This is a genomic window from Marinobacterium sp. xm-a-152 (assembly GCF_013282965.1).
GTDB lineage: Bacteria > Pseudomonadota > Gammaproteobacteria > Pseudomonadales > Balneatricaceae > Marinobacterium_E.
In genome coordinates this window covers 57,672-115,342 of sequence record NZ_WBYI01000010.1, presented here as the reverse complement: position 1 = coordinate 115,342, position 57,671 = coordinate 57,672, and the positions used below count along the sequence as shown (strand labels likewise).

Here is a 57,671-nt window from a genome sequence, read left to right as displayed (position 1 = left end):
TGGTTGTCTTTACGACCACCGGGCTCATTCCAAGCCATAGTATTGCTCCATTACTTTAAAAATCTAAAACAAGCTAAACTTGTTACCACTGCTCTTCTTCAGCCGGCAGATAGCGCTCATGCGGAATATCTAAACGGCTTAAAATCTTTCTCAGCTCCTTCTCTTGGAGCCTTACCTCTAACCTAATACGACCCTCATCGGTAAACTGTTCATCGACCACCGCGTTTTGTGCAAACAACATGGCTCTGAACTGCCCCTGATTATGATCAAGCTCCACAATCTCGTGGAACATATCATTGGCCAGACGCTCGCGCAGCGCTTGAACAAGAAGATCAGTACCTACACCGGTTCTAGCCGATAACCAAACCCGAACAGGCACGCCTTGATCATCTCGATCGATACGAGGCTCTACACCCTCGAGTCCATCAATTTTATTGTAGACCTCCAGTGTAGGAACTTCATCCGCTCCTATCTCGTGTAACACATTATTAACTTGTGCAATGTGCTCACGACGCTCTTCATCTACCGCATCAATGACATGAAGAAGCAGTGTAGCTTCAACCGTCTCTTGAAGGGTCGCACGAAAGGACTCTACTAGTTTATGGGGGAGGTCTCGGATAAATCCAACCGTGTCAGCCAAAATAACTGAACCAATATCACTTAGCTCTAGCTTTCTTAAGGTTGGATCGAGTGTCGCAAACAGCTGGTCGGCCGCATAGACGTCCGCTTCGGTAATTCGATTAAACAGTGTCGATTTACCTGCGTTGGTGTAACCAACCAGAGAGAGCGTCGGAATCTCTGCACGGGCACGTGCTCTACGGCCCTGTTCTCGCTGCTTACGAACCTTCTCTAGGCGACCGGTAATCGCTTTAATTCTGGCGCGCAGTAAGCGTCGGTCGGTTTCAAGCTGGGTTTCACCAGGGCCACGCAGACCGATACCACCCTTTTGACGCTCAAGGTGGGTCCAACCTCTGATTAGGCGAGTCGACATATGTTCAAGCTGAGCCAACTCAACCTGCAGCTTACCCTCATGGGTTCGAGCGCGTTGCGCGAAAATATCAAGAATCAGGCCTGTACGATCAAGCACTCGACACTCAATTTCACGTTCGATATTTCGTTCTTGGCCGGGGGTTAGAGAATGATCAAAGATAACCAGCTTGGCATCATGCAGGCGCACGAGCTCTGCAAGCTCTTCAACCTTACCTTTGCCTAAAAAGAATTTTGAACTGGGTTCGGAGCGAGTCCCGAAGAGATACTCAACGGGATCAGCACCGGCAGAGAGAGCCAGCTCTTCTAGTTCTCTAGGATTGTCATTCGCATTAGGTCCAGGAAAATCAATGTGGACGAGAATCGCTGTCTCGCCCGATTCGGGACGATCGAAAAACAATTAGAAACCTCAGTCAGCTGGCTTTTCGTCAACCTGAGGTAGTTTTACAGGACGAGATGGAACCACTGTCGAAACAGCGTGTTTGTAAACCATCTGGCTAACGGTGTTTTTAAGCAGAATGACAAATTGATCGAAAGACTCAATTTGGCCTTGTAGCTTGATGCCGTTTACTAGGAAGATTGATACTGGAACGCGCTCTTTGCGCAAAACGTTCAAGTAAGGGTCTTGTAGGGTTTGCCCTTTTGACATAGTCATCACCTTTAGAGTAATCGTTATTAAGACCCTACGACCGCCGCCCAATATTTCAGGCTCGAGACAATCCTCGATACAGCCATTACGTAGAGAGAAAATGATATTAGATTCGTGGAATCAATGCCAAAGTTTTCTTAAAAAGATTTTCACCAAAGGGATCAATCACCTCTGCACCCTGCCAGCTGCGCAACCATGTCATCTGACGTTTAGCTAGCTGACGTGTCGCTACCACTCCTTTATGGTGCATCTCTTGCCAATCCAACTCACCCTCCAAATACTGCCACATTTGGCGATAACCAACACAACGCATTGAAGGCAGATTCAGATTCAGATCCCCACGCTGACGAAGCCTAACCACTTCCGCCTCAAAGCCTTGCTCCAACATCAGCTTGAAACGCAGCTCAATACGCTGATGCAGTTGAGCGCGATCTTCTGGCATTAACGCGACGGGAATGAGGTTCCACGGCAACTCTAGGGCTTTCTGTTCCTGCCAGTGGCTATCAATACTTCGGCCTGTCATCAGAAAGACTTCCAATGCACGCTGGATTCGCTGTTGATCGTTGGGCCCCAAACGCTCACCCGAAGCCGGATCTAACTGAGCTAAGCGAGCGTGAACGGCCGGCCAACCCTCCTGCTCAGCCTGAGCCTCAATCTCCGCTCTGATCTCTGCATTGGCTTCGGGGAGTTTTGCCAACCCTTCTGCCAACGCCTTAAAGTAGAGAATGCTCCCCCCCACAAGAACAGGCAACTTGCCCTGCGCGTGTGCTTGATCGATTAATTGACGTGCATCCTCAGCAAAGTCTGAGGCTGAATAGACCTCTGTTGCATCTAAAATATCCACCAACGCATGCGGGTACTTTTCCAATGTCTCGCGATCAGGTTTGGCCGTACCAATATCCATCTCTCGGTATATAAGAGCACTATCAACACTGATAATCTCAACGTCCATATGATCAAACAGATTAAGGGCAAGGTCCGTTTTGCCTGAGGCTGTTGGCCCCATCAAAAAGAGTACTGGCAACTTTTCGGCCACTACTGCCCCCTTAGGAAGAGCTTATCCAGCTCATTCATGGTCATCTGCACATAGGTAGGACGGCCGTGGTTGCACTGACCACTTCGTTCAGTCGCTTCCATATCACGCAATAGAGCATTCATCTCTGGTAGCGTAAGCTGGCGGTTGGCCCGAACCGAGCCATGGCATGCCATGGTCGCCAACAGCTCATTAATGCTCTCTTCAATACGGCTGCTACTGCCATAAACCTTCATATCGGATAGAACATCACGAACCAAGAGCGAAACATCCGATCGAGCCAGTGCAACAGGCACTTCACGAATCACAACAGACTCTTGGCCCATTCGCTCAACAGAGAAGCCTAACTTAGCAAACACCTCGGAGCGCTCTTCAGCAATATCCACTTCGGCTTCACTTAAATTCAGAGTAACCGGAACCAATAGCGGCTGACTGCGCAATCCATCAGATTCCCATGCACTCTTCATTCGCTCGTAAACAATACGTTCATGCGCGGCGTGCATATCGACCAAGATGAGTCCTTCTGCAGTTTGGGACAAAATGTAGATGCCATGCAGTTGCGCCAATGCAAAACCCATTGGGGGAATATCTTGAGTCTCTGACGACGGGTTCAATGAACCATCCTGATTCAGTGTAGAGGTAGGATGAAGAGCCCCATAACCGGCTAGCTGCTGCTTCACCTCACCGGCTGATGGCGTTGCAGGTCGAACGTAATTAGAGAAGTTAATCCCTGAAGTGCTACTACCTAGCCCAGTACCTGAACCGGTTGACTGAAGTGAGATGCGCTGCTGATCAAACTGCTGCTGAATCGGTTGAGCCTGCCCCTGCAAAAGGGATGACACAGAGGTATCGCTGTTCTGTTCACCGGGACGCGTTTCCGCGATCACCCGGTGAATGGTACGGAATATGAAATCGTGAACTAAGCGCCCTTCTCGGAATCGAACTTCATGTTTGGTTGGGTGTACGTTGACATCAACCAGCGCCGGATCGAGCTCTAGATAGAGAACATAACAAGGGTGTCGACCGTTATAGAGAACGTCTGCATAGGCTTGGCGAATAGCATGAGTCACCAGTTTGTCACGAATGATACGTCCATTAACAAAGAAATATTGCTGATCAGCTTGCGAGCGTGAATAGGTTGGCAAACCGATCCAACCCCACAATCTGAGACCTGAAGCTTCTGCACTGATGTCTAAGCTGAGTGCATTATCAATAAAGCCAGATCCTAACAGTGAGGCTATACGGCGCTCTCGCATCTGCTCACTGTTGGCCGGCTTCAGTTGATGCACCACACGGTTGTTATTGCTGAGCTGAAACTGAAGATCGAAACGACTCAATGCTAGACGTTTAACCACCTCTTCAAGGTGTCGATACTCAGTATTCTCTGTCTTCAAAAATTTACGGCGCGCAGGGGTATTAAAGAACAGGTCGCGCATCTCAACGGTTGTCCCTTGCGGATGAGCTGCAGGTGATACCTCAGCGACCATGTCCCGCCCCTCCGCCTTGACCTGCCAGGCGCTATTATCATCGACTGAGCGCGACGTGAGAGTTAAACGAGAGACCGAACTGATACTGGCCAGTGCCTCACCGCGAAAGCCGAGGCTTGCCACCGCTTCAAGATCCTCAAGCGCTGTGATCTTTGAAGTCGCATGACGACTCAACGCCAGTGGCAGATCCTCTTTATCGATCCCCTTACCATCATCACGAATACGGATCAGCTTCACACCGCCCTGTTCAACCTCGACCGAGATCTTTTCTGCACCCGCATCGATGGCATTTTCCAAAACCTCCTTGACGACGGATGCGGGGCGTTCTACCACTTCACCGGCAGCGATCTGGTTGGCTAACTGCGGCGATAAAAGATGTATTCGACTGCTCATATTAACCTGCAGGTATCTTTAGAACCTGACCTACTCTAATACGATCAGACTTCAAATTATTATAACGACGCAGTGCGTCCAAACTGACGCCATTACGCTCGGCAATCATTGAGAGACTGTCACCCGGAACCACTTTATGGCTACGATTAATATCCTTAGGCATTTTCCCCTGAGCCTTCAAAGAGGCGACAAGCGTAGCCGCGGGCGGGCGCTTCCAAAAATGACTAATAATGCCGTCCGCAATCGCTTTCGCCATCCGCTTTTGGTACTTAGGATCACGAAGCTTTTTAGCCTCTTGTGAATTCGAAATGAAGCCCGTTTCAACAAGAATGGAGGGGATGTCAGGAGATTTAAGCACCACAAACCCCGCTTTCTCCACGTAGCTTTTGTGCATTTTGGCAAAGCGCGCGATGTTCTGATGAACCGCTAGCGCCACCTCTGAGCTACTGGTACGCGCATAGGTCATCGACATATCCAGCAGCACACTGGCGAGCGTCTCATCTTTATCTTCAAGACTGACACTACCGACACCGCCGATTAAATCAGCTGCGTTCTCTTTTTTCGCCAGCCAACGACCCATCTCACTGGTGGCACCGCGGTTTGAAAGAACCCAGACAGAGGCTCCACGTGCCCGCTTATTTTGTGCGGCGTCTGCATGAATCGATACAAACAGGTCGGCATTTTTTTGGCGCGCTTTCTTGGTACGATCACGAAGGCGGATAAAGTAATCACCGGTTCGTGTTAGCTCAGCACGAAAGCCCGGCTGCTGATCAATCAGCTTTTTAACCTCTTTGGTGATGGCGAGAACAACCTGCTTCTCTTTAAGGCGTCCGGGGCCAAGCGCACCCGGATCTTCGCCACCATGCCCCGCATCTAATACAACAACAATTTCGCGCTGTCCTATAGGCAGTGTCACAGGCTTAGGCGGCGCAGTGGGTTTTAATTGCGCTCCACCTTGATGTGCCAGGTCGATTACCAATCGATCCCCATACTTCTCATTTGGCGCTAACGTAAAACTCGAGGGTTTCACCGGTTGCGATAGATCTAGAACGATACGCAACTTATCACTCTGTTCACCGGTTCGAATGCGACTGATAGGACTTCCCGTCAAATCAACGGTACTAAAATTGGATTTCGCTCGACCCTTGGGTATATCAATAACAATTCGATCCGGATTATCGAGGGTAAACAGGGAGTGTTCGGTGGAGCTATCCAGATCAAAGACCAATCGAGTGCTGTCAGGCGACTGCCACAAGCGCAAACTATCAACCGAAGCAGCCCAAGAGAGCAGAGGAAGCACTAACAGAGCGCAACCAAAGAAGAGTCTCTTAAACTGATTCAACGCTGATTGATTCCTTAATAACATCATTAAGCCTTAACAGACCTCAACTCTTGGAGTCTCTGCACAATGGATTGACCTAACTCGGTGCGAGCGTAGATTGTTATTTTACGTCCCAATGCTTCGGGTTCAAGGAAGAGATCTAGATCAGCTGCCGGCAAGAAACCTTCGCCCTTCTCTGACCACTCCACCAAACAGAGCGAACTGTTCTCAAAATAGTCGCGAATCCCCATATACTCGAGCTCTTCAGGATCACCCAAGCGGTAAAGGTCGAAGTGATAGACCCTACGATCATCAAACTCATAAGGTTCTACCAACGTGTAGGTAGGACTCTTCACTGCGCCTTGATGGCCTAACGACTGAATTACACCACGTGCGAGGGTCGTCTTACCCATGCCAAGGTTGCCATGCAGAAAGAGGACCCCCGAACTCATTGCACGGGAAATCAATGCACCAGCAGCGATTGTTTCAGCCTCATCTGCAAGAGACCATGAGATCGATTGTGTCACGAATTCATTACCCTAATAAACTTCTGATATGAGGAAGAAGGTCTGTCGCAATCAACCCTCTTTCACCCTCGGCACTGGCCAAATCACCCGCTTTAGCATGGAGCCAAACACCTATCTGCGCAGAATCTAACAGAGAGTAGCCCTGCGCCAAAAACGTTGCGATGATACCAGAAAGCAGATCCCCCATCCCAGCCGTTGCCATACCTGGATTGCCTAGGTTGCAGATAAAGGCTTTATGACCATTGCAGACAATGCTGCCGGCACCTTTTAACACGATGACACCACCCAACTGGCTCTGAAGCGCAAATGCACTCCCGACAGGGTCAGACTGGACTTCTGCTATAGAACAGCCCAACAATCTAGCAGCCTCACCGGGGTGTGGCGTAAAGACAGCATGAGGATGAAAACCAACTTTATTCTGTGCAATAAGGTTCAGTGCATCCGCATCCACCACAGTCGGTTTATCTAAAGAGTTGACCCTTTCTAAACAGCTGAGAGCCCAATCGCTCTGCCCCAAACCGGGCCCTATCGCGATGGCATCCATGGATTGAATCATCGACTCAAAGGCCGCAATGTCACTGGCTAAACGCACCATCACCTCTGGCGTACGAGAGAGCATCGCTGTGACCGCCGATTCACTATTGGTCAGTAGCGTGACCCGCCCCGCCCCTGTTCTGAGCGCAGCTTCACTCGATAGCATCGGTGCTCCGCCAAACCCAAAATCACCGCCAATTACTACGAGGGACCCTTGACTGCCTTTGTGCGCAGCGCGATTCAGTGGAGCCATTTGGCTCAATGGTTCAGAGATCAATTGACTCTGTGACTCTGGGAAGAGCTCTGCTGGCACGCCCAAGCTATCCACCATCACACGACCAACATAGTCACGCGCTTGATTGATAAACATCCCCTGCTTGGGAGCGATAAAGGTCAAGGTCGCATCGGCCTTAACGGCAGAACCCAGCACTGATCCTGTATCAGCCGACAGACCTGATGGGATATCCAATGAAAAAACAGGCCTTTGCTGCCGGTTGATCCAATGAATAACAGCAGCTGAGTCTGAGCGAACCTCGCCATTCAGACCAATCCCTAGCAGAGCATCCACGATGAGATCTGACTCGTCATTAACAGCCGGATCAAAGGGACGTTTTGGAAGGTCAGCAGGCAGGTCATTCCAAGCCTCTAAAGCTTCACCGCTTAGCTGAACTTCAAAATCAGTGCTAGCCAGAGTGATTGTCACAGCGTGACCTGACTTAAACAGCAGTTTGGCTAACGCCAGTCCATCTCCACCATTATTGCCGGCACCACATACAAGATTAAACGAGCTGGCCTTCGGATAGAGTCGTGTGATCCAGTGTTGCGCCGATCGTGCAGCACGACACATCAATTGATAACCCGGTATCGGCATAGACTCAATGGCCAAACGATCAATCACTTTGCATTGAGCGGCAGTAAAGAGCGAAGAGCCAATTGGGGACTCATTCATTCGAGGCACTCCTGATGCTGACTTATTTGACGTATAGTAACACCTCATCATGAAAACAAGCTGATAATGACTCGCGTGCACAAGATCGAACTGTCCAATATTGCCGAAGGTTTAAAAGAGAGAGCGAAGCAGCTTGGATTTCAGCAGTGCGCAATCACCCTGCCAGATCTACAACATGAAGCGAGCCACCTGCGTAGCTGGCTGGATAAGCACTACCATGGCGAAATGAGGTTTCTTGCCGAACATTTCGAAAAGCGAATCGATCCAACCCTGCTGGTTGAAGGCACTCAGCGTATTGTTCTACTGCGTATGGACTACCTTCCCGCCGATGTCAGCCTGTTCAAAACGTTGACCAATGCCGACAAGGGTTACATAGCACGTTACGCATTAGGTCGTGATTATCACAAGTTGATTCGAAAACGCATTAAACAGCTAGGACAGTGGTTAGAGGAACAGTGCCAAACCTCTATTAACTTCCGCCCTTTTGTAGACAGTGCCCCAATCTTAGAGCGCCCTCTTGCGCGTGACGCGGGGTTGGGCTGGATCGGCAAAAACACACTGCTACTCAATCAAACTGCAGGGTCTTGGTTTTTTTTAGGCTCACTATTTACCGATGTCGAGCTGCCCATCGACCCACCCGAAACGGCTTCACACTGCGGTTCATGCACCGCTTGTTTGGATGTTTGTCCCACCAATGCATTCCCCAAACCCTATGAATTGGATGCCCGACGATGCATCTCCTATTTGACCATAGAGTACTCTGGAAGCATTCCCCTAGAGTTACGCCCGCTGATGGGCAATCGCATCTTTGGCTGTGACGATTGCCAACTGGTCTGCCCGTGGAACCGTTTTGCTCAGCACACCCAAGAGGGTGATTTCTCGCCACGCCATCAACTCGACGATATCGATCTGATTGAGCTGTTTCAGTGGAGCGAAGAGACGTTTTTGCAAAAAACTGAAGGGTCAGCCATTCGCAGAACGGGCTACCAGGGATTTAAACGAAACATTGCGGTAGCCCTAGGCAACAGCAAGGGTGGTGACAGAGTCATTGAACTGCTTGAAGCTTGTTTAGCCTCTGACGAGAGCGAGCTAATTAAAGAGCACGCTCAATGGGCGGTTGAGCATTTAAGAAATCGAACGGCCGATGCGAACGCACTGAAAATTATCGATTTCCCACTTGCTCAACGTTTAGACCTGTAAAAAGTGCTCACGATAGACTTTTAACTCTTCAATGGAGTCACGAATATCATCCAGGGCTAAATGAGCCCCCTTTTTAACCACCTTTTCAGTCACATCAGGGCGCCAGCGGCGTGCCAGCTCTTTCAGCGTGCTGACATCCAAATTACGGTAGTGGAAGAAGGCTTCTAGTTCGGGCATGTAACGATGCAAAAACTTACGATCTTGATGGATAGAGTTTCCACAAATCGGCGAAGCACCCTGGTCGACATGCTCTCTCAAAAACGCCAACATCTGCTGTTCTGCTTCGGATTCACTGGTACGGCTCTGTTTAACTCGTTCAATCAAACCTGAGCCACCATGCTGCTTGGTATTCCACTCATCCATGGCATCAAGCAGTGCATCGGATTGATGAACAGTAATCACAGGACCTTCGGCAAGGGTGTTCAATTCAGAGTCGGTCACAATCGCAGCCATCTCAATGATGCGCTCACGCTCGACATCCAGCCCCGTCATCTCTAGATCGATCCAGATAAGATTATCTTGTCGTGACATGCCAAAGCTCCCTTTAAAGTGTCTAATCTTTTATGAACAAAGTATGATGCACAGTATACCGACTAACACAGCGATTTAGCAGAGATTGAATGGCGCAACGTAAAGTTAATCGCCGCCAAGCATGGCGTATTAAGAAGATTCAAGAAGAGCGTGCCGCTCGAGCCAATAAACGTGACACTCAAATCGACTCACAACTCGAAGGGGGCGATTTAGGTGCCGAACAGCGTGGCCTGATCATCTCGCACTACGGAAAACAGGTCGATATTGAAGCCTTAGATGGCGATCGTCGCGGTGAAATCATTCGCTGCCATATGCGTACCCACCTAGGGCAATTGGTGACCGGGGATAGGGTGATCTGGCGCCCCTCCCCCGATGCGGGTGTGGTCGTCGCTGTTGAGGATCGCCACTCTGAACTTAAGCGCCCAAACAATCATGGTGAGTTGAAGCCAGTCGCAGCCAACATCGATGCAATATTAATAGTCATCGCCGTCGAACCCCATGCGCACGCCAACCTGATTGATCGTTACTTAGTTGCCTCTGAACTCTCTGGCATAGAGCCTATTATTGTCTTAAACAAGACCGATCTACTCGATGACAAGCATCGTGAACGATTGATACCTCTTCTGGATAGCTATGCTGAAATTGGCTACCGCACTATCTATGCATCCACAGAGAACTCCAACGGCTTAGATGAGCTGCACGAATTCTTAAAAGATCGCACGACCGTCTTTGTTGGACAGTCTGGTGTAGGGAAATCGTCACTGGTCAATGCGCTGCTTCCTGGCGTTGATCTAAAAGTGGGAGCCCTGTCTGAGTCGAATCGAACCGGTAAACACACAACAACCACCGCGCGTCTATTCCACATACCCGAAGGGGGCGATCTCATCGACTCTCCTGGCATCCGTGAATTTGGTCTATGGCACATTGATCCCAACGATCTGATTGACGGATTTAAGGAATTTCGCCAGGTCACAGGCCACTGCAAGTTCAGAGACTGTAAGCACGAACAGGAGCCTGGTTGTGCTTTTTATGATGCGATCGACATGGGCGTCATCAGCGAGCAGCGCTTTTTCAGTTACAAACAGATTTTGGATTCCATGTTGGAATCTGACTTCACGGTGCGATAGTGAAAAAGCCCTAGCTCAGGTATCATCACAACCCAACTTAAAGAATCACTCAGGCGGAGTTTTTAGTGAAAGATAAACTGTTCATTCTGTTTCAATACATCGTGCCACAGCACTTGTTATCACGTGCCGTTGGCCGCCTAGCTGAGTGCACAAATAGCCGTATTAAGAACTGGATTATTCAGCGATTTATAAAACAGTTTAACGTCGATATGAGTGAAGCGGAGCGCCAGCAACCGGAACAATTTATCAACTTCAATGACTTCTTCACTCGCGCCCTTAAAGAGGGAGCTAGACCGATTGCAGAGGGCGAAGATGTCGTGGTGTCGCCTGCTGACGGGGCAATCTCAGAGATGGGTACCCTTCAATATGGGCGTATTTTGCAAGCAAAGGGACATAGTTACAGCGCCGTTTCTCTGCTGGGTGGTTGTACCGAGCGAGCAAAACCCTTCATCAATGGCGAGTTCGCGACCATCTACCTATCACCAAAAGATTACCACCGCGTACACATGCCAGTAGCCGGTGCACTTAAAGAGGCCTACTACGTTCCTGGTGATCTTTTCTCGGTCAACCAAACCACAGCCAACAATGTTGACAGCCTGTTTGCTCGTAATGAACGCCTAGTCTGTCTATTTGAGACAGAGCGTGGCCCAATGGCGATGGTACTCGTCGGCGCAATGATTGTTGCCGGTATAGAGACCGTCTGGAGTGGCCAGGTAGCCCCTCTCAAAAAAGAGGCTATGAAACTGTTTAGCACAGAAGCTGACGCCCCTCTCCTACTGGAGAAAGGTGCAGAAATGGGCCGATTCAAACTCGGTTCAACGGTGATCCTTCTCTACCCTGAAGGCGTAATCAATTGGCGCGACCATCTAGCGGCCGGCGCACCGGTCAAGATGGGTGAAGTCATTGCCCATCAAACAGAGTCTTAAGTGATACCACAACCCTTTTTAGTGAGCTGAGCTATGAACATTGCGATAACGGATGCCAAACTGTTCTCCGTCGAAGGCGTTGATGCAGCCTCTTTTTTACAAGGCCAGCTAACCGCCGATGTGGCTGCACTTAACATCGGTGAGCACCTCATCGCCGCACACTGCTCAATTAAGGGAAGCATGGTTGGGCTTTTCAGAGTCATGCGCATCAGTGACGAATGTTTTTGGCTGCGGGTCCATCAAGAGATCGCCGAGAGCGCCTTTAACAACCTAAAGAAATACAGCATCTTTTCCAAGGTGCAGCTTAATTTCATAGATAGCGCCAATGGGTTTTGCCTATCGAGCGACTATTTAGAGCCTGTTAAAAGTTCTGAAAGTGACCGATCCTTTGCGGCTCAAATCGATGCCGAGCACGTTGAGTTCTGGACCACCGATCTTGAAGTACAAAATAGATTGGCCAAGGATGCTACCGGCTCATTAGAGGATTGGTATGAGATCAATGTCCGCGCTGGCATCTTCGATTTAAGAGAGGCCACCCAAGAGACATTCATTCCTCAGATGTGTAATTTACAAGCCATTGATGGCGTCAGCTTCAGTAAGGGGTGTTACACCGGTCAGGAGATAGTAACCCGTCTACAGCATCGCGGTATTTTGAAAAAAGCGATGTACGGGTTCACGCTACCGCAGGGCCATTCCATCAGCATTGGGGAGCCACTGTTTAATGCTGACCAAGTTGAGGTCGGCAGCGTAGTACTGACTAGCTCAACTGATCAAACCTCTCTACTTGCTGTCATTCAACAGTCAGAAAAAGAGGGTGCGATTTTTACAGAGAGTGGCGCAGCCCTAAACGCTTTGGAACTACCTTACACCTTAGATCCAAAGCTATTTGAATCCAAGCGTTAGCCATCAACCGAACAGATCTGCTTGTCCTATCACCGGCAGCTCCCAGTTGATCTCAGAAAACCCCTTCTCAGCGAGCCAACTGTTGGCTTTAGAAAACGGCTGACTACCAAAAAAGCCTCGGTGTGCTGATAGAGGCGAAGGGTGAGGTGATTGAATCACCAGATGCTTTGCCTGATCGATCATGCTCGTCTTTTTCTGAGCATAGCTTCCCCAGAGGATAAACACCGTGCCCATGGAGCTATCATTAACCTGCTGAATGATACGATCGGTGACACTCTCCCAACCCTTGCCTTGGTGTGCATTGGCGTTGTTATCCTCTACCGTAAGGACCGCATTGAGTAAAAGGACTCCCTGCTCTGCCCAGGCTTCAAGAAAACCATGTTCTGGTGCAGCTATTCCTAAATCACTACTCAACTCTTTGTAGATATTCCTCAGAGATGGTGGCACTTGAATACCGGGTAAGACAGAGAAACTTAAACCATGCGCCTGGCCTGCCTGATGATAAGGATCTTGGCCAAGAATGACGACGCGTGTCGACTCTAGCGGGGTCAGCTCCAAAGCACGAAACCACTGATCTTGAGGTGGGTATATTGTGACACCCTCAGCTGTTCGTTGATCCAGAAACGCCATAAGAGATTGATAGCTTGGTGTCTCGGATATCTCTTTCAGCAGCTGCTGCCAACCCTTAGAAAGCATCGGCACCTACCTTGAATGCGACTGATTAAAGCTAAGTTCGGCTGAGCTTTTTATGACTCGCCCGAAAAAGGGTGAGTAGTATCGAACCTTGCCAGGCGCATGTGAGAAGTAGCCTGAGATAATGACGATCAGACAGAACAGCACCGTTGTCAGGTGAGGAGCGTTCATCGCTAACAACAGTAGAAAAATTTTAGTAATGACTGCCAAACCCCGCAGTTGAATCAACCAAATTGCATCAACGTAGAGTTCGACCAGTAGCATTAAGGAGCCAGTCGTCAGCGCCAGTATGGCATAGGGCCGCCAAAGCGATTCGGGTAAGTCGTACAAGAAAAAGCCCGCAAAACCTGCAATCCCAAAAAGGTGCAGAGTTCGCAGGCTTATACTGAGATAGCGCTTCGCTGTGAAGTCACGCTTCTGTTTGGGAAACAGCCTCGACAACACAGCAAAACCCTTCTGTACGCTTAATTGCGCTTAAGCGCGTGGACGCATTGCAGGGAATAGAATGACGTCACGAATCGATGGTGAGTCAGTCAGTAGCATCACCAAACGGTCAATACCGATCCCTTCACCTGCTGTTGGTGGCAGTCCATACTCAAGTGCCGCAACGAAATCAGCGTCAAAGTGCATCGCCTCATCATCGCCTGCATCTTTCTCAGCGACCTGTTTGCGGAAACGTTCAGCTTGATCTTCAGCGTCATTCAACTCCGAGAAGCCATTTGCTAGCTCACGACCCGCGACGAAGAACTCGAATCGATCGGTCACAAATGGGTTGTCGTCACTTCGACGAGCGAGAGGAGAGACCTCGGTAGGGTATTCTGTAATGAAGGTTGGTTGCTGCAGAAGGTGTTCAACGGTCTCTTCAAAAATCTCAATCTGGATTTTACCCAGACCCCAGCTATCTTTTACGTCGATGTCCAGACGCTCGGCAATCTGACGAGCGGCATGTTCATTCGCCAATGCTTCCGCTGTGATATCAGGGTTGTACTGCAGAATGGCATCAAATACTGACAATCGGGTAAACGGCTTAGCAAGGTCGTACTCAAACGTCTCTAGCACCTCACCCTCTTCATTACGAACCGTATTGATGATGGTTGTTGTGCCTAGCACCTGCTGTGCAACGGTACGAAGCATCTCTTCCGTTAGGTCCATTAGATCTTTGTAATCAGCATACGCCTGATAGAACTCGATCATGGTGAACTCTGGGTTGTGACGTGTTGAGAGACCCTCATTACGGAAGTTACGGTTGATCTCAAATACGCGCTCGAAACCACCGACAACCAGGCGTTTCAGGTAGAGCTCTGGCGCGATGCGAAGATACATATCGATATCAAGTGCGTTGTGGTGTGTCACAAAAGGACGAGCCGATGCACCACCAGGAATCGCTTGAAGCATTGGCGTTTCCGCTTCAAGGAAACGGCGCTCGCTTAAGAACTGACGAATCGCGGCAATCACCTTAAAACGCGTCTCAAACACATCACGGGATTCAGGGTTAGTAATCAGATCAACATAACGCTGACGGTAGCGCATTTCAGTATCTTGAAGCCCTTTGTGTTTATCTGGCAGTGGGCGCAAGCTCTTTGTCAGCAACTGGTACTCTGCCATATCAACGTAGAGATCACCCTTGCCTGACTTGTGCAATTCACCGCTAATGCCGACGATATCACCAAGGTCTAGTTGCTTAGCAAAGCTACGAGCCTCTTTGTTAACGTACGCCTGGATGCGGCCAGACATATCTTGGATCACCATGAACGCGCCACGATTGAGCATCACTCGACCGGCAATAGAGACCTTAATGCCTGCAGCTTCTAGCTCCTCTTTGCTCTTCTCACCGTGTTCAGACTGCAGATCCTCTGCGTAGCTGTCGCGACGAAAAGTGTTCGGGAAGGCTTGGCCCTGCTCACGCAGTGCAGAGAGTTTTTCACGGCGCTCTGCAATCAAGCGGTTTTCATCAAGCTGTGTGTTATCAGACATGGTGTCTATTTCCTGTGTTAACTTTTAGAGACCAGCTTTTAAGCTAGCTTCAATAAACATATCCAGATCGCCGTCGAGCACGCGATCACAATTCGACGATTGAACGCCAGTGCGAAGATCTTTGATACGCTGATCATCCAGTACGTAACTGCGAATCTGACTGCCCCAACCTATATCGGCTTTAGTATCTTCAACCTCTTGGGCAGCCTCACGACGTTTCAGCATCTCCATTTCGTAAAGCTTGGAGCGTAACTGCTTCATACAGTTATCTTTATTCTGGTGCTGCGAACGCTGCGACTGACTCTGTACAACGATTCCAGATGGACCGTGGGTAATACGGACCGCCGACTCAGTTCGGTTGACGTGCTGACCACCCGCACCGGATGCACGATAAACATCGACACGAAGATCAGCCGGGTTAATGTCGATCTCAACATTGTCGTCGATCTCAGGAGAGACGAAGACAGATGAGAAAGAGGTATGGCGGCGACCACCAGAATCGAATGGGCTCTTACGAACGAGACGGTGAACACCCGTTTCTGTTCTTAACCAACCGAAGGCGTACTCACCCTCAAAACGAATCGTTGCAGATTTAATACCGGCCACGTCACCGTCAGACACTTCCATCAACTCGGTTTTAAAGCCTTTGCTCTCACCCCAACGAAGGAACATTCGAAGCATCATATTGGCCCAATCCTGAGCCTCGGTACCACCCGAACCCGCCTGGATATCCAAGAAGGCGTTACTTGAATCCGCTTCACCCGAGAACATACGGCGAAACTCAAGTTGCGATAACATGCCGCCTAGACGCTCAACTTCACTGCGAACCTCTTCAACGGTATCTTCGTCATCCTCTTCAACTGCCATCTCCAGCAGCTCCAGGCAATCAGCAGTCCCCTCAGTCAGCTCATCGATGGTCTTAATCACAGACTCAAGGCTTGATCGTTCGCGACCTAGCTTTTGTGCATGCTCTTGATCATTCCAAATATTGGGATCTTCAAGCTCACGCTCAACCTCTTCAAAGCGCTCAAGCTTCTCGTCATATTCGAGATAGCCACGCAACTCTTTAGTGCGTTCGGCATACTCTTTAAGGCTGTTAACAATCGGATTAATTTCCATAGTCGAGCAAATGTCCAAAAGGTCTTAAAAAAGGGGGCACATTTTACAGGATTTATCCTCACCTTTAAATCACCGTCTCGGCCTTTATTTCAACGTTTTTCATGCACCTCTATTGAGATAACGGACAAGCTAGTCCATCGTATGGGAATGACAAATTTTATCGATTTAACAGGCACCCTATATGGCTACCTAGCGGTACTCACCTTCCTTGTCGGGTACTATTTTGTGATCAGCGAAGACCGCACTCACCTAGCCAAATCCAAGCCGATGATGGTGGCCGCTGGTTTAATCTGGTTATTAGTCGGCCTTAGCTATTCCATCAATGGCCAACCAGAGCAAGCTGGCGCACTACTGGAACAGACCCTGCTTGAGTACGCAGAGCTTTTTCTGTTCCTGCTCAGCGCCATGACATTTATCCACGCCCTTGAGGAGCGCCACCTATTTTTGGCATTGCGTAGCTGGCTGATTGCTAGAGACTTTTCCCTAAGAACCGTGTTCTGGGTCACGGGTGGGTTGACCTTTGTCCTATCCCCCATTGCTGACAACCTCTCGACAGCGCTACTGATGGGCTCAGTCGTGATGGCTGTTGGTACCAGAACAGCCTCGTTCGTGGTGCTCGGTTTGATCAACGTGGTCATTGCCGCCAATGCAGGGGGCGTTTTCTCCCCCTTCGGCGATATTACGTCACTGATGGTTTGGCAGCAGGAGAAACTAAAATTCCTTGAATTTACCCATCTGATTGTTCCCGCACTGATCAGCTGGTTCGTACCCGCCCTAGTGCTTAACCATTATCTTCCGACAGGCCCAGCGCAACTCCCGCATGAACAACAATCCATGAAGCCGGGTGCGATCGGCATGCTGATGCTCTTTTTAGCCACGATAACGGCGTCAGTGTTAATCCATTCACTTCTGAAATTACCCCCGGTAATTGGAATGATGACGGGGCTAGGCGCGTTAAAGATTTATGGATACCTATTGTCAAAACAGGATCCTCTGTTGCAAGAGAGTGAATTGCGTGGACACCACATGGGTGCGATGACAAAACACCTCAAAGGGGATCACGGTGAAGTCGTCATGCGTTTTGATAATTTCCGAGTGGTTGAACGCGCCAGCTGGGATACATTAATGTTCTTCTATGGCGTTGTACTGAGCGTTGGTGGTTTAGCTGCCCTGGGCTATTTAGCCCTGATCTCAACGTCGCTTTACGGCAACTTTGGAGAGACCACCACCCATCTAATCATCGGCCTAAGCTCCTCATTGATCGATAACATACCCGTGATGTACGCCATTCTGAGCATGGATATGCCGATGTCGACTAACCAATGGCTATTGGCGACCCTCTGTATTGGCATTGGTGGCTCTCTGCTATCGATTGGCTCAGCGGCAGGTGTGGCTCTGATGGGCCAGGCGAATGGCATCTACACTTTCAGAGCCCACCTCAAATGGAGTTGGGCGATACTCCTTGGGTATGCACTATCAACCGGATACCATATAGTTTTTACATTGTGATTTTGTATTCATTAGCGAGCTTATCAACATGCAGAAAAAAATTGTCACCGTCTGGGATCTAAGCACTCGACTCTTTCACTGGCTTCTAGTCATGCTATTTGGCTTAAGCTGGCTGAGTGCAGAATTAGGTGGCAACTGGATGATCTGGCACACTCGCTTTGGATTTGTAGCTGCAGGCTTAATCACATTCCGCATTATTTGGGGAGTGATTGGCAGCGACTCCTCTCGATTCTCCCAATTCGTGAAACGTCCAAGCAGCGTCATAGCCTACCTCAAGGGAGAGGGGCAAAGAGACTACAACACACATAATCCTGCTGGCGCACTCAGTGTCATAGCCCTGCTAGGCTTAATGTTTCTACAGATGACGACGGGGCTGTTTAGTAACGATGACATTTTTATTGAAGGGCCATTAGCCTATCTAATCTCTTACGACGCTCAACTAGCGATGACGGAACTGCATGAGGCGATTTTTAATCTATTGATTTTGTTTGTCGCCCTGCATCTTGCTGCCATTATTTGGTATCAACGTTTCAAAGGTGAAAAACTGGTGCAAGCCATGCTGCATGGTAGAAAGGAGAGTGAAGAGGAAGCACCTAAGATTCGAGGCGGCCTTCCTCTTTTTGTAGCAATCCTAGTAGGAGCGACTGTCAGCGCACTCCTATTTTGGATCTGATTAAAGGGTTAACGTTTCTCGCGGTAGTTGTCGTGACACCCTTTGCAGGATTTCGCGACAGCACCAAAGGCTGCTTTGGCATCCGCCAATTCACCACCAGATACGGCGACTAGCTTTTCAGCGGCTTCAGTCATAGTAACAAAGCGCTGATTGACATCATCTAAATTCTCCCAAAGCTCATCTTTAGCAGACGTCTCACCAAAATCAGAACCTTCGATAAACCCCTCAGCAGCAAGCGGCGCAACCGCTAAGAACGACTTAGCATGATGAGCAAATTGCTCTGCATCATAATCAACCTTACCGCGAACCATGGCACCCATAGCACCAAAGTGCCAACCGTAGGCTTTAAAGATCCCTTGGCGATATTCAATAGCATCTTCCGCTCGATCAGCCTGTGCCAAAGGCGCAGCCAATAAAGCACAAGACAAAGTCGTTAAAACAACTTTCTTCAAAGACATAATCTCTCTCCGAGTTAACACTTCAATTTACAATTGTGGATAGATCAGATTGAACCAACGCTCCACACGATCTCTTGTTTCAAAGGACTGTGTATCCTCATCCAAGGCCAAACCCACGAAGGCCGTTTCACAAGGGGTTAGCGCTTTTGAGGACTCAAAATCGTAACCTTCGACAGGCCATTCACCTATCAGCTTAGCACCCTTTTGTGAAATCTGTGCGGCAACTGTACCCATCGCATCAAGAAACCAATCGCCATATCCCAATTGATCACCCAATCCAAACAGTGCTACGCGTTTGCCACTGAAGTCGATTTCACAAAAACTCGACCAAACTTCTTCGAAATCTTCTTGTAACTCACCAAAGTTCCAAGTGGGCACACCAATAATCAGTGACGAAGCCTGTTCAACATCGGCATTAATCATGCTATCGATTGAAATTAGCTTTAGAGGCACCTCCCCTGGCCAGCACTCAACCATGAGTTGCGCTACGCGTTCAGTATTGCCTGTAGTACTTCCGTAAATGAGAGGGATCAAAAACTATTTGCCACCCATCGATTGAGAGGCAATTTTTTGAATCTCCTCTTGGGCGTTTTGAACCGTTTTCATATTCTGCTCAGCAGCCGCTTTAAGTGCAGCCTCTAAGCGCTGTGTATACTCTTTTTGCGCTTCGATGAACTCTTCAGGTGATTTTAGACCCTGAAGTGAATTAGCCTGATTCATGGTCGCTTGGATACACTGCTGGGTGTACTCAATCTGCTGATTGGTAATGCGCTGTAGCATCTCTTGTTGAACCTTCGCCAACTCTTGAAATGATTCAACACTCTGTTCGAACAGCTTTGTCATATCTTGAAACATTTGATAATCCTCAATGTCCATTTAAATTGACAGGTTTAACCTGCGCTACATCAATCATTACGTTACTCATAATAGAAATTCAGAGCAAGCGCTGTGGATTATGCAGTGAAAAGGTTATGATAGCGCCACTTTGATAACACTAACGGTTATTGACCATTAATTTGTTGGAATAGAATAGGAGGTCAGGTTTGACCAAAGCTCGTCTATTATCACTAGCCTTTGCATTGGCTCTTCCAGTCATGTCTGTTGAAGCCGCATCCATCATCGCAGCTGAGCGTGCCATTCAGTCAGCCGATTACACCAAAGCCCTTGAAGAGCTTAAGCCTCTAGCCAAAGAAGGTGATTTAGATGCTCTCTATCTAATGGGTACGCTTTACCGTGATGGTCAAGGTGTTGAAAAGAGCAAAGAGGATGCCAAGCAGTACTTCAGCAGTGCCGCTCGCCAGGGCCACCTAAAAAGTATCAATGCGCTTCGCGTCATGCGAAATGAGGTATACCTTGCCGAGTTCACACAACTCCTTCCCAAAGCGGAAGCGGGTGATGCCGATGCACAAAACCGAATTGGTGAAATGTACGAGTTTGGCCAAGGCGTCGAACGCGATCTAAACCTTGCCCTGCAATGGTTCGATAAAGCCTCTCACAATGGTTCACTGGTCGGGCTTCACAACTTGGCTAGAAGCTACAACTTCGGAAGCGGTACCGAGCAAAACTTTGCACAGGCAGAGAAGCTATACCTGCAAGCTGCTGAATCGGGATACTCTGAATCGATGTTCTTCTTAGGCACGCTTTACGCTACGGGTAATGGTAATGACCTCTCTGTAAATCCAGACATTACTGCTTACGCATGGATGAAAGCGGCAGCCAATGCTGGCTCAACGACGGCTCAGACCATTGAAGCACGCCTGCTGATGAAACTGTCTGATACCGAACAGAGCGAAGCCAAAGCACTTGCTGACAAGCTCTCACAGCAGTACATAAAATAACCAATATCAGATGGGTCATGAAGAGCGCTACGGCGCTCTTTTTTATAAGTGAAATATTTTTAATAACTTATTTGTATATAAAATCACCAAACATTCTTGGAAGAGTTATTAAAAGATCATTAGTATTGCCACTCCTAAAAGGAGTCGAGCATGAATACTTTAAACACGACATCTACAGACTTTAAAACCCAGCTTCTTGAGCCAAACAAGCTATTTTGGCTTATGCTCTCTTCTGCTTTGTTGGTTGCTTCCGCTGTTTATGTGTTTAATGAGCACGGCACCTTTGAACTACTTGCTCTCATTTTAGGTGCAGCCCTGGGTGTCTGCTTGCTTCAAGCGTCTTTTGGTTTCACGACCGCATGGAGAGAGCTTATCTCTAAACGTCGTGGTGCGGGCATCCGCGCTCAGATGATCATGCTCTCCCTGAGTGTACTGCTATTTTTCCCGACCCTGGCCTCAGGCGAGCTGTTTGGACAATCGGTCGCAGGATTTGTTAGACCTCTCGGCCTCTCCGTTGTTGCCGGCGCGTTCATGTTCGGTGTAGGTATGCAGATCGCAAGTGGCTGTGCTTCGGGTAATCTTTACCATCTTGGCGGTGGACAACTGAGAGCCATTCCCGTCATGGCAGGCTTTAGTGCCGGTGCGCTATGGGCAACAGCTGACTATGAGTGGTGGACAACCTTGCCACAACTAGCGCCCATTGGATTGATCGAACTGCTGGGTCCAATCACCGCCATCGGTCTAAACCTGCTGTTATTCACTGCTATCTATCAGTTCACTAAACGTCTTGAAATTAAAGCTCACGGCTCGCTTGAAGAGTGTCAAAGTACTGGCACGACCAGCTTTGCAAGCAAACTGATTGCTGGACCCTGGCCACTGATTTGGGGAGCGGTTGGACTCACCATTCTAAACTTCGCGACGCTCGCTTTAATGGGCCGTCCATGGGCTGTCGCCCTGGCTTACCCTGTATGGGGAGCGAAAGTGGCTCAATGGTTAGAGCTCGATCTAGAGATCGACTTCTGGACCTACTGGATGGCACCTGGCCGTGAAGAGGCGCTCTACAACAGTCTCAGCCAGGATCCCGCGTCATTGATGAATGGTGGTGTCATCCTAGGCGCTTTCTTAGCGGCGGCGATCGCCGGCAAATTCACACTCAAGATGAAAATGCCGATTCAAAACTTCTTAGCCTCTCTGCTGGGTGGCGTGCTATTGGGCTACGGTGCAACCATCGCTTATGGGTGTAACATTGGCGCATTTGTAGGCGGTGTGGTCTCTGGCAGTTTACACGGCTGGCTATGGATCTTGTTTGCGTTTGCCGGTTCAGTGATCGGACTTAAGCTTCGTCCACTGCTTCGTTTAAAGTAAACTTTTCAGTACACTACGGCTCCGACAAACGAGTTCAGTATGCCCAGACCGTTTCACGATGATGCTAACCAACATCAACTACCCTCTCTAATCATTAGAGTGATGGCAATGGTCTATGACACTCTGATCATTCTTGCCATTTGGTTCTTAATTGGTGCTATTGGAGTCATCCTAAATCAAGGTGAAGCGGTCGACAGCTTTCTCGGCCAAGCGGCCTTAAAGTCCGCACTGCTCTGCTCAACATTCCTATTCTTTGGATACTCTTGGACCCGTTCCGGTCAGACGATCGGCATGATGGCATGGCGACTGCGAGCGCAGAGTGAAAAGGGGTTTTCGTTAACCTGGACTCAGGCACTGATTCGCTTTTTTGGTGCCGCTATCTCTATTGTCACTCTAGGAGCCGGTTACTGGGCGACACTGTTAAGTGATGAGCGCCTAACCTGGCATGAGCGCTGGTCAAACAGTGTCACCGTTCGACTACCAAAACCTGCCAAAAAGAGTTAGCGAACTCTAGAGAGTAACCATAAAGCGATGGCAAAGCTGATCGCAATGGGTAACAGCGCGGCCAGTAACGGAGAAAATCCTAGCACCTGACTGGCCGGCGCCAAAAGATCCTGACTGAATTTAAATACCAGTCCAATCACGACACCGGTGATAATTCTTTGGCCTACCGTAACACCGCGCATCGGTCCAAAAATAAACGCAACGCCAATCATCACCAAAGCGATAATTGACAAGGGTTGTAGCAATTTATTCCAAAGGGCTAACTCATAAGAGGTTGAATCCACCCCTTGATCATTCAGATAGCTAGAGTAAGAAGATAGACCTGAGATAGGGAGTTCAACAGGGGGCACCAAAATGACTCGCAGCATCTCTTCCGTCAATTCGGTTGACCAAAAAGTCTCATCTAAATGACCTTTTTCAATACGCTGATCATTGATCAGTGCCGTCAATTCAACGTCAGTTAGCAACCAACCTTGACGCTCTTCAGAGTAATACCCCGACTTGGCAAAACTGGTTTGTTTGAGCCTAAGCTCTGAATCAAATTGGTGACGAGTGACACCTAAAATTTGCCCGTCAGGAGTGATTGCAGAGACATGAATGTATTCACCCGGTTGACGATACCAGCCGCCATCACCGTTATTTATTCGTCCAGACTCAGATTGAGCGGAAGCTTTAATGGCCCTAGCCGACTGCTGAGACTCAGGAACGCCCAACTGACTTGCTATTAGAGCAATGAATGCGATCAAACTAATCGGCTTTGCTACCGATAGAATCAAACGCATCATTGAAACGCCTGCAGCTCGCATCACCGTTAACTCGGAGTTAGAGGCCAACACCCCCATACCGATCAACGTCCCTACAAGAGCACTCAGGGGTAATAGCTGATAGGCCAATCCCGGTAAGCTTAATAAGGTGTAGCTGAACGCCGCACCGGATGTGTAGTGTTTATCAACCTCTCCCAGCTCATCCAAATAGAGCGAAATTCCCATCAAACCGACGATAATTAACAGAACAACGGCGATAGCAGAGAGAATATGAACGGCAATGTATCGATCGATTCGACTGATCACGATGCCTCCTTATTTCGAAACGGGAGAGCTGGAATCTTAGGTAGCTTATTCATGACTCGCTCCCAAGCCCCCTCATACAACACCATGTTGACGCCCACACCTAGAGCAATCAGATGCACAAACCAAATCATCCAACTACCTGCATCGCCCTGCTCTACTGCTGATCGAGCAGCCGTCAAACTTCCGATGTATATTTGATACATCAATATTGCAGGAATTAATTTGGCGTACCGCCCTTGGCGCGGACTGGTTTTAGCCAATTGAACGGCCAACAACACCACAATGATCGGGATAAAAGGCAGAGAGAGGCGCCAGTGCAGTCGGCTCACATACGCCGGTCGATCACTGCCTATCAAATCGAGCGTAGGGATAGCATCTAGATGATCAACCCTGACCGACAGTTCTGGATCATCAATCTTCAGCCCGTACTGCTCAAAGCCTATCTCTTCTAAAGCGAAATTTTCAGGGAAGTTGTAACGGTATCCTTCGTTAAATACCAAAAAGCGGCCCTGATCCTCAATGAACTGCTGCTGACCTTCACCGGCAACCAGAAGGTAGGATCGGCCCTGTTGATCACGACCAGAGACAAACAGATCAACCAGGTTACCAGCCTCATCAATTTTGCGAGCATAAGAGACCTGAGTGTTAGAGTTCGACACTTGGAATACGCCGGGTACCAACATATCGAGTTCGCTTCTCGAGCGCTGTTCGGCAACGATACGCTTCGCCTCATGCATGCCTGTAGGGGTCAGGTAGAGACTGATTGAAGCAACGATTGCAGCGACCAATAGAGCCGGCCCCATCGCATACCCGATCAGTTTCCAGGGCCCAGCGCCACAGGCCTTAAGAACCACCATTTCACTTTCAAGATAGAGACGACCATAGGCCAGCAAAATGCCCAAAAAGAAGCCAAGCGGAAGCAGAAGTTCTAGGATGAGCGGGATTCGGTTAACAACCAAATCCAGAATAACAGCAGTATCCAACTCCCCCGTAGCGGCGTCGGTTAAGTAGCCAATTAAACGGGTGCTGACAATGATAAGAAGCAAAATCGCCGTTACTGCAAAGGTTGTCGTCAACACTTCACGGGAAAGATAACGAAAAACAATCAAACGGCCGTTCCTACTAGGTGCATGGATTTCAAACTGATGCGATACTGTAGGGCACATTATCACCTAAACCTAAGTGCTTGTCTTGTTAGAGGAAAAAGAAATGGATTTTGAGATCGTTAACGGATCGATTGAGAGTGTAGAAGCAGATTGTATCGTTATTGCGATTGCGGCAGACGGTGAACTTTCGGACTCGGCTAAAGCGATTGATAAAGCCAGTTCAGGGGCCATAAGCGATGTTGTTGCATCGGGTGATTTTTCCGGCAAACAGGGCTCTCTGCTTCTACTGCGCAGCCTTCCTGGTATCAACACTAAGCGCATCCTGTTAGCTGGTGTAGGGGCACAGAGTGAACGAACCATCATCAAACAGCAGCAACTGATTAAAAGCGCGGTGGATACCATCAAAACTCTGGGTGTTAAAACACTCTGCTTTGCCCTGGATCGGATCAGCGGCAATAGCGACGACATCTACCGTGACACACGAATTCTAGTAGAAGCTTCGTCGGCCGCGCTCTACCAATACGACACCACCAAATCCAAGTCTGCACCTGCATTAACACTTGAGCACATTCATATCCACCTACCTGAGGAAGATACTGAATTTGGAGAGGGTGCCCTTCTGGATGGCGTTGCTATCGCCAATGGGGTATCAACTGCTCGTGAGCTGGGTAATTTGCCAGGCAATATCTGTACACCTCTCTACTTGGCAGAGCATGCTCAAAATCTTGCGGAAGAGTTCGACAGTGTCAGCTGTGACATTCTAGATGAGAAACAGATAGAAGAGCTGGGTATGGGTGCGCTTCTAAGCGTCGGCAAAGGCAGTGTCATTCCGCCTCGCCTCATTGTATTGAAATACCAAGGTGCAGAGGATGCTAATGAGGCTCCGTATGCTCTGGTTGGTAAAGGCATCACCTTCGATACCGGCGGCATCTCATTGAAACCAGGCCCTGAGATGGACGAGATGAAATTCGACATGTGTGGTGCAGCCAGCGTGTTAGGTGCCTTCGAATCAGTGGCAGAGATGAACTTGCCATTGAACCTTATTACGATCGTTGCTGCGGCTGAGAACATGCCTTCAGGTGAAGCCTCTAAACCAGGTGACGTGGTAACGACCATGTCAGGTCAAACAGTAGAGATCCTTAACACCGACGCTGAAGGCCGACTGGTACTTTGTGATGCTTTGACCTATGTGCAACAGTTCAATCCTCAAGCCGTCATCGATGTCGCGACCCTGACAGGCGCCTGTATTATTGCACTTGGACATCAAGCAACGGGAGTTCTTGCGAACGATAATGAGCTTGCAGCTAAGTTGCTTGATGCAGGTGAATTTGCTGGCGATCGTGGCTGGCAGCTACCTTTATGGGACGAGTACCAATCACAACTGGATAGCAATTTTGCCGATATGGCTAACATCGGAGGTCGACCTGCAGGGACCATTACCGCGGCCTGCTTCCTATCACGCTTTACCAAAGAGGTTAGCTGGGCTCACCTAGATATAGCCGGTGTTGCTTGGAATAGCGGCAAAGCCAAAGGGGCAACGGGACGTTGTGTTCCTATGCTGACGCAATATCTTCTCGATATTGCTGAGCAGATTGAGGCCTAAACGTGCCTCGCGCAGACTACTACATACTCCCCAGCAGTGATCACGACAGTCGTGAACTGCTGGCGTGTAAACTCTGTGAAAAAGCCTTATCCCTTGGCCAACGCATCCATATACACACTGAAAATGAAGCTGATCTACATCAGCTAGATCAGACTTTGTGGAATTTTCGATCGGACAGCTTTGTACCGCATGCCATACTGGGTACTGAACTTAAATCGCCTGTCTCTATAGCCTGTGGTGAATTGCCCTCAGAACCTATTGATCTGTTTATCAATCTAGGTTTAACCGCACCAGAGGGTTGTCAATCAGCTTCTCGCTGCATCGAGATTGTCACTCAATCCGAAACGGTACTAGCGGCCACACGACACTCATGGGCCATGCGAAAAGCAGCCGGCTGGGAGTTACAGAGGCAAGATCTTAGAGATCGATCTTAAATTTGTCCTTTGGAGGATATTCAATGAAAAAACTGCTTATTCTCCTCATTCTTGCTGCTGCGGTGATCAGCTACTCGCTCTTTTGGCCAGAGCCTCCAATCAGCGTTGAGTTAGTCCAAGTTGAACAGGGCGCAGTCGAGCAGATCGCCGCTAACAGTCGTTCGGGATCCATCACCCCCTGCCGTCAGTCGAGCTTATCCCTAACCATTGGGGGCATCATAGAGTCAATCAATGTTGCTGAGGGCGAGGTGGTCGAAAAAGATCAGACCCTACTCACATTAAACAGTGATGTTCAAAGGGCTCAAATAAAACTATCCAAAGGGGAGTATCAAGCCGCTAAGATCGAAGAGGAACGAGCCTGCGAACTGGCGGATCTTGCAAAACGCGAGCTCGTCCGAGGTCAGTCCCTTAAAGAGAAAGGGCTCATTTCAAACGAACGATTTGATCAACTAAATAGCGAATCAGCCAGCAGTGCTCATATCTGCGAGTATCAAAGTTCACTATCAAAACTCGCGGCAGACAAAATTAATCTTCTTAGCATTGATCAGAACCAGCGTACTCTAAAATCTCCGTTTGCCGGTACCGTTAGCAAGATCAACGGTGAAGTCGGTGAATACCTGACCCCCTCACCTCCAGGCATCATGACGCCAGCGGCTGTTGAGTTGCTTGATACCAGCTGCCTCTATGTGACCGCCCCAATTGATGAGGTCGAGGCCTCCCGACTTAAGATAGGTCAATACGCCCGTATAACCCTAGATGCTTTTAGAGGTGAAATCTTTGATGGTGTCATCAGCAAATTAGGCTCTCGAATTTCTGACAATGAGAAGCAGGCAAGAACGCTTGAAGTCGAGGCTGCCTTTATCAATCCTGATGAAGATATGACGCTTTTAGTGGGATACAGTGCTGATATCGAAGTGGTGACCTCATCAACAGGCAGTGTGTTAAGGGTTCCTACCGAATCTGTCATTGGCGGATCTGAAATCGTGATATTCAACGAAAAAACCAATGAGCTTGAAATTCGACCTATTAAAGTCGGCGCCTATAACTGGACGTGGAGCGAGGTGACGGAAGGACTCGATTTAAATGACCGTTTCCTGAAGAACACCAATGATGTTGAAAACCTTCTAAATCGACGAGTTATTCCACAATGATCGAGCTTAAGCATCTCTGTAGAAGCTATCCAATGGGCAGTGAAACGGTGAATGCGCTTCAGGATTTCACACTCGATATCGAGGCAGGTGACTACCTCAGTATCATGGGCCCTTCTGGATCAGGTAAATCCACACTACTCAATCAATTAGGACTGCTCGATTCACCAAACTCCGGTGAATACTGTCTGGATGGCACTGCAACGACTGAATTAAACGAAGCAGAAAAGGCTCGATTTCGAAACGACAATATCGGCTTCGTTTTCCAAGCCTATCATCTCATCAATCGACTAACGGCGTTGGAAAACGTTGAGTTGCCGTTAATTCTTAAAGGGATTCCTGCCAGCCAACGCCGAGAAAAAGCCTCCGAGTTACTGAAAACCCTGGGATTAAAAGATTTTCTTAACCGCAAGCCACAGCAACTCTCTGGTGGCCAGAGGCAGCGTGTTGCCATAGCGCGCGCTGTGGTCACTCAACCTAAAATACTTCTCGCCGATGAGCCGACCGGTAATCTTGATCGCGCATCAGGTCAGGAGGTCATTAACCTGCTTGAAACGCTAAACAGCCAAGGAATTACTCTAGTAGTGGTGACTCATGACAGTGATCTTGGCGCCCGAGCAAAACGCCAGATAACTATGGTTGATGGTCAACTCCTAGAGATCAAAAAGAGGGGATAGCCGTGCTCTTGATTGATCATCTTCGGTATAGCCTAGCGACCTACTCTCGGCAGGCATTTAAAGCGTTGATGATACTTCTATCGGTAAGCATCGGAGTCATGTCCGTTGTTCTATTAACCGGTCTTTCGGAGGGAGCAAGACAGTTTGTCTATCAGGAGTTCTCTCTGCTAGGGAAAGAGGTATTAATCGTTCTTCCAGGGCGCAAAGAGACGGAAGGCGGCATCCCTCCAGTGACTGGGGAGGGAACTCGCGACTTAACCCTTGATGATGCAAAGGCTATCCATAAACTGCCACAAGTGAATGAAATCGTTCCGATTATTGCAGGTATTACCGAGGCTCATAGCAACGGTTTAAATCGGGAGATCATCGTACTTGGGACCAACCAAAGCCTACTTACTATCTTTGGAATACCCGTAAAAACCGGAACCAATTTGACGCAAAGGGATGTTGATACGGCAGCGTCAGTCACCCTACTGGGTAGCACGCTTGCTCAGGAGATTTTCCCTAATGGAAACGCTTTAGGTGGGTGGGTCAAATTTTCTGATCGACGCTACCGGGTCATTGGTATTATCGAGCCCAGCGGCATCAACTTTGGTACCAACATGAATGAGACTGCCCTCATTCCTGTCACCTCTTCTCAAACCCTTTTTAACGCTCCCGGACTCTTCAGGATGCTAATCAAACTACAATCAGATCAACAGATTGAAGAGAGTCAGCAGCTTATAGAGCAGCTGATAATGGAGCGACATCAAGGTGAAAGAGACATCACTATCGTGACTCAAAACGCTCTACTTAACACCTTCAGTGACCTATTGAACAAGCTCACCCTGGTCGTCATCGCGATTGCTAGCATCAGTTTATTAGTGGCTGGCATATTGATCATGAACATCACTCTGATCAGTGTCTCACAACGGGTTCCAGAAATTGGGTTACTCAAAGCACTTGGCGCCTCACATAACACCGTCACTTCCATTTTCCTCTTGGACTCCATTTTAGTAGCCACAACCGGAGCCATAATCGGTGTTAGTCTAGGCATAGCTTCGCTGTATGCCATTCATCTGACTTGGCCAAGCTTTCCTTTTGCTATCCCTTATATGGCAACACTGGCCGCTCTTTTAGTATCACTCACGGTCTCTCTGATTTTTACATGGCTACCCGCCAAAAAGGCTGCAACGGTCGATCCCGTTGCCGCATTGCGAGGTGAGATCAATGCCTATCGCTGATCTCATCAAACTGGCTGCAGGGACACTGACCGTCGATATTAGAAAGAGCTTTTTGACCGCCTTAGGCATTACAGTCGGTATCTTTATGGTGACATTGATCACCAGCTTAGGCAGTGGCCTGCAAAACTATATGCTCAATAGCTTCTCTCAATTTGGCACCCGAATCATCGCTATTACACCGGGACGTACACAGACGGGGGGCGTCGGTGGCCTCATCGCCAATACTCGCCCGCTCACGCTAGACGACGCCCAATCACTTAAAACCTTATCGGGTATCCGACAGGTAGTGCCCGTTATTCAGGGTAGCGGAGCGATTGAGTATCAATATCGCGTCCGTCATGTGGATATTCTTGGCGTCAGTTACAGCATGCCTGACGCCTGGAATTTCACCATTCAGAAGGGGCATTTCTTACCTGACAGCCGGGGGCGAACCCCTCTACCCTACGCAGTTCTTGGTGCAAAAGTAGCCAGTGAACTGTTCGGTAACCAGCCAATACTTGGGCAATTTATCAGGGTTGGTGGCGAGCGCTACCGGGTGTTAGGTGTACTCGAATCTAAGGGACAAATGTTGGGTTTTGACCTCGATGATATTGTCTATATCGACACCCAGAGAGCACTCACCCTATTCAACAGAGATGGGGTTATGGAGATTGACGTCACTTTTTCAGCCAACAGCAAAACGGATCAACTGATGCAATCAATTAAGGAGCAACTGAGCCTGCGCCACAACGCTGAGGATTTCACACTAACCTCCCAAGATCAGATGCTCTCTACGCTCAATAAGATTTTAGACGTATTAAAAATTGCACTGATAGGGTTAGCGGCCATTTCCCTACTGGTCGGGTCAATCGGCATTCTAACCATTATGTCGACACTGGTTGATGAGAGACGCAGCGAGATCGGACTACTACGAGCTTTAGGGGCGAGTAAAAAAACAGTTGCATCGCTCTTTCTGACCGAAGCGATTATGTTCTCAATCATCGGCGGAATCGGAGGTATTTTGACTGCTTATGCTGCAATTTTCGGCTTTAGGCAGCTCCTCCCAGGCTTACCTCTTGAACCGAATATTCTATTCTTAGTTATTTCACTACTGATTGCTGCAGCAACAGGACTACTCAGTGGCTTAATACCCGCCCTGAAAGCCGCCAAAATCGAACCTATAGAAGCGTTGCAGAGCGAATAAAGAACCGCTCGACCACTGTCTATAAGGGCTCTCAAAGGGTATACTCCCACCCTTTAAATTTTTTCCAAAAGTAGAGAGGAGCTATCCTCTGCTACCGAACTTGAAAACAGAGACTACAGCACCTCATGGATAAGACGTATCAACCGCAAGCAATCGAGCAAAAGTGGTACCAAGACTGGGAAGAGAAAGGCTTTTTCGCACCTTCAGGTGAAGGCGATGCCTACTCAATCATGATCCCACCGCCCAACGTCACGGGTAGCTTGCATATGGGTCACGCATTCCAGCACACCCTAATGGATACTTTAATTCGATACCGCCGTATGCAGGGCCGCAACACCCTCTGGCAGGTTGGTACAGACCATGCAGGCATCGCCACTCAGATGGTCGTTGAGCGCAAACTAGCCGCTGAGACCGGCGAGAGTCGTTACGATCTTGGTCGCGATGCGTTCATTGAAAAAGTCTGGGAGTGGAAAGGCGAATCGGGTGGCACCATTACCCGCCAAATGCGTCGTCTAGGTAACTCTGTCGATTGGCCAACCGAACGTTTCACTATGGACTCTGGTTTTTACCATGCCGTTCAAGAGGTCTTTGTACGCCTTTACGACGATGGCTTAATCTATCGTGGTAAGCGCCTCGTTAACTGGGATCCTAAACTTCACACTGCAATCTCCGACCTTGAGGTGGAGAACCGCGAAGTGACTGGCAAAATGTGGTACATCCGTTACCCGCTTGCTGATGGTGTGACAACCAAAGAGGGTAAAGATTACATTGTCGTGGGTACCACGCGTCCAGAGACACTGCTGGGTGACACTGGTGTCGCAGTCAACCCTGAAGATGAACGCTACGATGACCTAATCGGTAAAGAGATCCTACTGCCATTAGTCGGTCGTCGCATCCCGATTGTTGCCGATGAACATGCCAGCATGGAAAAAGGGACTGGCTGTGTAAAAATCACACCGGCGCACGATTTCAATGACTACGAAGTGGGTAAGCGTAACAAGCTGCCAATGATCAACGTTCTGACCCTTAACGCAGATATTCGTGATGAGGCTCAAACCTTTAACTTCGATGGCAGTGTTAACAAAGAGATCGATCCAACGCTTCCTGAGAAATATCGTGGCATGGAACGTTTTGCTGCACGCCGTGCCATCGTCGCTGAATTGGAAGAGCTCGACCTTCTCGTGAAGATCGAAGAGAACGCGATGACCATTCCCTACGGTGACCGTGGCGGTGTGGTGATTGAGCCGATGCTAACCGATCAGTGGTTCTGTGATGCTAAGACACTGGCTAAGCCAGCGATCAAAGCAGTTGAAGATGGCGACATTAAATTTGTCCCTAAACAGTACGAAAACATGTACTTTGCTTGGATGCGTGACATTCAAGACTGGTGTATCTCACGTCAGCTGTGGTGGGGTCACCGAATTCCTGCATTCTATGATGCTCAGGGTAACGTCTACGTTGCGAACTCAGCTGAAGCTGCGCGTGAAAAATACAACTTGGCGGCCGATTTAGAGCTCCACCAAGATGATGACGTACTAGACACCTGGTTCAGCTCGGCACTGTGGACCTTTGGTACTCTTGGCTGGCCTGAAAACACGGAACGTTTGAAAACCTTCCACCCCACCGACACCCTTGTAACCGGTTTTGACATTATCTTCTTCTGGGTTGCTCGCATGATCATGATGACCATGCACTTCATGAAAGATGAAAATGGCAAACCTCAAGTGCCATTTAAAAACGTCTATGTGACAGGTCTTATCCGCGATGAGAGCGGCGATAAAATGTCGAAATCGAAAGGTAACGTGCTTGACCCTCTCGATATGATCGATGGCATCTCACTTGAAGATCTGTTGGAAAAACGTACCGGCAACATGATGCAACCTCAGCTAGCCGAGAAAATCGGCAAACGTACTGAGAAACAGTTTCCTGAGGGCATTACGGCGCACGGTACTGATGCATTGCGCTTTACACTAGCAGCACTCGCTTCAACGGGTCGTGATATCAACTGGGATATGAAGCGACTAGAGGGTTACCGTAACTTCTGTAACAAACTCTGGAATGCTGCCCGCTATGTCATGATGAACACCGAAGGTGAAGATTGCGGCAACAATCAAGAGCCAGTGGAACTCTCACTGGCTGACCGCTGGATTATCAGCCAGTTACAACGCACCGAAGCGACCGTCACCAAACAGCTAGACGAGTACCGCTTTGACCTTGCTGCACAGACACTCTACGACTTTATTTGGAACCAGTACTGTGACTGGTACCTAGAGCTGTCAAAACCTGTTCTATGGGATGAGCAAGCGTCTGAAGCGGCTAAACGTGGCACACGTCGTACACTGGTTCGCGTTCTTGAGACGGTCCTCCGATTAAGCCACCCTATCATGCCATTCATTACTGAAGAGATCTGGCAGACGATCAAAGGTCTGGCCGGCGTTGAGGGTGAGACATTGATGCTTAAGGAGTTCCCTGTTGCATCAGAAGAGAAGCTTGACGAGCAAGCAGAAGCTGACATCGAGTGGCTTAAGGGCGTGATCACAGCGGTTCGAAACATTCGTGGTGAGATGAAAATTGCACCATCACAGGATCTTGAACTTCTGCTATCTAACTGCAGCAGTGAAGACACTCGTCGTTTAGCTGAGAACCAAACGTTCTTGATGAAACTAGCCAAATTGAGCAGCATCACGACATTAAACGAAGGTGATGATAAACCTCTTGCAGCGACTCAACTGGTTGGCGCAATGGAACTATTGGTTCCTATGGCGGATCTGATCGATAAAGAGGCTGAAATGGCTCGCCTTCAGAAAGAGATAGATCGCCTACAAGGTGAAATTGACCGCGTTGATAAGAAACTGTCTAACGAGAAGTTTGTTGCCAACGCACCTGAAGCCGTTGTGACTAAAGAGCGCGCTAAGGCTGATGATGCAGCACGCTCTAAAGTTCAATTAGAGAAACAGTTAGAGTCGATTAAAAGCCTTTAAGCGACGTCGATAGTTAAAAAGGGGCTCAATCTAAGATTGCGCCCCTTTTTTATGCATCTAGCGTTAGCGCCACACCTCTATACTCCAGAGCCAAAATCGCCACTTTGAAGGTCTCTAATTGAGCCAATTCAACTAACAGTGTTTTATCTACTATCTCTGTATAGCTAGCCGATAGCTCTTCAGCCGCTACGGCAGCGATGACCTGTTGAATGTCAGCCTCTAGCTCGTAGGGATATCGGATCTGGCACTCAATCTTAGGAGCACATTCAATGGTCGGCAGATGTTCTGAGAGCTCACTAACCGAGGCACCATAGGCTCTAATTAACCCACCGGCTCCCAGTTTAGTGCCACCAAAGTAACGTGTCACGACGACACCGATGTCTCCCAAATTTTTATGCATGAGGATATTAAGCATCGGCTTACCCGCTGTACCACTGGGTTCGCCGTCATCACTGGAGCCAGCGGCCTTAGGTGCCTGAGGTGCGCCTAAAATATAGGCCAAACAGTGGTGGCTGGCTTTAGGGTGCAGACGCTGCATCTCTGATTGCAGCTGATAGAGTGCATCAGTGGAACTAAGAGGGATTGCGGTCGCTATGAAACGACTTTTTTTGACTTCGATCTCATACTCAAATCGATCGACTGGGGAGAAGTAAGCAGCCATAAGCCTCCTTAAAGAAGAGGCTTAGACTACTGACATGAAGAGGAATGTAAAGTGATTACTTTTTCTGATCTTCGTTCATCAGGTTCTTCACTTTGAAGAAACCCCAAGTCATTACACCTGCCATTGCAGCCACACCTAGAAGGCTTGGCCAAACTGTTTCAAAAGTGTATGCATCAATACCGAACATTTCGTTACTCCTAGTTATCAAGTTTTAATAACTGTAACTCGAAGGCGGCAACAATATATTGATATAACTCAAGCTTGCAGGGCAGACTCAAGAACATTCGGATTTAACAGGGTCTGTTTTATAGCCAATAGCAATATTACTCGGCTAACTCGGCTAGCTCCTCTTCAGTGGCCATGCGGACATCAATCACCTCAACATCAAAGTTTAAATCCTGCCCTGCAAATGGGTGGTTAAGATCAACCTTCACCTCGCGGATATCGATCTCTGCAACTCGACCCAAGCGCGGCTCGCCATCTTCATCCTCTAGCTGAACCAACATCCCTTTTTGCAAACCTGGCATATCAGCAAAGGCCTCACGAGGAAGTACATCGAACAGCTCCTCATCACGTTCGCCATAGCCGCGACCCGCTTCTACAAGAACCTGAAAATGATCACCAGCCGATCGCCCGTCTAGCGCCTGCTCAAGACCCGGCACCAGCATCTTGTAACCATGGACGTAGGTGAGCGGTTCATCATTTCTCGAACCATCTTTTACCTCACTCTCATCACTTACAATGGCGTAGTGAAAGGTGACGTAAGCATCTTTACAAATATTCATTATCCAAAATCCTTAAGGTTGCAGGCGGGTAACGACCCAACCTGTGTCTGATGGTTCAAAACGAAAACGGTCGTGCAGGCGACTTTCACGCCCTTGCCAAAACTCAAAACGGGTCGGTACAAGTCGATAACCGCCCCAGTTATCGGGACACGGAACCTCAGTCATATCTGACAGCTGATTGACCGCTTGTTCAAGCACAGCTCGAGATTCGACTGGCTGACTTTGATGAGACACAGCAGCACTTCTCTGGCTACCCACTGGGCGAGAGTGGAAGTAGGTTTCACTCTCAATGCGATCGATCTTTTCAACCTGTCCGCGAACGCGAACTTGACGCTCTAACATCGGCCAGTAGAAAAGAAGTTCTGCTTGCGGATTGGCCGCTAACTGCTCCCCTTTCTCACTCGAATAGTTAGTAAACCAGGTAAACCCTTCTGAACTAAACTCTTTTAACAGAACAATACGCGCACTGGGCATCCCCGACTGATCAGAGGTCGCCAGAGTCATAGAGGTAGCATCTTTAGGATCCACAGCCAATGCATCCTGCATCCATGCATCAAACTGCTGAATCGGATCTCTGACTAAATTATCTTCATGAAGACCTGCCACGAGGTATTCACGACGCACATCACTTAATTGGGTTGTCGACATCGAAACTCCTATCATTCAGATTTTCGAGCGTTATACTCTAAACATTATCTGATCAGGATCCCAGCTCAAATGGCTAGAACTGCACAAATAGTGACGCTCATCATGGCACTCGCTCTTAGCGGCTGTGTCGGTGTTCAAAACAAAGAGCTTCGCCTGCAGAATCTCGCCAAGTCTGACGTCGATATGATCGTTGATCAACACATTAAGACGATCAACGCGATGAGTCGTGAACTCACCATCAAACTCTACAAACGCAACCCGCGCGAACTCAAAAAAGCGGCCGCTGGTACAACCGTTGAGACGCGCCTGAAACAGCTTTTAAGTTACCCAAGGCCCATCAGTCATCGAGAACTAAATAACCTCTACGGAGTTGATGCGCTCAAACTGGCTTTTGATGAGGAGTATCAAGGGGACCGAGTCTTCGCTCTAATGGTGGCTATCACAGGTATGGTTCACGCCTCATACAACTACCGTGAAGAGTTCTTTATGCTCAACGAAATCGATTCGCAAAAGCTATATAACTCAGCACGTAATTTAGAGAAGATCGCTTGGCAACTGCACAACTTCAAAACATCGAGTGGCGAACTGTTCATTCTGACTGACAGCATGAATGAGGGAGTCATCAACCTCAGCTACGAGCGACTCTTCGGGAAGATGATTGCCACTCAGGATATGCTCGCTGAGATTGTTGCGCAGACGACGGACCGAACCATCAATCGAATTGTGCTAAGCGTCGCTACAGCTCCCTTTCTGCCCATTTAAGGCAGTATAATCTTCTCAATCTTGTGGTTGGCATTCAGCGCTAACGTAATGTCCGCTCGTGTTGGAATCTCATCGAGCATCCAACGCGTCAATCGCTCATAGTGCGCTATGAAACGTGTAATCTCAGTGCCATCCATAATCCGCAATGGGTCTGCAGGAGCTATTTCGTCATACAGCAATGAGGCTCGATCTTTGAGTTTCTGCTCTTGGACCGTACGCCAATCGTACACCGCCTGCATGTTGGGCACTTTGAGCATGACGAGCATATCTAAAAAGCTGAACAGCTCTTGATAAGAGGTTGCCAGCTGTTGATTGACATAATGTCGCCAGATACCCTCAGGGTCTTCGAGGGTCTCAAGCTCATTAACAGGTGCAGCGAGCGACTCTTCAGGCTCGGCGATACCACCGACACACCATCCATCAAAAATAATGACATCCGCTGAACCATGCCATTCATGCCACATCTGTTCTGGCACACGCTCATCGGTCGATTTATCAAAAATTGGGATCCGAGTAAGGTCGTCTGGCCCCGCGTGCTTGAGTCGATTTAATAGCTCTATACCCAAATCGACATCATGGGTACCAGGCACTCCACGTGTCTTTAAAAGAGGGTGAACGGACTGTGCCAACGCGTCCCTCTCAGCACGCGTCAGATAGAGATCATCAATCGAAAAACCCGTCACCTTTAACCCAAAACCCTCGGTGAGAATCACCTCTAGGAGGTTATAAAGTGTCGCTTTTCCCGCCCCTTGTGCACCATTAATTCCGACAACCAAAGGGGAACCCGGCATTAGTCGATCCAATATAGAGCAAGCAACGGGCACGTAGATCTGCTCAAACAGCTCATTCAAACCAAGATCGACATCTAAAGACTCGACGGTCGGCGCAAATGCTCGAGTGACCGCATCAAGCGCCTTCGCTCTCATCTCTGGGGAACCAGGCAGCCTATGTTTAGGCCAGGTCACTATGCTGCCCATCAGGCATCACTCCTTTTAAGAAACTCTGTAATTGCTTGGACCTCAAAGGGCGTCATTAGAGGCGGCGCGTGTCCAAGACCCTGTAACTGCAACAACTCCAAATCGGGCTTGTGTTCAAGCATTGCATCCACAATCTCTTGCGTCAGCAAGTCAGATGCGGTGCCGTGAATCAGCATCTGCGGGCACTCTATCACTTGCCATAATGGCATAAGATCAACGTCTTCGTTAGAACCCAAGCGAACGTTAGTGGCAATGGCTGGGTCATAGTGAAGATGCAGGCCATCATCAGCCTGTCGTGAACCATATTGAGCCACTCGCTGCCATTGCACTTCGGATAAATCGCGAAAACTGGGGTAAGTGCGTTTGATGTGATCAATAAGCGCCTGTTGATCGGTAAACAGAGGATCTTTAACGTAGGCTGCAATGCGCTGCAGAGACGCTTTGGGTATGTGACAACCCACGTCGTTCAGAACAAGTTTTTCAATATTGGCTAGCTTCAGGCTTGCGGCAGCCATAGCCAGAATCCCACCAAGGGAGGTACCCACCCAATGGACAGGCCGGTTATCTACAGCGTTCAACACCGCACTGATAGCCGGCAGATAGCTCTCTGGACTGTACTGCTCAGGTTGTTTCAACCAATCACTCTGACCACGTCCAGGCAGATCAATAGCAATACAAAGAAAATCATCCCTTAGCGCTTCGATCAACTCATCAAAATCACGACTACGGCCTAACAGTCCGTGAACACAAAACAACACTTTTTTTGCCAAAGGAGAACCACTCTGCCAATAAGCGACACGATAGCCGTCACCGTCCAAATGATAGGTAGTCGATTTTAATTCCATGAAATCTCAAACGCTGGGTAAAGTTTTGTAAAATCTTGCCTGATCTCATTGAAACGGTCCAGTTTCGCTGTGCGAACGTAGATCTCAAGCGGTATACTTACTGACAATTTAATTTAACTTCGTAGGGAGAAAAGCCTCCGTGAAACGGTTACTGAAATGGCTTCTACCAATCATCATTCTTGGCATCGCTATTGCTGGATTCATCTCGTTAAAATCAAGCAAACCCAAAATGCCACCCAAACCGATCACGGAACGATCTTGGAGCGTTAATGCAATTGCCGCGTCACCTCAATCGATCGCGCCAGAGATTGAGCTCTATGCTGAAGTTGAAAACCCCCGCCAAGTGGTTCTGCGCGCCTCGATTGCTGCCGATGTTCAATCGGTTGAAGTGCGTGAAGGGGCAACGATTAAACAGGGTGATCTACTGATTCAACTCGATACCCGCGACATCGATCTTCAAATCGCTCAGCAGCGTGCCCAAATCGATGCTCTAAAAGCACAACTGTCTGCAGAACTGCTTCGTTTTGAAACCGATAAAAAGGCCTTGGCCATTGAAGAAGAGATGCTAGTGATTGCTCAACGCTCTCAACAGCGCCAGCTTAACCTATCAGGTAAAAAACTCGCCAGCCAAGAGCAACTCGATACCGCTGAGATGAACACCCAGCAGCGTCAATTGAGCCTTGTATCTCGCAAGCAGTCTTTGGCGGACCACCCCAACCGCGTTGCGCAGCTCAAAGCATCGATTGCCCAGTCACAGGCTCAATTAGATAAATCACTACTTGATCGTGAACGTGCTTTCGTAAAAGCACCTTTCGATGGTCGTGCAACCAAAATTTCAATTGCCGTCGGTGACCGCCTAAGAGCCAATGATGCGCTTGCCTCTGTTTACCCGAACTCAGATCTTGAAGTTCGTGCTCAACTACCTAGCCGTGCACTAGCACTTATCAAGAGCCAATCGTCACTCGCTGACCTTGAGGCGGTCGCAAAGATTGATGGTCAGCAGTTCGAACTTGAACTTGATCGTCTCAGTGCCGAAGTCGCGACTGGCTCGACCGGTGTGGATGGCCTGTTCCGTTTTGTCGATTCTGACTACCTACCCGAGCCTGGTCGCACCATCAGCGTTGCACTGACGCTACCAGAGCTGAATGATGTCATCGCACTGCCGCCAGTGGCGCTTTACGGCACGGATCGCATCTATCGTGTCACCGACTCTCGACTCGAAGCGGTTAAAGTCAACCATCTAGGTTATCGAACTAACTCAGATGAGAAGCGTGAGATTTTGATCAAGAGCGATCAGCTCAACGCCGGTGATAAGATCATTACAACCCAGCTACCCAACGCGGTCAGCGGCATGTTGGTTGAGGTGAAACAGTGAGTCAGGCAACCGGTCTAAAAGGGTTTGTCAGCCTATTTACGACCCACCGGGTTGCGGCAAACCTGTTAATGATATTGATGTTAGCGGCCGGTCTATTGGGCCTTAACCGTCTTAACATCCAGTTCTTTCCAACCTTTGAGCTCGATATCATCAACATAACCGTTCCCTGGAGCGGTGCCAGTGCTGAGGATGTGCAGACCTCTATCGTGGTTCCTGTAGAGGAGGAGCTTCGTGCACTTGAGGGGATCAAAAAACTCTCGGCCATTTCACGTGATGGCAGCGCCGTTTTTCGTCTAGAGATTGAAGATGGTACCGATGTAGATTACACCCTGTCAGAGGCAAAGCAGAAGATGGATGCTGCACGTTCAGCACTGCCCTCTGATGCAGAAGACGCTGTTGTACAGCTACTGACGCGATACGACAACATTGCTGATCTTATCGTCACCAGTGATCGCGCCTCTCTTGAAGAGCTAAGAACTCTCGCGCGCACCTACGAGCAGCAACTTCTTCAGCGTGGCATTCGTAAAATCGATTTTACCGGCATGCCTGAGCAAGAGATTGCTATCCAGTTCAGTCCAGACAACCTTAATCAACTAGGCCTTACGCTGAGCGATATTTCGGGATTAATTCGCCAACGCTCAGTTGACCTACCTGCTGGCGTTGCAGCACAGGATGATGGCGCTCGAAGAATTCGCAGTTTAGGCCAACAACGCGATGTTACCGGCTTTGAAGAGCTACCTCTGATCACTGCAGGCCAAGGCAAACTGGTTCGCCTTGGCGATATCGCGCTGATCGAGCAGCGCGACAAAGAGGATCAAGTACGCCTCTACCATGAAGGCAACCCAGCGATAGTTCTGAGCCTGAAACGAACGGAATCAGAGAACAGCTTAAAGACGGCCAATCTGTTTAACTCTTGGCTGGAAGAGACCCTCCCTACTCTGCCAGAAGGCGTTGAACTACTGACCTACAATGAGCAGTGGACACTGATCAAAGACCGTATCGACCTTCTTATCGAAAACGGTGCTAGCGGCTTAGTTCTAGTTGTCTTGATTCTATTCCTCTTCCTAAACGGCCGTGTCGCGTTCTGGGTGACTATTGGTATTCCAACCTCATTCATGGCGACCTTAGCGGTGCTCTACCTAGTAGGCGGCTCGATCAATATGATTTCGCTGTTTGCACTGATCATGGCTCTGGGCATCATTGTCGATGATGCGATTGTCGTTGGTGAGGATACCCTCGCACATGCTCAGATGGGAGAGAGCTCTCGACGTGCTGCTGTTGGTGGCGCGCTTCGAATGCTCGCCCCTGTGACCGCCTCATCGATGACCACCATCGCGGCCTTTCTGCCACTGATGATGATCGGCGGTATCATTGGCAACATTCTGTTTGATATCCCGCTGGTGATTATCTGCGTCATTATCGCCTCGCTGGTTGAGAGCTTTTTGGTGTTGCCAGGTCACCTCCACCACTCATTAGCACGAGGGGATGCCGCCCACCCATCGAAAATCCGAATCAAGCTCGATAACGGGTTTAACTACTTCCGAGACCGCATCTTCAGACGTTTCGTTGAAACGGCAATCAACTATCGTTGGGCATCCATTGCAACCGGTGTCGGTGTACTGATCTTTGCTGTGGGCCTGCTTGTCGGTGGTCGAATTCAATTCACCTTTTTCCCAAGTACCGATCAAGACACCTTCTCGATCAACACGCAGTTTGTCTCTGGCACCAGTGGTGATCAGGTCAGTGAGTTTCTCTTCTACATCGAAGATCAACTTCACAAAACAGATGAAGAGCTGGGTGGTGGCATTCTTAAGTTTGCACTTATTCGCCAAAACATCTCCCAACCATCACGTAATGCGTCGCCTAAACGCGGTGATATTTATGGGTCGATACAGGTTGAGCTGACGCCGGGAGACAACCGAGAGGTCTCGACTAAAGCCTTTACAAGAGCTCTGCGCAAAAACATTGAGCAACCTGCCGGCCTAGAGCGCTTATCGATCGATGTCGATCGAGGTGGCCCTCCAGGTAAACCGGTTGAAGTTCAACTCACCGGCAGCAATATCAACCTGTTGAAACAAGCCTCACTTGAGCTCCAAGAGAAGCTGAAGGTTTATAACGGGCTCAGTAATATCGATGATGACCTCCCGTTTGGTACTTCTCAGCTAATCTACACCCTGACTCCGGCTGGTGAAGCGGCAGGTTTAAGACTTGAGCAGGTTGGACGTCAGTTAAGAGCTGCCTTTGATGGCCAAGAGGTACAGAGCTACTTTGAGGGCCGTGATGAGATCAGTGTGCGCGTTCAGATGCTCGATGAGCAGAAGAATCAACTAAGCTCGCTCAGTCAGCTACCGATCGTGTTACCGGATGGCCGAGTGACACCGGTATCCAACGTCGTCAACTTCACCGCACGTCAGGGTTTCGATTCACTTCAACGTATCGATGGTCTTCTGTCGATCAACGTATCGGCTGACCTTGATGAGAGCGCCAACAATGCCAATGAGATCATCGCTGACCTGCAACAGAAGGTGATGCCTGAGATCCTTGGTAAGTATGGAGTTGATTCGAGCTTTGAGGGTAAAAACCGTGATCAACGCGAAACCCTGGGTGATATGAAAACCGGCCTAGTCATTGCATTGGTGCTGATCTACGTGATTCTGGCTTGGGTATTTGGTTCCTACAGCTGGCCAATCACGATCATGCTGACCATTCCGCTTGGATTAACCGGCGCCCTATTGGGACACTGGGTGTTAGGACTGGATCTGACCATCCTGTCACTGTTTGGCTTCTTCGGTCTTTCCGGGATCGTGATCAATGACTCAATCGTCTTGGTGACGTTCTACAAGAAGTTACGTGAACAGGGTATGGCGATTAAAGAGGCGGCTATTGAAGCCTCCTGCCAGCGCCTGCGTGCCGTGCTGCTAACATCACTAACAACCATTGGCGGCCTGACACCCATCCTATTTGAAACCTCCATTCAAGCTCAGTTCTTGATCCCAATGGCGGCTGCCATCGTATTTGGATTAGGTTATGGCACCTTGTTAATACTGGTTGTGGTTCCATCCCTGCTGACACTGATCGAAGGGGGTCGGGAGAAGCTAGGAATGAAACCGATCAGCTCTTACTCGGTCGATACACCTTAAAGCAAATTACGACCTGTGTTCTAAGGCGGCGATCCATTTATTGGATCGCCGCCTTACGTTATACTGTCGCACCCATTTTTAATGACTAGAGCGCTTGGTCGCTTGAGACACTGTTTATGAATCGAGATCTTTCGTTACTACAGCCTTATCCTTTTGAAAAACTGGCAAAGCTATTGGGCGGTCTAAAACCACCTCAAGAGATTGAGCACATCTCATTGGGCATCGGTGAACCGAAACACCCTGCCCCTGAGTGTGTGACTAAGGTGTTAAACGAAACCGTCGATCTTGTTGCAAACTACCCAACGACCAAAGGCAGTGCCGAGCTTCGCGATACGATTGCCGCTTGGGCCACACGACGCTTCAAACTTAAAAGCGATAGCCTAACTGGAGAGCAGAACGTGCTACCGGTAATGGGTACTCGTGAAGCGATCTTTGCTTTCACACAGTGTGCAGTCGATCGCAAACCAGGGGCTTTGGTACTATCACCGGATCCTTTCTACCAGATCTATGAAGGTGCCGCTTACCTAGCGGGAGCAGAGCCTTACTTCCTACCCACTTTGGCTGAAAATGGGTTTATTCCAGATTACGACTCGATCACTGATGATATTTGGGAACGTTGTGAGCTGCTATTTATCTGTTCACCCAACAACCCAAGCGGTTCAGTCCACTCTGCAGAGACCATCAAAAAGCTGATTGCGCTAGCGGATAAATTCAACTTTATCCTAGCCTCTGATGAGTGCTATTCCGAGATCTATTTTGACGAAGCGAACCCACCCGTAGGTCTCCTAGAGGTCTGTGCGCAACTTGGCCGTCACGATTACAAAAATTGTGTCGTATTCCACAGTCTCTCAAAACGTTCCAACCTGCCTGGACTTCGCTCAGGTTTTATCGCCGGTGATGCCGCTCTAATCAAGCCGTTCCTGTTGTTCCGCACCTACCATGGATGTGCGATGCCACTTCAGGTTCAGAAAGGCTCCATTGCTGCTTGGAATGATGAGACTCACGTCCAAGATAACCGTGAACAGTACCGTCAGAAATTTGCGGCCGTTCTTGAGATTCTTGCACCGGTTATGGATGTCAAAATGCCGGATGCTAGCTTCTACCTTTGGGCGAAAACACCGATCGATGACGACGCTTTTACCGCAGGACTGTTTGAACAACAAAACCTAACAGTACTACCCGGTCGTTACCTATCGCGTGAAACCGATGCAGGTCTCTACCCTGGTGCCGGTTATGTTCGTATGGCACTGGTAGCAACGGTTGAAGAGTGTGTCGAAGCGGCTTGGCGAATTCGCCGTTACATCGAGTCGCTGTAAGGATGGCTATGAACCTTTACGGCATTCCAAACTGCGACACGGTTAAAAAAGCGCGCAAGTGGCTCACTGAGCAGGGTGTGGAGTTTACCTTCATCGACTTTAAAAAGAGCCCGCCCTCAGCTAAACAGATTAAGCAGTGGGTTGACGCGGCCGGTATTGAGGTTGTCCTAAACAAACGCGGTACAACCTGGCGCAAGTTGGACGATGTCACTAAAGCGATGACAGATGAGCCTGTATTGATCAGTTTGATGAGCGAACAGCCCAGCATGATCAAACGCCCAATTTTTGAATTCAATGGTCAGATTGAGGTCGGTTTTACCCCTGATACTCAATCGGCATTAACGATTTAACACGAGGATATAGAGATGACTAATTTTGCATTTGGCCTAGGTGTAGGTACTAAATCAGCGGCTGGCGACTTGCTAGAGGTCTACTACAACCAACCACTGCTTAATGCAGACTCAGCACTGGTTAATGCTGCAGGTAAAGCCGTGGGTTACACCGGTGGCAACGCTGCGATCGAGGTAGATGCCGCTCAGCTAAAAGCTCTAGAGGCTGCATTTTTGAGCGTTGGCGCTGAAGATCAAGCCGAGATTGTCGAGGTTCTTGAAGGAACCGCACAGCCCGTCATCTTGACGATCCTTGAATCTGACGATGCACCAACGACCACGGCTGAAGTCTACCTTAAGCTGTCATTGATCTCGCACCGTCTCGTTAAGCCTCACGGCCAGAACCTAACCGGTATCTTTGGTCTGCTACCGAACATCGCCTGGACGAACGAAGGTCCAATCGCGGTCGATGAGCTCTCTAAGCGCCAGCTAGCCGCTCGTGCACAGGGTCGCATGCTTCACGTTCACTCAGTCGACAAGTTCCCACAGATGGCGAACTACGTTGTGCCAACGGGTGTTCGTATCGGTGCCGCATCTCGAATCCGCCTAGGTGCTCACGTAGGTGAAGGCACCACTGTTATGCACGAAGGCTTCATCAACTTCAACGCAGGCACTATGGGTGTCAGCATGGTTGAAGGTCGTATCTCTGCCGGCGTCGTCGTAGGAAACGGCTCAGACCTAGGCGGTGGTTGTTCGACTATGGGCACTCTCTCTGGCGGCAACAATGTCATCATCTCTGTTGGTGAGAACGCACTGCTAGGTGCCAATGCAGGTCTAGGCATTCCACTAGGGGATCGCTGCACACTGGAAGCGGGCCTCTATGTAACAGGCGGCTCGAAAGTGACCATTCTTGATGACCAAAACAACGAAGTAACCACGGTTAAAGCGTCTGAACTGGCTGGCAAGTCGGATCTACTGTTCCGTCGTAACTCACAAAACGGCCGTATCGAAGTTAAAACAAACAAGTCAGCAATTGAGTTGAATGAAGAGCTACACGCTCACAACTAATCCTGAAAGACAAAGGTAGATAGAAGATGACTCAGCGCTCCGCCACTCTCGAACTTGCTTGCGATCTAATCAGCCGCCCTTCTGTTACCCCAGAGGACGCAGGTTGCCAAGCAATGATGTGTGAGCGCCTTGAAGCGCTGGGCTTCACTATCGATCATATGCCGTTTGAAGAGGTGACCAACTTCTGGGCACGTCGAAACCAAGAGGGTCCTGTACTCTGTTTCGCAGGACACACTGATGTTGTGCCAACCGGCCCTATTGAGCGCTGGAAAACTCCACCCTTTGAACCGACCATCATTGATGGTCAGCTGCACGGGCGCGGCGCGGCTGATATGAAAGGCAGTATCGCTGCCTTTATGACGGCACTGGATCGATTCGTTGCTAAACATCCGGATCATAAAGGCTCTATCGCTCTTCTGATCACCAGTGATGAAGAGGGTCCCTACGTCAATGGCACAACGCGAGTCATTGATACCTTGGAAGCTCGCAACGAGAAGATCACCTGGGCAATTGTGGGCGAGCCATCGAGCACAACCTTGGTTGGCGATGTCATCAAGAACGGTCGTCGCGGATCGCTTGGCGCCACCCTGAAAGTGAAAGGGGTTCAAGGCCATGTCGCCTACCCTCATCTGGTGCGCAACCCCATTCACGAATTCGCGCCAGCATTAGCCGAACTGTCACAAACTGAGTGGGATCAGGGCAACGACTTCTTCCCACCCACCAGTTTTCAAGTCTCTAATATCAACGCAGGCACCGGTGCGACCAACGTTGTACCTGGCGAAGTCGAAGTGAAGTTTAATTTTCGTTTCTCAACCGAGGTGACTGACACTGAACTGCGAACGCGTGTTGAATCGATTCTAGAGAAGCACAATGTTGAGTATGAGATTGAGTGGAACCTATCGGGTCAGCCTTTCCTAACGGCAGCCGGTGATCTAGTCGATGCGGCTCGTGATGCCATTCGATCGGTCACAGGCCGAGAGACCGAACTGTCAACAAGCGGTGGTACATCAGACGGTCGCTTTATCGCTCCGACAGGTGCACAGGTGGTTGAGCTAGGTCCTGTTAATGCCACCATTCATAAGATTGATGAAAACGTTTCTGTCGCCGATCTAGACACCCTCTCCGAGATTTATGAACAGGTCATGATCAACCTGTTGACTGACGCCTAACATGGAGCTGATCTGCCCTGTCTGTCAGGAGCGACTATCACTCAACGAGCAAAAGAAAACGCTCCGATGTGATAACAATCACAGCTTTGATCGAGCCAAACAAGGCTACTGGAACCTGCTTTTAGTGCAAAACAAACGCAGTAAGGATCCTGGTGACAACCCCGAGATGATTGCTGCGCGAAGTGACTTCTTGAATGCCGGCTATTACACCCCAGTCTCAGACACTTTGAACGAACTAGCTCGGCAATATACTGACACCCACCCAAGCGTTATCGATTTAGGCTGCGGCGAAGGCTACTACACCCTCGCACTGCAAAACACCTTAGATCAGGCCGAGATTCTAGGCTTAGATATTTCCAAACACGCCATCAAAGCGGCCTGCAAACGCTCGAAGTCAATCACCTGGGTGGTTGGATCATCAGCTAACATCCCAACAGAGAATCACAGCTTAGATCTCGCTGTCATCGTATTCAGCCGCATACTCGGCGAGCCTATCGCAAACGCCCTGAAAGAGGATGGACACTTAATCATTGCCTATCCAGGCGAGCGCCACCTCTACTCACTGCGCGAAGCGATCTACGACGAGGTGCGAGAAACCGACTCTTCACCCGAAAGCGCTTTAGGTACACAGTTCGAACGCATTGATGAGCGACGTGTTCATTTTGAGATTGAACTCACCTCACGCGACGCACTGCATAACCTATTTATGATGACACCCCACGGCCAACGCGCAGCAAAACAGCTGGCTGATTATCAACAATTCACGACCGAAGTGGATATTCATCTCGCAGTTTTCAAGAAAAGCGCCTAAATTACCCCTATACCCTGTCATTCGCGTTAAGGAACAGTGATGAGCGAGCAACGCCACCCCGACATCGAGGTCTACGTCAAAGAGCGCACAGCCCAACAGATCCTAGAGTGGGTCCAAACACTCGGCACCCTGACAACCGATAAGAGCACTAAAGAGTCGATAAAATCTAAGCTCCTCATCGGCGATGTTGAAATCCCCGTTTTGATTCAACAGCGCGTCATCGGTAAAGCGTGGAGCTCTGTTTGGTTTGATAGCAGCGAGACACCCTGGGCAACCGATCTCGAATGTGCGCATCAAATCGCGAAAGAGATGGAGACTCAAACTCGCTGTATCGCCTCCGGCTGGCAAGAGGGAGATGAGCCCGATGAGTGGTATAAAGTCCACCAGGGGGTCGAGGAGAAAATTGTATGGAATACGAACTAAAACAACCTGCACTACTCCACGCTCTTTTGCTAGATGGTCAGGGCGGTGCTATTGCACTGAATTCTGAACAGATCTCTCAGCGGAGTGAGCTTGACGGTGAAGTTTGGATACATTTGGACTACACCGAAAAAGAGAGCCACACCTGGCTAGAGGAGCACTCAGGTCTATCGCAATCAGCGATCGATACCCTTCTAGCTGATAAGGTTCGTCCAAGAACAACCAGACTCGATGATGAACTGCTCATCGCATTGCGAGGGGTCAACTTAAACGTCAATTCTGACCCTGAAGACATGGTCTCTATACGCCTTCTTCTTAAACAGAATTATCTCATCACGACACGCAAGCGTCGCCTACAATCTGTGACACAACTGGTTGAACAGCTCCAACAGGGCAAAGGTCCACACACCCTCTCGGATCTGATCACAGAGTTGGCAGACGGTCTGACAGAACGTATTGGTCGTTTAGTAGAAGAGTTAGATGTGCGGCTTGAATCCCTTGAAGAGCAACTGGAGCAGCAGGGCTCAAAGAGCCTGCGTGAACCGCTGGCAGAGATGCGTACGACTAACGCTCGACTCAAACGTTATTTAGGCCCTCAAAAAGAGGCTCTGACACAATTGATAGCCTCTAAGAGCACTCTTCTCAATGACGATCATCGCGCCTCGCTGTTTGAGACGAATGACCACCTCACTCGTCATATAGAAGATCTAGACATGTTGCGAGAACGCGCAGGTGCGGCACAAGATAGCATCATGGCCCAGCTGTCAGAGCAACTGAATGAGCGTCTATACCTTCTCGCCATCATCTCAGGACTCTTTCTACCCTTAGGATTTTTAACCGGTCTACTCGGAGTAAATCTTGGTGGTATACCCGGTGCTGACAACAGTTCAGCGTTTTTCATTTTCCTAGCGGCTCTATCGGGTACGACCGGCTTACTGGTCTACCTACTTAAGCGCAAAGGCTGGCTCTAATGGGCCGTTGGCGTCCCCCTGCAGAGAAGAGCTCCCCCTACATTACCAAAGAGGGGTATGAGCGCTTGAATGCAGAGCTAAAACATCTGTGGAAGGTAAGGCGCCCCGAAGTCACACAAGCTCTCAAAGAGGCCGCTGCTGAAGGAGACCGCTCAGAGAATGCTGAGTACATCTATCGTAAAAAAGAGCTCAGAGAGATCGATAGGCGCGTTCGATACCTCGCTAAACGTATGGATCACTTTAAAGTGGTCGAGCATCTGCCAGAGCAACGCGATACCGTCTTCTTTGGTGCCTGGGTAACCCTGGTTGATGAAGAGGATAAGGAGATTGAGTACCGAATTGTCGGAGCCGATGAGATTAACCCTAAGCTCGGTTATATAAGCGTTGATGCCCCACTTTCAAGAAAACTGCTAAAGCGTCAACTGGGCGAAGAGATAGAACACAATACACCAGACGGAAGAACTCTCTGGTATGAGATATTGGCGATACGATATGAGTAGCAAGAAATGGTGGGTCGTATAGGATTCGAACCTATGACCAATTGATTAAAAGTCAACTGCTCTACCAACTGAGCTAACGACCCTGAACAGGTAATGTGAGATTTGTGAGAATGGTGGGTCGTATAGGATTCGAACCTATGACCAATTGATTAAAAGTCAACTGCTCTACCAACTGAGCTAACGACCCACTCCAAATCTCGGTTTGGCTCCTCGAGCTGGACTCGAACCAGCGACCAATAGATTAACAGTCTACTGCTCTACCAACTGAGCTATCGAGGAATAAACCTTGGACATCCTAATGGCGGAGGGACAGGGATTCGAACCCTGGGAGCCTCTCGACTCGTCGGTTTTCAAGACCGGTGCTTTCGACCACTCAGCCATCCCTCCGTTAGGATGGGCGCAGATGTTACCGTCCTCAGTTTTTCTGTCAACCATTAGCCACAAAAAATTCACAAAAAAGTGAAAAAAAGTTCTTTTTTGATCACCCAATGATCAGTTTGTTCAAGGATTGATCAGACAAGCGACATAAATCGGAAATCTTCCAACAAACGCCTTAGCGAATTGTGATGAATGTCAGTACTTGCAGCGACCGCCCTGTGATAGGATTCGACTAACAATTTCTACATTGAGTAACGCTATGTACAACATTCCTAAGGTCAATCTTCGGGGCAAAGTATCTGATATCGAGTGGCAAACACGCATCGATTTAGCTGCAGCCTACCGACTGGTCGTACTGCATGGTTGGGATGATCTTATCTATACCCACATCTCGGCACGTATCCCCGGTACCGAAGAGCTACTGATCAACCCGTTCGGCCTACGATTCGATGAGGTAACCGCTTCCAATCTGGTCAAGATCGACATTGATGGCAATAAAATCGATCCGGACTTTCCGTATGACATTAACCCTGCGGGTTTTACCATTCACAGCGCGGTGCACCTCGCACGCCACGAAGACCAGTGCGCATTTCACCTGCATCACCCTGATCTGATTGCGGTTGCGACTCGCAAAGAGGGACTACTGCCATTAAGTCAGTACTCAGCCTTTGCATTAGCCAGCATTGCCTACCACGAGTACGAAGGTCTGGCGGTAAACCCAGAAGAGATCAAGCGTCTTCAGGATGATCTTGGCACTGCCAACTTCTTCATGTTGAGAAATCATGGTGCGCTGACCATGGGCAAAACCATTGGCGACGCTTTCATGCACATGTACGACCTGATTATGGCCTGTGAAGTGCAGGTCAAAATGCAGCATAACGCGACTGATATTGTTCCTGTTCCACAAAGTGTGATTGATGGCATCAAAGCCCAGGCCAATGTCGTACACACCGGAACAACGGGTGGCCAAAAAGCTTGGCCAGCGATGCTACGAAAAGTTAAACAAGCTTACCCAGAATTTGATCAATAATTATTAGAGTTTAAGCAATGAAAATCACCGAAGTAGAGATTTTTGATATCCACTGTCCAGAGCGTCCACCCTGGAACCCTGTCTTTGTCCGCATTCATACCGATGAAGGCATTCACGGCCTCGGTGAAGCGGGCCTCGCCTACGACTGGGGACACAGTGCAGCGGCCGCAATGATTAAAGAGATCGCCGAAGCGGTGCTGATCGGCTTTGATCCGTTTAAGACAGAGCTTTTATGGTCACGCATGCTACGTGAGAGCTTCTGGGGACTTGGCGGAGGCCCTGTTCTCTATTCGGCGATGAGTGCCATCGACACAGCACTATGGGATATCAAAGGTAAAGCACTGGGTCTGCCTGTTTACCAACTTCTCGGCGGTAAGACCAATGACAACCTGCGCACCTATGCCAGCCAACTGCAGTTCGACTGGGATAAAGATTGCACCAAGATGCTAACCCCTGCTGATTACGCCCGTGCGGCCTCCAAGGCGATGGCAGAAGGCTATGATGCCGTTAAAGTCGATCCGATCGTTTACGATGCTAACGGTGATTCAAGCTTTGACCGCACCAAGCTCTTTACACCTGCGCAGATGAAGCTGTTTGGAGATCGCCTGCGTGCTATTCGCAACGAAGTCGGTGACGAGGTCGACATTATCTTCGAATCTCACTCTTTAATGGGTGCCGCATCGGCCATCCAGATGGGTAAAGTGATTGAAGAGGTGGGCTGCATGATGTACGAAGAGCCGGTGAACTACCTCAACTCTAAAGTGCACAAAAAAGTATCCGAGGGCGTTAACGTGCCCATCGCAGGGGGTGAGCGCCTATATCACCGCTGGGATGTGCGTCAGTACTTTGAAGACCAATCGATAGACGTGCTTCAACCTGATGTCGGCCTCTGTGGCGGCTTCACTGAAGCTAAGAAGGTGTGTGACTACGCCGATGTCTACGACATTCACATTCAAGCCCACGTGTGTGGTGGACCCGTAGCAACCGCCGCGTCACTGCAACTGGAAGCAGCGATTCCTAACTTCCTTATTCACGAGCACCACACCTATGCGATCAAGTCTTGGAACCGCGAACTCTGTATTCAGGATTATCAGCCAGTGAACGGCAAGTTCAGCGTACCGGATCTTCCAGGCATCGGAATTGAGCTAAATGATGAGATCGTCTACCGCTCACCCAACGTGAAGGTTAAATAATCCCGGCAGAAGCTAGAAACGGTAGATCTCACGCGCATTGAGATCTACCAACCGCTCCAAATCCAACCCCGATATACGCACAGATTCAACAACCAACAACCAATAAGCCTCATAGCTCATAGAGAGGGTTATCAGTGGATAATTAGATGCCATCATCACCCTACCCTGCCCAAATAGCCTCACAAGCTGCTCCACCGTCTGTTGAAGCGCCTCAGCCGTAAATGCTCGATCCAACATCTCGAACCCTGAACACTTAACGTACAGTTTTGGCAGCTCAGCAAGCTTTGTTAAACCAGAAAGCCAATGCTGCTTTTGATCGCTAGAGAACGCGGCTGAACCAAAGCCTTGGTGATTCAAAACCACCGTCAGATTAGGTAGCTGTTTGAAAAGAACTACGACCTTATCGACAGCCACTTCATCCGTAGCATCAAATTGCAGTTCAAAGAGCAGTCCGGCCGACTCTAGGATTTTAAGATTAGACAGGGTGTTAGGGTGGCTAATGATCAAATCTAACTGATCATCAAAGATATGACGCACCCCCACCATGGATGAGCGCTCGGTTAGCTCTGAAATAGCGTTTCTGAACTCAGACTGTGAACGACAAAGATCTACACACCCTATCGTTCGAACAGGGAGGTTGGTTTGAGACTCAATCCAGTCAATTTCAAGCCAAGATTGATCATTACTAAAACCTGCTTCAATGTGTGTATAACCAGCCAAGCGCAAAGGTTCAGATAGACGTAAATCTGACTCAGTAAAATTGCGAAGCAAGGCTGATTTATCGGGCCAATTAGGCCCTTGATTAGGCTGAAGCCAGCCATACTCACCCTGAGCAAGATTAAACAGATGCAGGTGAGGATCGGTAATGTTGATCATTAGCGCGCGGTGTATCCACCATCAATCGGCAGCATGGCACCGGTGACAAAACCCGCCTCATCACTGGCCAAGTAAGCTACCATCTCGGCCACCTCATTAGGTTGTCCAATGCGCCCGATAGGCTGCTCATTGGCCTCTGCCTGATGCACTTCATTGAGATCTGAACCCGAGCGAGCACAATACGCCTCGACCGCTTTGGTGTAGAGCGGCGTCTCGATCGTACCTGGGCAGACAATATTGGAGCGAATATTAAACTGGGCGTAATCGATTGCAGTGGTTTTGGCGAGTGAAGCCAGAGCGTGCTTAGTCATGTTGTAAGCACAAGAGTTCGACTTAGCCACTGACGATTGATCTGAACCGATAAAAATGATCGAACCGCCCTGCTCTTTCATGTGCGGCACAGCAGCCTGAACGAGGGAGAAAGCGCCCTTCACGTTCAGATCAAACATCGAAACGAAATCAGCTTCCGTCGTATGTTCAATATTAGCTGATAGATGACGCCCCGCATTGGATACGACCACATCAATGCCGTATTTAGCAGCAATATGATTCACAGCATTACTAACTGATTGATGATCGGTCACATCGCAGATCAACGTCTCGCCAACGGAGCCTTCGCTAATGTCGAGGTTAAAGACCCTATAGCCCAACTCAGCAAAACGCTCAGCAATCGCCAAACCTATCCCCGAAGCACCACCTGTAATAACGACTGTTCGCTGCATAATAAATCTATTTAAGTCTATCGACATCTCAACAAAAAGGGCTCAAACGAGCCCCAGTATACTATTTTTCCGTTAGTGCTCGGCTGCTTACTCTATTGATAGGTTTAGTAATGTAATCGAGTACCGTAACAGGCTCACCTAAAATATCAATTTGCCCTATAAGACCGGGCATCAGTTCAACTGGGTCGCCACTTTTTGAGAAAGCAGCATTAGCTATCGACAAGACCGCACTGTAATAAGGTTCTTCTTGCTGAGGCTCTGTTAGGTTTTGAGCGACATCTTTAACCTTAACTTCAATATGACCGTAATCGGCAAAATCGTAAGCTACAAGTGATAAACGAGCAATTTGTCCTACGTTTACATTGCTAACATCCATCGGTTTAATTTTTGCTTCTACTTTGTATTCTGTATCACTAGGCACTAGTTCAGCGAGCACGGTACCAGAGTCCGCTATCTGGCCAACAACAGCGAATGGGAGTGCAGTAACAACCCCATTGATTGGACTTGTAACGGCACTTTTGGAACGGCGATCATCAGCTCTTGATAATTCACCACGAAGTCGACTTACCTCAGCTTGCGCTTCAGCTAGTTGCTCATTAGCTTCCAATAGAAAACGCTCAGTCTCTTGGGCCAGAGTTCTTCTTTGAGATTCAAGGTCAGCTTTAAGACGCTGAACTCGAATCTCACTAACATCAATTCTCTCTAACAGGTCATTTAAGGCTCGAGTGGCTTGGATTAGTCGAAGCTTTGGTTCTGCTCCAGTCTGGACAAGAGGCTTAAGAAGGTCTACCTCTTCACGAGCAAGGCCCGCCTGCCTGCGAGCTGCAGCAGCTGTAGTTTGGGTCTCTGTAATAGCAAGATTAAGAGCGTCAATTTCAGCTTCAATTAATCTTGCGCGGGAAGCTAGCTCAGAACGTTTCGATGCAAGGACCGAGTTCTGGGAAGCAAGGATATCCTCAGGCGCTCCTATAGGGTAAGTTGGTACTGTTTGCTGAATTTGTGCAATCAGACGCGCAGCTAAAGATTCTTGTGTAACAAGTGCCAACTGCGTTTGAGTAAGATCGATTTCAGACTCTTCGGGGTCGATATTAAAGAGAACCTGCCCCTTTACAACACTATCGCCCAACTCAACTAAGACCTCTTCTACCGCTCCGGGGAAACGGTTTTGAACCTTTACAACGTCCTTCACCGGAACGACTTTAGCGTCTGCTCGAACAACCTGATCGACCTGGTAACTACTCGCCCATACAAAAAGTCCAGAAAACAATCCAGCCACTACTAGAAATGTTAATTGTGCTCCGCCTAATCTCATGCTGATTTAATTACCTTAGACTTGGGTTGAATAGATGTGATCTTGCCTGCCTCTATTACTGCAATATCACTGACCAATGCCAGCATAGGGGCGCGGTGAGTGATAACCACCAAGGTACGCTCTTTTACCCAGGGCGCTAGTCGCTCAACTAAACGCTGCTCAGAGGCGTTATCGAGTGAACTAGTAGGTTCATCCATAATAAGAATCTTTGGATCCCCTACTACGGCACGCGCAATACAGATGGCCTGACGCTGCCCACCAGACAATTGAGCCCCACGCTCAAAAAGGTGAGTGTCTAATCCGTTTTCAAGCTGGTTAACAAAATCACCCACACCGGCCATCTCGGCAGCCGCTATAACCTCTTCATCGGAGGCACCAGGATTACCAAGGCGAATATTTTCAGCAACAGTTCCTGTAAACAACGTTGGTGTCTGAGTGATTATCCCGACCTGCTGACGTAAATCATCTGGATGCCAATGAGTCACATCAATACCACCCACCAATACTTGACCTGAAGTAGGCTCAATAAGACCTGAAGCTATACGAAGCAAACTTGTTTTGCCGGAGCCAATTGGCCCAACAACGCCCATTTTCTGACCAGGCGCTATAGCTAGATCAACACTATCTAGCGCAGGGCGCCCTGCTTTAGGGTAGGCAAGCGAAGTTGAGCGAAACTCAAGAGCCCCATTGCAATCCGCACGACGAATGAACTCCTGGGCCTGTTCTTCTCTATCTTCAACCTGAAACATCTGATCAAGTGCTTGATAGGCACTTTTCGCCTGTGAGTATCGGTTAATCAAACCTGTAATCTGCGCAAGGGGTGCAAGGGTTCTGCCACCCAGAATCACACAGGCGATCAACGATCCCATTGTAAGAGAACCTTCAGCGATCAAGAGTACACCATATGCCACTACCCCTACCTGACAAAGCTGCTGGCCGGTTTGTGCGGCGTTAGTGGCTAGTAGAGAGAAACCTTTTGAACGAGTTGTTTGAGTTGATTGGCGCTCTACACTGCCTAGCCAACGATCGCGAAGAACTCCAAGACCGGGCAAAGTTTTAGCCGTTTCCATTCCTGTTAAAAGCTCAACCAAAACCCCTTGCTTCGACTGATTTTCAACCATACCTTGCTGAGCAACCTTTCTAATAAGAGGCTGAACTCCCAGCGAAACTGCTATTACGGCCAAAACAATTACCCCTGGTACCACAGCAATGGGGCCACCTAAGTTCCATAGAACAAAAACAAACAACAGAATAAAAGGAAAATCTACGAATGCAGTAAATGAAGCAGAGGAGATGAACTCTTTTAACTGTTCAAACTCACGAACGGTGGATGAGACAGCACCAACTTGACGTTGACTCACGAGATTATAGTTGCGAGCAAGGTGATCAAACAACCGCTCTCCAACTGTCTTATCTATAGCAGAACCTGCTTTGTCAGTGAAAGAGCCGCGTAGCGACTTCATCACAAAGTCAAAGAAAATAATTATCAGCACGCCTAATGTAAGTGCCAATAGCGATTCACGTGCATCGTTTGGAATGACACGGTCATAAACTGTCATTACATAAAAAGCACTGACTAAAGCAAAAATATTGATAAATATTGACGCGATAATTACTTGAATATATTGGCTTTTCTGCGATTTAACTGCTCCCCAAAACCAATGCGACTCGTTTATATTCATTTATTCTCCAAAGAGGAAACGACAAGACTAAATTTTTCAGGCCATTGCTCGTTCAAAGTAATTAATTCAAGCTGAAGTTGTTCAACACGAAGATCTGCATCGAGTTTTTCGCCATCGAGTTGGTAAAGTGACATTAAACTGCTATTGATTTGAGAAATTTCAACAGCGGTTTTACCCTGGCGTTCTAGAGCCATTTTAAGAGCATCTGCAGCAATTTTTCGCTGTTCGCCAAGAGATCTTCTTACATCAGCCAAGCTGTTAAGCTCTTCTCTAATTTGCGATGTTCGCTCCTTTAGAACCCGCTGCTCAAAGGCTTGTTCTTGTTGAATAACAGAGCGTTCAAACTCAGCAACCCTTGCTTTAGCTTTTAGGGCGCCACCATCAAAGAAAGGCATGGTTATCTGCAGGTTACCCGTCAGTTCATTTGAAGCAGCAAAGTTTTTATCCGCATCAAAACTTCGAAGTTCTAACTCTAATGCCAGCCTAGGCATTCTCTCTGCCTCAGCGGCCTGGACCCGAGAGTTAGCGGCTCGCTCTCTATAACGGCGGGATTGATCACTTAATCTGACAGCAGTG

General features: G+C 48.9%; 58 protein-coding genes and 4 tRNA genes (2 of these 62 cut by a window edge). 29 read left to right on the top strand and 33 right to left on the bottom strand.

The genetic code is table 11. The features are described 5' to 3' along the window. The 8 genes from hflK to XMA152_RS10520 all read right to left on the bottom strand — a co-directional run. Positions 1 to 38: the 5' end (the start) of an FtsH protease activity modulator HflK gene (gene hflK / locus XMA152_RS10555; protein WP_173480702.1), read on the bottom strand. It extends 1,165 nt beyond the left edge of the window; the window shows 38 of its 1,203 coding nt (coding positions 1-38); it begins with the start codon at positions 36 to 38; its stop codon lies off the left edge, out of view. A gap of 44 nt (positions 39 to 82) precedes the next feature. Continuing rightward, positions 83 to 1,387 carry a ribosome rescue GTPase HflX gene (gene hflX / locus XMA152_RS10550; protein ID WP_173483576.1) on the bottom strand — a complete coding sequence of 435 codons (1,305 nt, stop codon included), beginning with the start codon at positions 1,385 to 1,387 and terminating at the stop codon, positions 83 to 85. Positions 1,388 to 1,396: 9 nt separating this feature from the next. Then, the gene (gene hfq, locus XMA152_RS10545; RefSeq protein WP_173480700.1) at positions 1,397 to 1,636 is read right to left on the bottom strand and encodes an RNA chaperone Hfq; all 240 of its coding nucleotides are present in this window, start codon (positions 1,634 to 1,636) and stop codon (positions 1,397 to 1,399) included. Between the two features lie 106 nt (positions 1,637 to 1,742). Beyond that, positions 1,743 to 2,672: a tRNA (adenosine(37)-N6)-dimethylallyltransferase MiaA gene (miaA, locus tag XMA152_RS10540; protein ID WP_371739797.1), complete on the bottom strand. Its 930-nt coding sequence runs from the start codon at positions 2,670 to 2,672 to the stop codon at positions 1,743 to 1,745. Then, positions 2,672 to 4,549 carry a DNA mismatch repair endonuclease MutL gene (mutL, locus tag XMA152_RS10535; RefSeq protein ID WP_173483575.1) on the bottom strand — a complete coding sequence of 626 codons (1,878 nt, stop codon included), beginning with the start codon at positions 4,547 to 4,549 and terminating at the stop codon, positions 2,672 to 2,674. Before mutL ends, miaA begins: the two co-directional genes overlap by 1 nt. A gap of 1 nt (position 4,550) precedes the next feature. After that, entirely contained in the window at positions 4,551 to 5,891 is a 1,341-nt protein-coding gene (locus XMA152_RS10530) for an N-acetylmuramoyl-L-alanine amidase (protein WP_254442794.1), read from the bottom strand. Between the two features lie 26 nt (positions 5,892 to 5,917). Next, a complete protein-coding gene (tsaE, locus tag XMA152_RS10525; RefSeq protein ID WP_173483573.1) occupies positions 5,918 to 6,397 on the bottom strand; it encodes a tRNA (adenosine(37)-N6)-threonylcarbamoyltransferase complex ATPase subunit type 1 TsaE in 480 nt (159 codons plus the stop codon). 7 nt (positions 6,398 to 6,404) lie between these two features. Continuing rightward, positions 6,405 to 7,880: an NAD(P)H-hydrate dehydratase gene (locus XMA152_RS10520; protein ID WP_173483572.1), complete on the bottom strand. Its 1,476-nt coding sequence runs from the start codon at positions 7,878 to 7,880 to the stop codon at positions 6,405 to 6,407. A 66-nt stretch (positions 7,881 to 7,946) separates the two neighbouring features. Here XMA152_RS10520 and queG point away from each other — a divergent pair, with 66 nt between their 5' ends. After that, positions 7,947 to 9,080 carry a tRNA epoxyqueuosine(34) reductase QueG gene (queG, locus tag XMA152_RS10515; protein ID WP_173483571.1) on the top strand — a complete coding sequence of 378 codons (1,134 nt, stop codon included), beginning with the start codon at positions 7,947 to 7,949 and terminating at the stop codon, positions 9,078 to 9,080. Here the strand turns inward: queG and orn are convergent. Further along, on the bottom strand, positions 9,069 to 9,611 hold the full coding sequence (gene orn, locus XMA152_RS10510) for an oligoribonuclease (protein ID WP_173483570.1): 543 nt from the start codon (positions 9,609 to 9,611) through the stop codon (positions 9,069 to 9,071). The genes queG and orn overlap by 12 nt on opposite strands. A gap of 89 nt (positions 9,612 to 9,700) precedes the next feature. Here orn and rsgA point away from each other — a divergent pair, with 89 nt between their 5' ends. From rsgA to XMA152_RS10495, 3 genes are all read left to right on the top strand, one after another. Further along, positions 9,701 to 10,738, top strand: coding sequence for a small ribosomal subunit biogenesis GTPase RsgA (gene rsgA, locus XMA152_RS10505; RefSeq protein WP_173483569.1), 1,038 nt, complete (start codon positions 9,701 to 9,703; stop codon positions 10,736 to 10,738). Positions 10,739 to 10,803: 65 nt separating this feature from the next. After that, positions 10,804 to 11,664, top strand: a complete 861-nt coding sequence (gene asd, locus XMA152_RS10500; protein WP_173480692.1) for an archaetidylserine decarboxylase — start codon at positions 10,804 to 10,806, stop codon at positions 11,662 to 11,664. A 33-nt stretch (positions 11,665 to 11,697) separates the two neighbouring features. Further along, positions 11,698 to 12,567, top strand: a complete 870-nt coding sequence (locus XMA152_RS10495) for a folate-binding protein YgfZ (protein ID WP_173480691.1) — start codon at positions 11,698 to 11,700, stop codon at positions 12,565 to 12,567. Positions 12,568 to 12,570: 3 nt separating this feature from the next. On the opposite strand, the gene ung is transcribed toward XMA152_RS10495, so the two are convergent. The 4 genes from ung to prfB are packed head-to-tail and all read right to left on the bottom strand — an operon-like array spanning position 12,571 to position 16,353. Further along, positions 12,571 to 13,263 (bottom strand): uracil-DNA glycosylase, encoded by a 693-nt coding sequence (ung, locus tag XMA152_RS10490; protein ID WP_173480690.1) that lies wholly within the window; start codon positions 13,261 to 13,263, stop codon positions 12,571 to 12,573. A gap of 6 nt (positions 13,264 to 13,269) precedes the next feature. Further along, the gene (locus tag XMA152_RS10485) at positions 13,270 to 13,704 is read right to left on the bottom strand and encodes a hypothetical protein (protein WP_173483568.1); all 435 of its coding nucleotides are present in this window, start codon (positions 13,702 to 13,704) and stop codon (positions 13,270 to 13,272) included. A gap of 30 nt (positions 13,705 to 13,734) precedes the next feature. Next, a complete protein-coding gene (gene lysS / locus XMA152_RS10480; protein WP_173483567.1) occupies positions 13,735 to 15,234 on the bottom strand; it encodes a lysine--tRNA ligase in 1,500 nt (499 codons plus the stop codon). Between the two features lie 24 nt (positions 15,235 to 15,258). Further along, a complete protein-coding gene (gene prfB, locus XMA152_RS10475; RefSeq protein WP_173480687.1) occupies positions 15,259 to 16,353 on the bottom strand; it encodes a peptide chain release factor 2 in 1,095 nt (364 codons plus the stop codon). 141 nt (positions 16,354 to 16,494) lie between these two features. Between prfB and nhaD the strand changes: the two genes are divergently transcribed. Beyond that, complete coding sequence (gene nhaD / locus XMA152_RS10470) at positions 16,495 to 17,862, top strand: sodium:proton antiporter NhaD (protein WP_173483566.1); 1,368 nt, start codon at positions 16,495 to 16,497, stop codon at positions 17,860 to 17,862. Between the two features lie 28 nt (positions 17,863 to 17,890). Next, a complete protein-coding gene (locus tag XMA152_RS10465) occupies positions 17,891 to 18,535 on the top strand; it encodes a cytochrome b/b6 domain-containing protein (protein WP_173483565.1) in 645 nt (214 codons plus the stop codon). An 8-nt stretch (positions 18,536 to 18,543) separates the two neighbouring features. Here the strand turns inward: XMA152_RS10465 and XMA152_RS10460 are convergent, their stop codons facing one another. From XMA152_RS10460 to XMA152_RS10450, 3 genes are read right to left on the bottom strand one after another with little or no spacing between them, the layout of a single operon-like run. Beyond that, on the bottom strand, positions 18,544 to 18,993 hold the full coding sequence (locus tag XMA152_RS10460) for a cytochrome c (RefSeq protein ID WP_173483564.1): 450 nt from the start codon (positions 18,991 to 18,993) through the stop codon (positions 18,544 to 18,546). A 27-nt stretch (positions 18,994 to 19,020) separates the two neighbouring features. Then, entirely contained in the window at positions 19,021 to 19,527 is a 507-nt protein-coding gene (locus XMA152_RS10455; protein ID WP_173483563.1) for a flavodoxin, read from the bottom strand. A gap of 3 nt (positions 19,528 to 19,530) precedes the next feature. Continuing rightward, on the bottom strand, positions 19,531 to 19,848 hold the full coding sequence (locus XMA152_RS10450; RefSeq protein WP_173480682.1) for a phasin family protein: 318 nt from the start codon (positions 19,846 to 19,848) through the stop codon (positions 19,531 to 19,533). A 188-nt stretch (positions 19,849 to 20,036) separates the two neighbouring features. On the opposite strand from XMA152_RS10450, the gene XMA152_RS10445 reads away from it, so the two are divergent. The 3 genes from XMA152_RS10445 (at position 20,037) to XMA152_RS10435 (ending at position 22,700) form a co-directional block, all read left to right on the top strand. Continuing rightward, positions 20,037 to 20,831, top strand: coding sequence for a tetratricopeptide repeat protein (locus tag XMA152_RS10445; protein ID WP_173480681.1), 795 nt, complete (start codon positions 20,037 to 20,039; stop codon positions 20,829 to 20,831). Positions 20,832 to 20,981: 150 nt separating this feature from the next. Continuing rightward, positions 20,982 to 22,196, top strand: a complete 1,215-nt coding sequence (locus tag XMA152_RS10440) for a YeeE/YedE family protein (protein WP_173480680.1) — start codon at positions 20,982 to 20,984, stop codon at positions 22,194 to 22,196. 39 nt (positions 22,197 to 22,235) lie between these two features. Then, entirely contained in the window at positions 22,236 to 22,700 is a 465-nt protein-coding gene (locus tag XMA152_RS10435) for an RDD family protein (RefSeq protein ID WP_173483562.1), read from the top strand. Here XMA152_RS10435 and lptG read toward each other — a convergent pair. Next, a complete protein-coding gene (gene lptG / locus XMA152_RS10430) occupies positions 22,697 to 23,770 on the bottom strand; it encodes an LPS export ABC transporter permease LptG (protein WP_173483561.1) in 1,074 nt (357 codons plus the stop codon). The two genes, XMA152_RS10435 and lptG, sit on opposite strands and share 4 nt — an antisense overlap. Next, a complete protein-coding gene (gene lptF / locus XMA152_RS10425) occupies positions 23,767 to 24,936 on the bottom strand; it encodes an LPS export ABC transporter permease LptF (RefSeq protein ID WP_173483560.1) in 1,170 nt (389 codons plus the stop codon). The genes lptG and lptF overlap by 4 nt, the downstream gene beginning before the upstream one ends. A gap of 43 nt (positions 24,937 to 24,979) precedes the next feature. On the opposite strand from lptF, the gene XMA152_RS10420 reads away from it, so the two are divergent. The 7 genes from XMA152_RS10420 (at position 24,980) to XMA152_RS10390 (ending at position 34,125) form a co-directional block, all read left to right on the top strand. After that, positions 24,980 to 26,479 carry a leucyl aminopeptidase gene (locus tag XMA152_RS10420; protein WP_173483559.1) on the top strand — a complete coding sequence of 500 codons (1,500 nt, stop codon included), beginning with the start codon at positions 24,980 to 24,982 and terminating at the stop codon, positions 26,477 to 26,479. A gap of 2 nt (positions 26,480 to 26,481) precedes the next feature. Further along, a complete protein-coding gene (locus XMA152_RS10415; protein WP_173483558.1) occupies positions 26,482 to 26,913 on the top strand; it encodes a DNA polymerase III subunit chi in 432 nt (143 codons plus the stop codon). 23 nt (positions 26,914 to 26,936) lie between these two features. Beyond that, positions 26,937 to 28,064 carry an efflux RND transporter periplasmic adaptor subunit gene (locus XMA152_RS10410; protein ID WP_173483557.1) on the top strand — a complete coding sequence of 376 codons (1,128 nt, stop codon included), beginning with the start codon at positions 26,937 to 26,939 and terminating at the stop codon, positions 28,062 to 28,064. Between the two features lie 32 nt (positions 28,065 to 28,096). Beyond that, positions 28,097 to 28,738: an ABC transporter ATP-binding protein gene (locus tag XMA152_RS10405; protein WP_254443720.1), complete on the top strand. Its 642-nt coding sequence runs from the start codon at positions 28,097 to 28,099 to the stop codon at positions 28,736 to 28,738. 2 nt (positions 28,739 to 28,740) lie between these two features. Beyond that, positions 28,741 to 29,961, top strand: coding sequence for an ABC transporter permease (locus XMA152_RS10400; protein ID WP_371813302.1), 1,221 nt, complete (start codon positions 28,741 to 28,743; stop codon positions 29,959 to 29,961). Beyond that, positions 29,948 to 31,144 (top strand): ABC transporter permease, encoded by a 1,197-nt coding sequence (locus tag XMA152_RS10395; protein WP_173483555.1) that lies wholly within the window; start codon positions 29,948 to 29,950, stop codon positions 31,142 to 31,144. Before XMA152_RS10400 ends, XMA152_RS10395 begins: the two co-directional genes overlap by 14 nt. Positions 31,145 to 31,269: 125 nt before the next feature. Further along, positions 31,270 to 34,125 (top strand): valine--tRNA ligase, encoded by a 2,856-nt coding sequence (locus XMA152_RS10390; protein WP_173483554.1) that lies wholly within the window; start codon positions 31,270 to 31,272, stop codon positions 34,123 to 34,125. Between the two features lie 49 nt (positions 34,126 to 34,174). On the opposite strand, the gene XMA152_RS10385 is transcribed toward XMA152_RS10390, so the two are convergent. From XMA152_RS10385 to pdxH, 4 genes are all read right to left on the bottom strand, one after another. Then, the gene (locus tag XMA152_RS10385; RefSeq protein WP_173483553.1) at positions 34,175 to 34,786 is read right to left on the bottom strand and encodes a YigZ family protein; all 612 of its coding nucleotides are present in this window, start codon (positions 34,784 to 34,786) and stop codon (positions 34,175 to 34,177) included. 55 nt (positions 34,787 to 34,841) lie between these two features. Further along, positions 34,842 to 34,973, bottom strand: coding sequence for a hypothetical protein (locus XMA152_RS12750; protein ID WP_256368167.1), 132 nt, complete (start codon positions 34,971 to 34,973; stop codon positions 34,842 to 34,844). 136 nt (positions 34,974 to 35,109) lie between these two features. Then, positions 35,110 to 35,571: a peptidylprolyl isomerase gene (locus XMA152_RS10380; RefSeq protein ID WP_173480669.1), complete on the bottom strand. Its 462-nt coding sequence runs from the start codon at positions 35,569 to 35,571 to the stop codon at positions 35,110 to 35,112. Positions 35,572 to 35,583: 12 nt separating this feature from the next. Then, on the bottom strand, positions 35,584 to 36,219 hold the full coding sequence (pdxH, locus tag XMA152_RS10375; RefSeq protein WP_173483552.1) for a pyridoxamine 5'-phosphate oxidase: 636 nt from the start codon (positions 36,217 to 36,219) through the stop codon (positions 35,584 to 35,586). A gap of 69 nt (positions 36,220 to 36,288) precedes the next feature. On the opposite strand from pdxH, the gene XMA152_RS10370 reads away from it, so the two are divergent. Beyond that, positions 36,289 to 36,981, top strand: a complete 693-nt coding sequence (locus XMA152_RS10370) for a hypothetical protein (RefSeq protein WP_173483551.1) — start codon at positions 36,289 to 36,291, stop codon at positions 36,979 to 36,981. Here the strand turns inward: XMA152_RS10370 and XMA152_RS10365 are convergent. Both XMA152_RS10365 and XMA152_RS10360 read right to left on the bottom strand, forming a co-directional pair. Further along, complete coding sequence (locus XMA152_RS10365; RefSeq protein ID WP_173483550.1) at positions 36,978 to 37,958, bottom strand: hypothetical protein; 981 nt, start codon at positions 37,956 to 37,958, stop codon at positions 36,978 to 36,980. The genes XMA152_RS10370 and XMA152_RS10365 overlap by 4 nt on opposite strands. Continuing rightward, positions 37,958 to 38,803 (bottom strand): alpha/beta fold hydrolase, encoded by an 846-nt coding sequence (locus XMA152_RS10360; protein WP_173483549.1) that lies wholly within the window; start codon positions 38,801 to 38,803, stop codon positions 37,958 to 37,960. Before XMA152_RS10360 ends, XMA152_RS10365 begins: the two co-directional genes overlap by 1 nt. Before the next feature lie 139 nt (positions 38,804 to 38,942). Here XMA152_RS10360 and XMA152_RS10355 point away from each other — a divergent pair, with 139 nt between their 5' ends. From XMA152_RS10355 to greB, 10 genes are all read left to right on the top strand, one after another. Next, positions 38,943 to 40,178, top strand: a complete 1,236-nt coding sequence (locus XMA152_RS10355) for a biotin/lipoyl-binding protein (RefSeq protein WP_173483548.1) — start codon at positions 38,943 to 38,945, stop codon at positions 40,176 to 40,178. Further along, a complete protein-coding gene (locus XMA152_RS10350) occupies positions 40,175 to 43,318 on the top strand; it encodes an efflux RND transporter permease subunit (protein WP_173483547.1) in 3,144 nt (1,047 codons plus the stop codon). The genes XMA152_RS10355 and XMA152_RS10350 overlap by 4 nt, the downstream gene beginning before the upstream one ends. Before the next feature lie 116 nt (positions 43,319 to 43,434). After that, entirely contained in the window at positions 43,435 to 44,634 is a 1,200-nt protein-coding gene (gene dapC, locus XMA152_RS10345; protein ID WP_173483546.1) for a succinyldiaminopimelate transaminase, read from the top strand. Positions 44,635 to 44,642: 8 nt separating this feature from the next. Next, positions 44,643 to 44,984 carry an arsenate reductase gene (locus tag XMA152_RS10340; protein ID WP_217364033.1) on the top strand — a complete coding sequence of 114 codons (342 nt, stop codon included), beginning with the start codon at positions 44,643 to 44,645 and terminating at the stop codon, positions 44,982 to 44,984. 15 nt (positions 44,985 to 44,999) lie between these two features. After that, positions 45,000 to 46,031 carry a 2,3,4,5-tetrahydropyridine-2,6-dicarboxylate N-succinyltransferase gene (dapD, locus tag XMA152_RS10335; protein ID WP_173480660.1) on the top strand — a complete coding sequence of 344 codons (1,032 nt, stop codon included), beginning with the start codon at positions 45,000 to 45,002 and terminating at the stop codon, positions 46,029 to 46,031. A 26-nt stretch (positions 46,032 to 46,057) separates the two neighbouring features. Then, positions 46,058 to 47,200 carry a succinyl-diaminopimelate desuccinylase gene (dapE, locus tag XMA152_RS10330; RefSeq protein ID WP_173480659.1) on the top strand — a complete coding sequence of 381 codons (1,143 nt, stop codon included), beginning with the start codon at positions 46,058 to 46,060 and terminating at the stop codon, positions 47,198 to 47,200. A 1-nt stretch (position 47,201) separates the two neighbouring features. Then, entirely contained in the window at positions 47,202 to 48,011 is an 810-nt protein-coding gene (locus XMA152_RS10325) for a putative RNA methyltransferase (protein ID WP_371813301.1), read from the top strand. Between the two features lie 39 nt (positions 48,012 to 48,050). Then, complete coding sequence (locus tag XMA152_RS10320; RefSeq protein ID WP_173480657.1) at positions 48,051 to 48,434, top strand: hypothetical protein; 384 nt, start codon at positions 48,051 to 48,053, stop codon at positions 48,432 to 48,434. Then, positions 48,419 to 49,402: a zinc transporter ZntB gene (locus tag XMA152_RS10315; protein ID WP_173483543.1), complete on the top strand. Its 984-nt coding sequence runs from the start codon at positions 48,419 to 48,421 to the stop codon at positions 49,400 to 49,402. Before XMA152_RS10320 ends, XMA152_RS10315 begins: the two co-directional genes overlap by 16 nt. Beyond that, entirely contained in the window at positions 49,402 to 49,902 is a 501-nt protein-coding gene (greB, locus tag XMA152_RS10310; protein WP_173483542.1) for a transcription elongation factor GreB, read from the top strand. Before XMA152_RS10315 ends, greB begins: the two co-directional genes overlap by 1 nt. 7 nt (positions 49,903 to 49,909) lie before the next feature. Here greB and XMA152_RS10305 read toward each other — a convergent pair. The 4 genes from XMA152_RS10305 to XMA152_RS10290 form a co-directional block, all read right to left on the bottom strand. After that, a tRNA-Lys gene (locus XMA152_RS10305) sits at positions 49,910 to 49,985 on the bottom strand. Positions 49,986 to 50,013: 28 nt separating this feature from the next. Beyond that, a tRNA-Lys gene (locus tag XMA152_RS10300) sits at positions 50,014 to 50,089 on the bottom strand. Positions 50,090 to 50,105: 16 nt separating this feature from the next. Further along, positions 50,106 to 50,181: transfer RNA gene (locus tag XMA152_RS10295), tRNA-Asn, on the bottom strand. Positions 50,182 to 50,201: 20 nt separating this feature from the next. Beyond that, a tRNA-Ser gene (locus XMA152_RS10290) sits at positions 50,202 to 50,289 on the bottom strand. Between the two features lie 250 nt (positions 50,290 to 50,539). Here XMA152_RS10290 and XMA152_RS10285 point away from each other — a divergent pair. Next, on the top strand, positions 50,540 to 51,310 hold the full coding sequence (locus XMA152_RS10285) for a class II aldolase/adducin family protein (protein WP_173483541.1): 771 nt from the start codon (positions 50,540 to 50,542) through the stop codon (positions 51,308 to 51,310). Between the two features lie 17 nt (positions 51,311 to 51,327). After that, entirely contained in the window at positions 51,328 to 52,503 is a 1,176-nt protein-coding gene (locus XMA152_RS10280; RefSeq protein ID WP_173483540.1) for a mandelate racemase/muconate lactonizing enzyme family protein, read from the top strand. 12 nt (positions 52,504 to 52,515) lie between these two features. Here XMA152_RS10280 and XMA152_RS10275 read toward each other — a convergent pair whose 3' ends face one another. The 5 genes from XMA152_RS10275 to XMA152_RS10255 form a co-directional block, all read right to left on the bottom strand. Beyond that, a complete protein-coding gene (locus XMA152_RS10275; RefSeq protein WP_173483539.1) occupies positions 52,516 to 53,379 on the bottom strand; it encodes an amidohydrolase in 864 nt (287 codons plus the stop codon). Continuing rightward, on the bottom strand, positions 53,379 to 54,101 hold the full coding sequence (locus tag XMA152_RS10270; RefSeq protein ID WP_173483538.1) for an SDR family NAD(P)-dependent oxidoreductase: 723 nt from the start codon (positions 54,099 to 54,101) through the stop codon (positions 53,379 to 53,381). Before XMA152_RS10270 ends, XMA152_RS10275 begins: the two co-directional genes overlap by 1 nt. A 61-nt stretch (positions 54,102 to 54,162) precedes the next feature. After that, positions 54,163 to 55,413, bottom strand: coding sequence for an HlyD family type I secretion periplasmic adaptor subunit (locus XMA152_RS10265; RefSeq protein ID WP_256368530.1), 1,251 nt, complete (start codon positions 55,411 to 55,413; stop codon positions 54,163 to 54,165). After that, positions 55,410 to 57,095, bottom strand: coding sequence for an ATP-binding cassette domain-containing protein (locus tag XMA152_RS10260; RefSeq protein ID WP_173483536.1), 1,686 nt, complete (start codon positions 57,093 to 57,095; stop codon positions 55,410 to 55,412). The genes XMA152_RS10265 and XMA152_RS10260 overlap by 4 nt, the downstream gene beginning before the upstream one ends. Next, positions 57,092 to 57,671 carry the end of a TolC family protein gene (locus XMA152_RS10255; protein WP_173483535.1) on the bottom strand. The gene runs 716 nt beyond the window's last position, so 580 of the gene's 1,296 nt are visible here — the last part of the coding sequence; its start codon lies beyond the right edge, outside the window; it ends in the stop codon at positions 57,092 to 57,094. Before XMA152_RS10255 ends, XMA152_RS10260 begins: the two co-directional genes overlap by 4 nt.

What these genes read in the sequence shown, in the direction of transcription:
- XMA152_RS10365 (WP_173483550.1), bottom strand. Translation starts at nt 37,958, where the DNA reads ATGGGCAGCATAGTGACCTGGCCTAAACATAGGCTGCCTGGTTCCCCA.
- XMA152_RS10450 (WP_173480682.1), bottom strand. Translation starts at nt 19,848, where the DNA reads ATGTTTCAAGATATGACAAAGCTGTTCGAACAGAGTGTTGAATCATTT.
- XMA152_RS10440 (WP_173480680.1), top strand. Translation starts at nt 20,982, where the DNA reads ATGAATACTTTAAACACGACATCTACAGACTTTAAAACCCAGCTTCTT.
- XMA152_RS10390 (WP_173483554.1), top strand. Translation starts at nt 31,270, where the DNA reads ATGGATAAGACGTATCAACCGCAAGCAATCGAGCAAAAGTGGTACCAA.
- rsgA (WP_173483569.1), top strand. Translation starts at nt 9,701, where the DNA reads ATGGCGCAACGTAAAGTTAATCGCCGCCAAGCATGGCGTATTAAGAAG.
- XMA152_RS10495 (WP_173480691.1), top strand. Translation starts at nt 11,698, where the DNA reads ATGAACATTGCGATAACGGATGCCAAACTGTTCTCCGTCGAAGGCGTT.
- XMA152_RS10405 (WP_254443720.1), top strand. Translation starts at nt 28,097, where the DNA reads ATGGGCAGTGAAACGGTGAATGCGCTTCAGGATTTCACACTCGATATC.
- ung (WP_173480690.1), bottom strand. Translation starts at nt 13,263, where the DNA reads ATGCTTTCTAAGGGTTGGCAGCAGCTGCTGAAAGAGATATCCGAGACA.
- XMA152_RS10370 (WP_173483551.1), top strand. Translation starts at nt 36,289, where the DNA reads ATGGCTAGAACTGCACAAATAGTGACGCTCATCATGGCACTCGCTCTT.
- XMA152_RS10270 (WP_173483538.1), bottom strand. Translation starts at nt 54,101, where the DNA reads ATGCAGCGAACAGTCGTTATTACAGGTGGTGCTTCGGGGATAGGTTTG.
- dapC (WP_173483546.1), top strand. Translation starts at nt 43,435, where the DNA reads ATGAATCGAGATCTTTCGTTACTACAGCCTTATCCTTTTGAAAAACTG.
- XMA152_RS10465 (WP_173483565.1), top strand. Translation starts at nt 17,891, where the DNA reads ATGCAGAAAAAAATTGTCACCGTCTGGGATCTAAGCACTCGACTCTTT.
- XMA152_RS12750 (WP_256368167.1), bottom strand. Translation starts at nt 34,973, where the DNA reads ATGTTCGGTATTGATGCATACACTTTTGAAACAGTTTGGCCAAGCCTT.
- XMA152_RS10315 (WP_173483543.1), top strand. Translation starts at nt 48,419, where the DNA reads ATGGAATACGAACTAAAACAACCTGCACTACTCCACGCTCTTTTGCTA.
- dapD (WP_173480660.1), top strand. Translation starts at nt 45,000, where the DNA reads ATGACTAATTTTGCATTTGGCCTAGGTGTAGGTACTAAATCAGCGGCT.
- XMA152_RS10265 (WP_256368530.1), bottom strand. Translation starts at nt 55,413, where the DNA reads ATGAGATTAGGCGGAGCACAATTAACATTTCTAGTAGTGGCTGGATTG.
- nhaD (WP_173483566.1), top strand. Translation starts at nt 16,495, where the DNA reads ATGGGAATGACAAATTTTATCGATTTAACAGGCACCCTATATGGCTAC.
- XMA152_RS10275 (WP_173483539.1), bottom strand. Translation starts at nt 53,379, where the DNA reads ATGATCAACATTACCGATCCTCACCTGCATCTGTTTAATCTTGCTCAG.
- lptF (WP_173483560.1), bottom strand. Translation starts at nt 24,936, where the DNA reads ATGTGCCCTACAGTATCGCATCAGTTTGAAATCCATGCACCTAGTAGG.
- dapE (WP_173480659.1), top strand. Translation starts at nt 46,058, where the DNA reads ATGACTCAGCGCTCCGCCACTCTCGAACTTGCTTGCGATCTAATCAGC.
- XMA152_RS10325 (WP_371813301.1), top strand. Translation starts at nt 47,202, where the DNA reads ATGGAGCTGATCTGCCCTGTCTGTCAGGAGCGACTATCACTCAACGAG.
- XMA152_RS10360 (WP_173483549.1), bottom strand. Translation starts at nt 38,803, where the DNA reads ATGGAATTAAAATCGACTACCTATCATTTGGACGGTGACGGCTATCGT.
- mutL (WP_173483575.1), bottom strand. Translation starts at nt 4,549, where the DNA reads ATGAGCAGTCGAATACATCTTTTATCGCCGCAGTTAGCCAACCAGATC.
- orn (WP_173483570.1), bottom strand. Translation starts at nt 9,611, where the DNA reads ATGTCACGACAAGATAATCTTATCTGGATCGATCTAGAGATGACGGGG.
- pdxH (WP_173483552.1), bottom strand. Translation starts at nt 36,219, where the DNA reads ATGTCGACAACCCAATTAAGTGATGTGCGTCGTGAATACCTCGTGGCA.
- XMA152_RS10380 (WP_173480669.1), bottom strand. Translation starts at nt 35,571, where the DNA reads ATGAATATTTGTAAAGATGCTTACGTCACCTTTCACTACGCCATTGTA.
- XMA152_RS10285 (WP_173483541.1), top strand. Translation starts at nt 50,540, where the DNA reads ATGTACAACATTCCTAAGGTCAATCTTCGGGGCAAAGTATCTGATATC.
- queG (WP_173483571.1), top strand. Translation starts at nt 7,947, where the DNA reads ATGACTCGCGTGCACAAGATCGAACTGTCCAATATTGCCGAAGGTTTA.
- XMA152_RS10410 (WP_173483557.1), top strand. Translation starts at nt 26,937, where the DNA reads ATGAAAAAACTGCTTATTCTCCTCATTCTTGCTGCTGCGGTGATCAGC.
- greB (WP_173483542.1), top strand. Translation starts at nt 49,402, where the DNA reads ATGGGCCGTTGGCGTCCCCCTGCAGAGAAGAGCTCCCCCTACATTACC.
- XMA152_RS10385 (WP_173483553.1), bottom strand. Translation starts at nt 34,786, where the DNA reads ATGGCTGCTTACTTCTCCCCAGTCGATCGATTTGAGTATGAGATCGAA.
- XMA152_RS10435 (WP_173483562.1), top strand. Translation starts at nt 22,236, where the DNA reads ATGCCCAGACCGTTTCACGATGATGCTAACCAACATCAACTACCCTCT.
- XMA152_RS10520 (WP_173483572.1), bottom strand. Translation starts at nt 7,880, where the DNA reads ATGAATGAGTCCCCAATTGGCTCTTCGCTCTTTACTGCCGCTCAATGC.
- XMA152_RS10260 (WP_173483536.1), bottom strand. Translation starts at nt 57,095, where the DNA reads ATGAATATAAACGAGTCGCATTGGTTTTGGGGAGCAGTTAAATCGCAG.
- XMA152_RS10460 (WP_173483564.1), bottom strand. Translation starts at nt 18,993, where the DNA reads ATGTCTTTGAAGAAAGTTGTTTTAACGACTTTGTCTTGTGCTTTATTG.
- prfB (WP_173480687.1), bottom strand. Translation starts at nt 16,353, where the DNA reads ATGGAAATTAATCCGATTGTTAACAGCCTTAAAGAGTATGCCGAACGC.
- XMA152_RS10395 (WP_173483555.1), top strand. Translation starts at nt 29,948, where the DNA reads ATGCCTATCGCTGATCTCATCAAACTGGCTGCAGGGACACTGACCGTC.
- XMA152_RS10320 (WP_173480657.1), top strand. Translation starts at nt 48,051, where the DNA reads ATGAGCGAGCAACGCCACCCCGACATCGAGGTCTACGTCAAAGAGCGC.
- XMA152_RS10280 (WP_173483540.1), top strand. Translation starts at nt 51,328, where the DNA reads ATGAAAATCACCGAAGTAGAGATTTTTGATATCCACTGTCCAGAGCGT.
- lysS (WP_173483567.1), bottom strand. Translation starts at nt 15,234, where the DNA reads ATGTCTGATAACACACAGCTTGATGAAAACCGCTTGATTGCAGAGCGC.
- XMA152_RS10340 (WP_217364033.1), top strand. Translation starts at nt 44,643, where the DNA reads ATGAACCTTTACGGCATTCCAAACTGCGACACGGTTAAAAAAGCGCGC.
- hfq (WP_173480700.1), bottom strand. Translation starts at nt 1,636, where the DNA reads ATGTCAAAAGGGCAAACCCTACAAGACCCTTACTTGAACGTTTTGCGC.
- XMA152_RS10420 (WP_173483559.1), top strand. Translation starts at nt 24,980, where the DNA reads ATGGATTTTGAGATCGTTAACGGATCGATTGAGAGTGTAGAAGCAGAT.